General features: G+C 44.4%; 56 protein-coding genes and 1 tRNA gene (1 of these 57 only partly in view). 32 read left to right on the top strand and 25 right to left on the bottom strand.

What is annotated here, in order from left to right; all coding sequences use genetic code 11:
• Positions 1–276: 276 nt before the first annotated feature.
• A tRNA-Arg gene (locus tag IJ23_RS17495) sits at positions 277–353 on the bottom strand.
• Between the two features lie 176 nt (positions 354–529).
• The gene (locus IJ23_RS17490; protein ID WP_005382012.1) at positions 530–1,663 is read right to left on the bottom strand and encodes a flagellar assembly protein FlgT; all 1,134 of its coding nucleotides are present in this window, start codon (positions 1,661–1,663) and stop codon (positions 530–532) included.
• 169 nt (positions 1,664–1,832) lie between these two features.
• On the opposite strand from IJ23_RS17490, the gene IJ23_RS17485 reads away from it, so the two are divergent.
• Together IJ23_RS17485 and flgP are read left to right on the top strand one after the other, a co-directional pair.
• Positions 1,833–2,471 (top strand): FlgO family outer membrane protein, encoded by a 639-nt coding sequence (locus IJ23_RS17485; protein ID WP_005382013.1) that lies wholly within the window; start codon positions 1,833–1,835, stop codon positions 2,469–2,471.
• Between the two features lie 9 nt (positions 2,472–2,480).
• On the top strand, positions 2,481–2,912 hold the full coding sequence (flgP, locus tag IJ23_RS17480; protein ID WP_005382014.1) for a flagellar assembly lipoprotein FlgP: 432 nt from the start codon (positions 2,481–2,483) through the stop codon (positions 2,910–2,912).
• Positions 2,913–3,014: 102 nt separating this feature from the next.
• On the opposite strand, the gene IJ23_RS17475 is transcribed toward flgP, so the two are convergent.
• The 3 genes from IJ23_RS17475 to flgA form a co-directional block, all read right to left on the bottom strand.
• Positions 3,015–3,440, bottom strand: a complete 426-nt coding sequence (locus IJ23_RS17475) for a flagella synthesis protein FlgN (protein ID WP_005382015.1) — start codon at positions 3,438–3,440, stop codon at positions 3,015–3,017.
• A gap of 27 nt (positions 3,441–3,467) precedes the next feature.
• On the bottom strand, positions 3,468–3,782 hold the full coding sequence (gene flgM / locus IJ23_RS17470; RefSeq protein ID WP_005382018.1) for a flagellar biosynthesis anti-sigma factor FlgM: 315 nt from the start codon (positions 3,780–3,782) through the stop codon (positions 3,468–3,470).
• A 116-nt stretch (positions 3,783–3,898) separates the two neighbouring features.
• Positions 3,899–4,645: a flagellar basal body P-ring formation chaperone FlgA gene (gene flgA, locus IJ23_RS17465; RefSeq protein ID WP_005382020.1), complete on the bottom strand. Its 747-nt coding sequence runs from the start codon at positions 4,643–4,645 to the stop codon at positions 3,899–3,901.
• A gap of 76 nt (positions 4,646–4,721) precedes the next feature.
• On the opposite strand from flgA, the gene IJ23_RS17460 reads away from it, so the two are divergent.
• From IJ23_RS17460 to IJ23_RS17380, 16 genes are all read left to right on the top strand, one after another.
• The gene (locus tag IJ23_RS17460; protein ID WP_005382022.1) at positions 4,722–5,648 is read left to right on the top strand and encodes a chemotaxis protein CheV; all 927 of its coding nucleotides are present in this window, start codon (positions 4,722–4,724) and stop codon (positions 5,646–5,648) included.
• An 11-nt stretch (positions 5,649–5,659) separates the two neighbouring features.
• Positions 5,660–6,487, top strand: a complete 828-nt coding sequence (locus tag IJ23_RS17455) for a CheR family methyltransferase (RefSeq protein ID WP_005382024.1) — start codon at positions 5,660–5,662, stop codon at positions 6,485–6,487.
• A gap of 303 nt (positions 6,488–6,790) precedes the next feature.
• Entirely contained in the window at positions 6,791–7,186 is a 396-nt protein-coding gene (flgB, locus tag IJ23_RS17450; protein WP_005382026.1) for a flagellar basal body rod protein FlgB, read from the top strand.
• A 5-nt stretch (positions 7,187–7,191) separates the two neighbouring features.
• Positions 7,192–7,605, top strand: coding sequence for a flagellar basal body rod protein FlgC (gene flgC, locus IJ23_RS17445; RefSeq protein ID WP_005393132.1), 414 nt, complete (start codon positions 7,192–7,194; stop codon positions 7,603–7,605).
• Between the two features lie 17 nt (positions 7,606–7,622).
• Entirely contained in the window at positions 7,623–8,333 is a 711-nt protein-coding gene (gene flgD / locus IJ23_RS17440; RefSeq protein WP_005382029.1) for a flagellar hook assembly protein FlgD, read from the top strand.
• A gap of 30 nt (positions 8,334–8,363) precedes the next feature.
• Positions 8,364–9,677 (top strand): flagellar hook protein FlgE, encoded by a 1,314-nt coding sequence (gene flgE, locus IJ23_RS17435; protein WP_005382030.1) that lies wholly within the window; start codon positions 8,364–8,366, stop codon positions 9,675–9,677.
• Between the two features lie 329 nt (positions 9,678–10,006).
• Positions 10,007–10,756 (top strand): flagellar basal-body rod protein FlgF, encoded by a 750-nt coding sequence (gene flgF, locus IJ23_RS17430; RefSeq protein ID WP_005382031.1) that lies wholly within the window; start codon positions 10,007–10,009, stop codon positions 10,754–10,756.
• Between the two features lie 18 nt (positions 10,757–10,774).
• Complete coding sequence (gene flgG, locus IJ23_RS17425) at positions 10,775–11,563, top strand: flagellar basal-body rod protein FlgG (protein WP_005382032.1); 789 nt, start codon at positions 10,775–10,777, stop codon at positions 11,561–11,563.
• Between the two features lie 30 nt (positions 11,564–11,593).
• Positions 11,594–12,373, top strand: a complete 780-nt coding sequence (gene flgH, locus IJ23_RS17420) for a flagellar basal body L-ring protein FlgH (RefSeq protein WP_006743029.1) — start codon at positions 11,594–11,596, stop codon at positions 12,371–12,373.
• 43 nt (positions 12,374–12,416) lie between these two features.
• Positions 12,417–13,508, top strand: coding sequence for a flagellar basal body P-ring protein FlgI (locus IJ23_RS17415; protein WP_006743028.1), 1,092 nt, complete (start codon positions 12,417–12,419; stop codon positions 13,506–13,508).
• 16 nt (positions 13,509–13,524) lie between these two features.
• Positions 13,525–14,451: a flagellar assembly peptidoglycan hydrolase FlgJ gene (gene flgJ / locus IJ23_RS17410; RefSeq protein ID WP_031779079.1), complete on the top strand. Its 927-nt coding sequence runs from the start codon at positions 13,525–13,527 to the stop codon at positions 14,449–14,451.
• Between the two features lie 160 nt (positions 14,452–14,611).
• Entirely contained in the window at positions 14,612–16,552 is a 1,941-nt protein-coding gene (gene flgK, locus IJ23_RS17405; RefSeq protein WP_033906929.1) for a flagellar hook-associated protein FlgK, read from the top strand.
• A 13-nt stretch (positions 16,553–16,565) separates the two neighbouring features.
• Entirely contained in the window at positions 16,566–17,759 is a 1,194-nt protein-coding gene (gene flgL / locus IJ23_RS17400; RefSeq protein WP_005382037.1) for a flagellar hook-associated protein FlgL, read from the top strand.
• Between the two features lie 427 nt (positions 17,760–18,186).
• Positions 18,187–19,341, top strand: coding sequence for a flagellin (locus tag IJ23_RS17395; protein ID WP_005382038.1), 1,155 nt, complete (start codon positions 18,187–18,189; stop codon positions 19,339–19,341).
• A gap of 506 nt (positions 19,342–19,847) precedes the next feature.
• Positions 19,848–20,981, top strand: a complete 1,134-nt coding sequence (locus tag IJ23_RS17385) for a flagellin (RefSeq protein WP_005380447.1) — start codon at positions 19,848–19,850, stop codon at positions 20,979–20,981.
• A 116-nt stretch (positions 20,982–21,097) separates the two neighbouring features.
• The gene (locus IJ23_RS17380) at positions 21,098–22,222 is read left to right on the top strand and encodes a flagellin (protein WP_033906927.1); all 1,125 of its coding nucleotides are present in this window, start codon (positions 21,098–21,100) and stop codon (positions 22,220–22,222) included.
• 96 nt (positions 22,223–22,318) lie between these two features.
• Here the strand turns inward: IJ23_RS17380 and crr are convergent, their stop codons facing one another.
• The 5 genes from crr to cysZ form a co-directional block, all read right to left on the bottom strand.
• A complete protein-coding gene (gene crr / locus IJ23_RS17375; RefSeq protein WP_005382041.1) occupies positions 22,319–22,828 on the bottom strand; it encodes a PTS glucose transporter subunit IIA in 510 nt (169 codons plus the stop codon).
• A gap of 121 nt (positions 22,829–22,949) precedes the next feature.
• Complete coding sequence (ptsI, locus tag IJ23_RS17370) at positions 22,950–24,674, bottom strand: phosphoenolpyruvate-protein phosphotransferase PtsI (protein WP_033906926.1); 1,725 nt, start codon at positions 24,672–24,674, stop codon at positions 22,950–22,952.
• A 140-nt stretch (positions 24,675–24,814) separates the two neighbouring features.
• A complete protein-coding gene (locus tag IJ23_RS17365; protein WP_005382043.1) occupies positions 24,815–25,072 on the bottom strand; it encodes an HPr family phosphocarrier protein in 258 nt (85 codons plus the stop codon).
• 300 nt (positions 25,073–25,372) lie between these two features.
• Positions 25,373–26,341, bottom strand: coding sequence for a cysteine synthase A (gene cysK, locus IJ23_RS17360; RefSeq protein WP_005382045.1), 969 nt, complete (start codon positions 26,339–26,341; stop codon positions 25,373–25,375).
• Between the two features lie 164 nt (positions 26,342–26,505).
• Positions 26,506–27,249 carry a sulfate transporter CysZ gene (gene cysZ, locus IJ23_RS17355; protein ID WP_025998633.1) on the bottom strand — a complete coding sequence of 248 codons (744 nt, stop codon included), beginning with the start codon at positions 27,247–27,249 and terminating at the stop codon, positions 26,506–26,508.
• A gap of 251 nt (positions 27,250–27,500) precedes the next feature.
• On the opposite strand from cysZ, the gene zipA reads away from it, so the two are divergent.
• From zipA to IJ23_RS17340, 3 genes are all read left to right on the top strand, one after another.
• Positions 27,501–28,457: a cell division protein ZipA gene (gene zipA / locus IJ23_RS17350; protein WP_005382051.1), complete on the top strand. Its 957-nt coding sequence runs from the start codon at positions 27,501–27,503 to the stop codon at positions 28,455–28,457.
• Positions 28,458–28,547: 90 nt separating this feature from the next.
• Positions 28,548–30,560, top strand: coding sequence for an NAD-dependent DNA ligase LigA (gene ligA / locus IJ23_RS17345; protein ID WP_033906925.1), 2,013 nt, complete (start codon positions 28,548–28,550; stop codon positions 30,558–30,560).
• A gap of 510 nt (positions 30,561–31,070) precedes the next feature.
• Positions 31,071–32,480, top strand: coding sequence for a hypothetical protein (locus IJ23_RS17340; RefSeq protein ID WP_005382055.1), 1,410 nt, complete (start codon positions 31,071–31,073; stop codon positions 32,478–32,480).
• A 40-nt stretch (positions 32,481–32,520) separates the two neighbouring features.
• Here the strand turns inward: IJ23_RS17340 and IJ23_RS24290 are convergent, their stop codons facing one another.
• From IJ23_RS24290 to IJ23_RS17315, 6 genes are all read right to left on the bottom strand, one after another.
• Complete coding sequence (locus tag IJ23_RS24290; protein WP_021707681.1) at positions 32,521–32,703, bottom strand: hypothetical protein; 183 nt, start codon at positions 32,701–32,703, stop codon at positions 32,521–32,523.
• 617 nt (positions 32,704–33,320) lie between these two features.
• Complete coding sequence (locus tag IJ23_RS17335) at positions 33,321–33,782, bottom strand: NfeD family protein (RefSeq protein WP_017634826.1); 462 nt, start codon at positions 33,780–33,782, stop codon at positions 33,321–33,323.
• A gap of 3 nt (positions 33,783–33,785) precedes the next feature.
• Complete coding sequence (locus IJ23_RS17330) at positions 33,786–34,703, bottom strand: SPFH domain-containing protein (protein ID WP_005382060.1); 918 nt, start codon at positions 34,701–34,703, stop codon at positions 33,786–33,788.
• Between the two features lie 159 nt (positions 34,704–34,862).
• Positions 34,863–35,717, bottom strand: coding sequence for a co-chaperone YbbN (locus tag IJ23_RS17325; RefSeq protein WP_033906924.1), 855 nt, complete (start codon positions 35,715–35,717; stop codon positions 34,863–34,865).
• Between the two features lie 472 nt (positions 35,718–36,189).
• Complete coding sequence (locus IJ23_RS17320; RefSeq protein ID WP_033906923.1) at positions 36,190–37,017, bottom strand: SDR family oxidoreductase; 828 nt, start codon at positions 37,015–37,017, stop codon at positions 36,190–36,192.
• A 44-nt stretch (positions 37,018–37,061) separates the two neighbouring features.
• Positions 37,062–37,976 (bottom strand): TIGR01777 family oxidoreductase, encoded by a 915-nt coding sequence (locus IJ23_RS17315; protein WP_005382076.1) that lies wholly within the window; start codon positions 37,974–37,976, stop codon positions 37,062–37,064.
• Positions 37,977–38,231: 255 nt separating this feature from the next.
• On the opposite strand from IJ23_RS17315, the gene IJ23_RS17310 reads away from it, so the two are divergent.
• The 6 genes from IJ23_RS17310 to yfcE all read left to right on the top strand — a co-directional run bounded on the left by IJ23_RS17310 (position 38,232) and on the right by yfcE (position 41,478).
• Positions 38,232–38,966 (top strand): DUF1538 domain-containing protein, encoded by a 735-nt coding sequence (locus IJ23_RS17310; RefSeq protein WP_005382077.1) that lies wholly within the window; start codon positions 38,232–38,234, stop codon positions 38,964–38,966.
• Complete coding sequence (locus tag IJ23_RS17305; RefSeq protein WP_005382078.1) at positions 38,963–39,754, top strand: DUF1538 domain-containing protein; 792 nt, start codon at positions 38,963–38,965, stop codon at positions 39,752–39,754. Before IJ23_RS17310 ends, IJ23_RS17305 begins: the two co-directional genes overlap by 4 nt.
• Positions 39,744–40,094 (top strand): P-II family nitrogen regulator, encoded by a 351-nt coding sequence (locus IJ23_RS17300; protein ID WP_005382084.1) that lies wholly within the window; start codon positions 39,744–39,746, stop codon positions 40,092–40,094. Before IJ23_RS17305 ends, IJ23_RS17300 begins: the two co-directional genes overlap by 11 nt.
• Positions 40,091–40,498, top strand: a complete 408-nt coding sequence (locus IJ23_RS17295) for a CBS domain-containing protein (RefSeq protein ID WP_005382085.1) — start codon at positions 40,091–40,093, stop codon at positions 40,496–40,498. Before IJ23_RS17300 ends, IJ23_RS17295 begins: the two co-directional genes overlap by 4 nt.
• A gap of 149 nt (positions 40,499–40,647) precedes the next feature.
• Complete coding sequence (locus IJ23_RS25610; protein WP_005382086.1) at positions 40,648–40,857, top strand: hypothetical protein; 210 nt, start codon at positions 40,648–40,650, stop codon at positions 40,855–40,857.
• A gap of 75 nt (positions 40,858–40,932) precedes the next feature.
• Entirely contained in the window at positions 40,933–41,478 is a 546-nt protein-coding gene (yfcE, locus tag IJ23_RS17290) for a phosphodiesterase (RefSeq protein ID WP_005382087.1), read from the top strand.
• A gap of 38 nt (positions 41,479–41,516) precedes the next feature.
• On the opposite strand, the gene IJ23_RS17285 is transcribed toward yfcE, so the two are convergent.
• From IJ23_RS17285 to IJ23_RS17270, 4 genes are read right to left on the bottom strand one after another with little or no spacing between them, the layout of a single operon-like run.
• A complete protein-coding gene (locus IJ23_RS17285; RefSeq protein ID WP_005382088.1) occupies positions 41,517–41,795 on the bottom strand; it encodes a SelT/SelW/SelH family protein in 279 nt (92 codons plus the stop codon).
• Between the two features lie 21 nt (positions 41,796–41,816).
• Positions 41,817–42,572, bottom strand: coding sequence for a sulfite exporter TauE/SafE family protein (locus tag IJ23_RS17280; RefSeq protein ID WP_033906922.1), 756 nt, complete (start codon positions 42,570–42,572; stop codon positions 41,817–41,819).
• 46 nt (positions 42,573–42,618) lie between these two features.
• A complete protein-coding gene (gene toxS / locus IJ23_RS17275; protein WP_005382091.1) occupies positions 42,619–43,134 on the bottom strand; it encodes a transmembrane regulator ToxS in 516 nt (171 codons plus the stop codon).
• Positions 43,135–43,145: 11 nt separating this feature from the next.
• Positions 43,146–44,024 carry a transcriptional regulator gene (locus tag IJ23_RS17270; RefSeq protein WP_033906920.1) on the bottom strand — a complete coding sequence of 293 codons (879 nt, stop codon included), beginning with the start codon at positions 44,022–44,024 and terminating at the stop codon, positions 43,146–43,148.
• A gap of 271 nt (positions 44,025–44,295) precedes the next feature.
• On the opposite strand from IJ23_RS17270, the gene htpG reads away from it, so the two are divergent.
• The 3 genes from htpG to hemH all read left to right on the top strand — a co-directional run bounded on the left by htpG (position 44,296) and on the right by hemH (position 48,295).
• Positions 44,296–46,200, top strand: a complete 1,905-nt coding sequence (gene htpG / locus IJ23_RS17265; RefSeq protein ID WP_033906919.1) for a molecular chaperone HtpG — start codon at positions 44,296–44,298, stop codon at positions 46,198–46,200.
• 320 nt (positions 46,201–46,520) lie between these two features.
• Entirely contained in the window at positions 46,521–47,165 is a 645-nt protein-coding gene (adk, locus tag IJ23_RS17260; protein ID WP_005382094.1) for an adenylate kinase, read from the top strand.
• 167 nt (positions 47,166–47,332) lie between these two features.
• Positions 47,333–48,295, top strand: a complete 963-nt coding sequence (gene hemH, locus IJ23_RS17255) for a ferrochelatase (protein WP_017819956.1) — start codon at positions 47,333–47,335, stop codon at positions 48,293–48,295.
• A gap of 49 nt (positions 48,296–48,344) precedes the next feature.
• Here hemH and IJ23_RS17250 read toward each other — a convergent pair whose 3' ends face one another.
• Positions 48,345–49,733, bottom strand: coding sequence for a peptide MFS transporter (locus IJ23_RS17250; protein WP_005382097.1), 1,389 nt, complete (start codon positions 49,731–49,733; stop codon positions 48,345–48,347).
• Positions 49,734–50,067: 334 nt separating this feature from the next.
• Here IJ23_RS17250 and rfaH point away from each other — a divergent pair, with 334 nt between their 5' ends.
• Positions 50,068–50,568, top strand: coding sequence for a transcription/translation regulatory transformer protein RfaH (rfaH, locus tag IJ23_RS17245; RefSeq protein WP_033906918.1), 501 nt, complete (start codon positions 50,068–50,070; stop codon positions 50,566–50,568).
• A gap of 115 nt (positions 50,569–50,683) precedes the next feature.
• On the opposite strand, the gene asnB is transcribed toward rfaH, so the two are convergent.
• From asnB to nagA, 4 genes are all read right to left on the bottom strand, one after another.
• Positions 50,684–52,348 carry an asparagine synthase B gene (asnB, locus tag IJ23_RS17240; protein ID WP_005382100.1) on the bottom strand — a complete coding sequence of 555 codons (1,665 nt, stop codon included), beginning with the start codon at positions 52,346–52,348 and terminating at the stop codon, positions 50,684–50,686.
• 230 nt (positions 52,349–52,578) lie between these two features.
• Positions 52,579–54,168: a cation:proton antiporter family protein gene (locus tag IJ23_RS17235; protein WP_033906917.1), complete on the bottom strand. Its 1,590-nt coding sequence runs from the start codon at positions 54,166–54,168 to the stop codon at positions 52,579–52,581.
• Positions 54,169–54,249: 81 nt separating this feature from the next.
• Entirely contained in the window at positions 54,250–55,464 is a 1,215-nt protein-coding gene (gene nagC / locus IJ23_RS17230) for a DNA-binding transcriptional regulator NagC (protein ID WP_005382105.1), read from the bottom strand.
• Between the two features lie 2 nt (positions 55,465–55,466).
• Positions 55,467–56,603, bottom strand: a complete 1,137-nt coding sequence (gene nagA / locus IJ23_RS17225) for an N-acetylglucosamine-6-phosphate deacetylase (protein WP_005384983.1) — start codon at positions 56,601–56,603, stop codon at positions 55,467–55,469.
• Between the two features lie 489 nt (positions 56,604–57,092).
• On the opposite strand from nagA, the gene nagE reads away from it, so the two are divergent.
• Positions 57,093–57,671: the 5' end (the start) of an N-acetylglucosamine-specific PTS transporter subunit IIBC gene (gene nagE / locus IJ23_RS17220; protein ID WP_005384985.1), read on the top strand. It continues 915 nt past the right edge of the window; 579 of the gene's 1,494 nt are visible here — the first part of the coding sequence; it begins with the start codon at positions 57,093–57,095; its stop codon lies beyond the right edge, outside the window.

Genomic DNA, 57,671 nt, shown 5'->3' with positions numbered 1-57,671 from the left:
GCTAACTAATAATTTTATTAATAGCTAAAAGGGTAAGCAAAACTCATAGATAATTAAAGTAATAAAATACAAAACTGTAAATAGGGCTTGTTGAAATGATTTCAAGTGGAAGAAGTCAGATCAGTAGAAGACTTTATCCCGTAACCGAAACACCTGATCCGATCATATTGATTACTGGGAAGATTATCTAACACGATGTACTAGGGGGAGCAGTGCGAGGCTTGAAATTGAAGATACAAAAAAGCCTTAGCTCAAGTGGGAGCTAAGGCCATGATATGGCGCCCCCAGTAGGATTCGAACCTACGACCTGTCCCTTAGGAGGGGACTGCGCTATCCAGCTGTGCCATGGGGGCGTAATACCAATAGTTGCAGTTCATTGCACTGTTTTACTGAGTTCAAATCTAGCAATCTACCTAGATCTGTATCAGCATCACGTTGAACGATTCGCTACGGTCATTGGTATAATCAAATAAGATGCGCTGCCTATGATATTCAAAAGTGAGCATATCTCAAGACTTAATGTTTGCTTTTATAGGATCTTGTTCATTACGTCGCCAATTTGAACGCTAGACGCTAAATTTGGCTGATCAATCGTCAGTTCCGCTTCGTGTTCGTATATGCGTGATACCGTTAATGTAATTTCGCTTTGCGAGACTTTGTTTCTTGGCAATCCATTTTGGTCGATAAACGACGCGGTGTGCCAAAGCTGTAATTTGTCTCCCTCTTTTACGCCGTGCATACGGCCGAGATCCATCGTTACGGTATTACCGAAGACTGCCACAACCTCTGGCAGTGTAATTTTGCAAGATAGCTCCGACTCCAGATCCAACATAATATTGCGACTAACGCGAAGCATCATCTCGCCATAGGTCGATGCCCAAAAACGTGCACTACGAGTGTCCACTTGACTCGTCTTAGCAAATGGCCAACGCGCGACCTCACGGTAGGCTTTGTTGAAGATTTCATGGCCAGTTTTACCATCAAATACTTTCATTTCTAACGCAAACTGACGATTGATGATGTCATCTTGCAATAGTTGAGATTCGACCGTTGCAGTGAGATCGGTAATGACCCCTCCAATGATGTATTGTGCGCCATTGTCTTGCGCGATCATTTGAGTGCGAGCAGGATAGTTGCTGCTTATTGAGTAGTCCGTTGTACCAACAGACACAAAGCTGCGTGAGGTTTGATCAAGTTGACGGTTCACTACGTGGCTAAAATCGTCACCAACTTGATAAATTTGTCCCATCACTGCTTGTTGTGGTGATGCGACCTCAATATTGCCGACCAGCATTGTCTTTTTGTATTGATCGGTGTGGCAACCCGTTGCCGATGGATAAATATCAACGCGGATTTTTACCTCGACTTTACCGCGACGTTTGCGTTCAGACTCCACCAAAATGTAACGGACTTCATGATTGGTAAACTGGTATTCGTTGCGACTTTCTTCTAATAGCGGCATCAAGTTGCTAATACTGCCAATATCTGCGCCCGAAAAATTGACGGCTTTGAACAGCGCGTCTTCCAACGCATGGAGCCTTGCCGTCTCTTCTGAAGAAACGATGGTGGCAACGCCTGTGACTTCATACCAAGATGCCATTACCTTAAAAGGCACAAGCATCACTAAAGTGATTGAAAACAGACTGTTTAATATTTTTTTCATTGGTTACAACCGTTCGGGTATAAATATTGCTTTAACAAATTCAGTGAAGTTTGGTGGGTTTTTCTTCGTTAGGCAAACAAAGAAAAGCAAAGACTGTTCCAATATTCACTTTCTTGGAAAGGAATTAATAAAGAACGGTATCACCTAAGATTATCTGGAGAATCAAACCATGAAAAAGTGGCTTGTCGCTGCATCGATGATGACGCTTCTGACATCGTGCGCGTACTCACCGATTTACAATGGTAAAGAACCTTACTCGGGAAGCCAGTTCATGCTGATGGATAGTCCGCGTCATACGATGGACTTTTTCATTGAGAGCATGACAGAAGACCTGATGGTTTCTAATGTGGCAGTATCAGCGCGGACACCGATTGCGATTACCTCGTTTGTTGATCTACAAAATATGGATGCAACAAACTGGTTAGGTAACTCGGTCTCTGAAGGTTTTATCCATCAGTTTCAGCGCCGAGGGTTTAAAGTGGTTGATTTCAAAACTACGGGCTCTATTCAAGTGACGCAGCAGGGCGATTTTGCTTTAAGTCGTGATTGGCAAGATTTAGCTCAAGAGCAGCAAATTCAGTATGTACTGACCGGAACAATGTTGCGCCAAGAGGGCGGAGTGCTTGTCAATGCACGCGTGGTTGGCATGCAAAGCCGTGTAGTTGTAGCGACAGCGCAAGGTTTCCTTCCGGCTGACCGTATTGGGCGTGACTTAGATACGTTAAATAGCATCCGCACACAAGATGGTGTGTTGATTCGTTCTGACCCTACCATTCGTCAGCCGTACACTGTGATTCTCCGTCCATAGGATAGAAGCATGAAGAAGTTATTATTTATTGTTGCCACACTGATATTGGTTGGGTGTCAGCCATTACAACAGATGCGTCAAGATGAAATCTTAGTGGCGGTGGGCTACGCCAGCGTCAGTGAGCAAACAGGCCGCACAGTAGAAGAAAAGCGTGTACGAGCAATGCGCGCATCAAAAATTGATGCTTATCGTGAGCTAGCAGAGCAAGTTTATGGCATGCGTGTTAGTGGACGTGCAGAGCTGCAAGACCAGCGTTTGGGTATTGAAAGCACCACTGGTGCCGTCGATGGTGTAATTCGTGGTGCAGAAGTTGTGCGTAGTTATCTTGTTGAAGACAGTTATGTGACTGAGCTGCGTCTGGATATCCGTAAGATGGATAAGCTACGTGATTATGGAGAAGTTCAGCAGGTGCCTGAGAAGCGTCAGCAAACCTTGTTTTAAACCATTTCACTAGACAGATAATCTTTTTGAGCGGCTTATTGGTAACAATGAGTCGCTTTTTTATATCTACGTGAGCGCGGGAATTGAGGGTAGGAGTGACGTTTAAGCTTTTATATTGGTGCCAAGCGTCGAGATGGTGTGGGTTTTTCCGCCCGCATTGTAGGTCATGCCAACTTTGCCATGAGTTCGCTGAAGCATGTTGTTGAGTTTATTGAAGCTCAGCTGTGCGCGACTAAGCGATTCGCCATTTACTTGGTTAACTTGTTGACAGTCTAGGACGATTGATTGGATTTGAGCAACAACCTGACTTAGGTGCTCATCTTCAGTAAGTTGATTGACGTGCGGGTGAGAGGCGATTCGCTGATCAGTCGTTCTGAGCTGATCAATGAGCGTCATCTTCTGTTTGGCAATGTTCTCAATCTCGGTAGAGACACGCGCCGTGATTGCTTGTGTTTCTTGGCGTAAAACAGCGGAAAGTGCCTTAGCATTTTCTAGCTGGAAATTAACGAGATCGACTAATGCTGCCATAAAATACTTACCTTCGGCCTAAGTCAGTTAGCTTTTGCCTTGCAATTCGTTTTCAAACTTAATCATGTTGTCAGCCAATTTTTCAGGATCGACTTTGTATGAACCGTTTGTGATAGCTTCTTTGATTGCTGCAACTTTGGCGCTGTCATATGCCGGAGAAGCTGCCATATCCTTCTGGAGTTTACTGACGGCTTTACTTTGCTGGCTGAGTGATACTGCGTCTTGTTGCGCTGGCGCCTTTTTTGATTCTGTCGTGCTGGTAGCATTGGAATCGTTACGTGCAGGTGCGCGACTTGTTGTCGTCATCATTTGCCCTGAACGTATATTATCTATACCTGCCATGTTTAACCTTTGCCTTGTATCGTAATACTGGTATCCAGACTATCGACCAGCGCAAAAATAACTTTAGTCATTTTTTGCATTTTTATTGATCAGTTTAAACACGCTACCAGTGGGTATTAAAAATTAACAGTGATTTCCGCAATGTCAGTCACTATGCCTTCTATTATACGTTGTGACTTATCATTTTTCACTCTTACTTGATCGCCAGCTGAACCATCCTGCAATGCTGTGCCTTGCGTTGTGATCGTCATTCCAGAATTCACCGCTTTGATAATGACCTTTTCATTTCGGCATACCACACAAACATCATTTCTCTCTACGACATCGCCTAAACGAACATTACGCTTTAGCTTTGCCCCAACCACTTGATCGTAGCTAGAAAATCCATCTTTACGAAAGCGCTGTAGCTCGATCATGGAAGTGGTAACATCCGATGCGCTGACGATTTCTCCTCTCCCTAGTGTTCGTGTAGCGACGATCATTGGTACTGATACCGAGATCCTCACAGGGACATAGACTTTCCAGTCATCCGGTTGGCATTCCACTAACACATTGATGTTACTTCTCGTGCTGCTGGTGGAAGAGGCAGATGTATCTAACGGAACAGGGCAATCCGTTGCTTTTATTCTCGAGTCGATCTCTGCCGCATTAACAGATAGCTCGCCACCATCAGGCTGATCAACCGTAGCAAGAATATGTTGTTCTGCTGCTGTTTTTATTTGCTCGATCTGATTATCTGAAGCTGAATGAACAAAAAAGCTAAACATACTGAGCAAAATGCCGATAGACTTAGCGTACTTTGTAATTAGCGCTCTACATATTGTCATAGTCAATGGTGTCGAAGTGAAAGTGAAATACGCCATACTGTCTCCCTGGTATCGTGCTTGCCAGTGGTAGAGTATCATTTAAAAACAAAAAGTTTGAGATGGAGATGAGCATATGACGGGGATTCTTGACTCGGTGAATCAGCGTACGCAACTCGTCGGTCAGAACCGATTGGAATTATTGACCTTTCGACTGATGGGCCGACAGCGCTACGGCATTAACGTATTCAAAGTGAAAGAAGTACTACAGTGCCCTAAGCTGACTTCAATGCCAAATCTACACCCTCTGGTTAAAGGTATCGCTCATATCCGCGGCCATACCGTGTCCGTTATTGATTTGAGCCTGGCAATTGGTGGCCGCCCAACCACTGATTTAGATAAATGTTTTGTTGTTATTGCAGAATTTAACCGTACGATCCAAGCATTTTTGGTATCATCGGTTGAGCGTATTATCAATATGCATTGGGAAGCGATTTTGCCACCGCCAGACGGCGCAGGTAAAGCGCACTACTTGACTGCCGTGACAAACATTGACAATGAGCTGGTTGAAATCCTTGACGTTGAAAAAATCCTGGCAGAAATTGCGCCAGTTGATGAAACGATGGATTCCGCTATTGGCGAAGAAATCGCACAAGCAGAACAAGAAAAGCCTATTGTACGCCGCATACTGATTGCTGATGACTCGACGGTCGCGCGTAAACAGGTAGAGCGTGCGATTACATCCATCGGTTTTGAGGTCGTATCTGTCAAAGACGGCAAAGAAGCGTACAATAAGTTGATTGAAATGGCTCAAGAAGGCAATATCTACGATCAAATTTCGTTGGTTATTTCCGATATTGAAATGCCAGAAATGGACGGCTATACCTTAACGGCTGAAATTCGCAGACATGCCGATTTGAAAGACCTTTATGTTATCCTCCATTCTTCATTAAGTGGTGTATTCAACCAAGCTATGGTTGAGCGTGTAGGTGCCAACACCTTCATTGCGAAATTTAACCCAGATGAGTTGGGTAACGCGGTTAAATCTGCATTAACACAATAAAAGAGACATTAATGACTGCTATTACAATCAGTGATCAAGAGTATCGTGACTTTAGCCGTTTTCTAGAATCGCAATGTGGCATCGTGTTAGGTGATAGCAAGCAATACCTCGTGCGTAGCCGACTGAGTCCTTTAGTGACGAAGTTTAAGCTCGCATCGTTATCAGATTTGCTACGTGATGTTGTTACAGGGCGTAATCGAGAATTACGAGTCGCCGCTGTGGATGCGATGACGACTAACGAAACCTTGTGGTTTCGAGATACTTATCCGTTCACGGTTTTAGCTGACAAATTATTGCCAGAAGTAGCGGCAAGCAAGCGCCCAATTAAGATCTGGTCTGCTGCCAGTTCATCGGGCCAAGAACCGTATTCTATTGCAATGACGATCCTGGAAACGCAACAGCGCAAGCCGGGCTTGTTACCAAACGTGTCCATTACAGCCACAGATATTTCGGCAAGTATGCTCGAGATGTGTCGTGCAGGGGTGTACGACAACTTGGCTTTGGGTCGCGGGCTTTCACCAGAACGTCGTCGCACCTTCTTTGAAAATGCGGACGGTGGTCGCATGAAAGTCAAAGATAACGTCAAGCGTTTGGTGAACTTTCGTCCACAAAACTTGATGGACAGTTACGCACTGATGGGTAAGTTCGACATCATTTTCTGTCGTAACGTATTGATTTACTTTTCTCCAGAAATGAAATCTAAAGTGCTTAACCAAATGGCGAGCAGTTTAAACCCTGGTGGTTACTTGCTGTTAGGGGCATCAGAGTCGCTAACTGGTCTGACTGATAAATTTGAAATGGTGCGCTGTAATCCGGGCATCATTTACAAGCTTAAATAGCGGTATCTCTTCATTGATAGAAAAGCCTGACTTCGTGTCAGGCTTTTTTGTTTGTTACCTTTCTGCGCCGAGCGCTTCATGTATCACTCAATTAGTTGAAGCGCGTTTTTGCCTTGTGCCCTCAACACGGTGTATCTTTATTAAGTGAGCAAAGTGATACGACATGACATTCCAGTTACTTTGGCTCACTTATTGCTATTTCAATTCACGGTAACCACTAGGTTGGTGTAATGCTTTAGGTTTTGGCATGCTAATTGCTTTTTGGTTATCAATCACGGTCAGTTCTTAATTGTAGAGGCAAACATGGCTATATCTTTTGACAATGCACTAGGCATCCACCAGCACACGGTGGGCGTACGTGAGCGCAATGCAGAGGTGATTTCCACCAACATCGCACAAGCAAACACGCCTGGTTACAAAGCAAGAGGTTTAGACTTTGCGAAGGAATTGCAAGCGGCAACATCTGGGGCAAGCATTGGTCTTAGTCGCACAGATGGTCGGCATATTCCTGCCACTACAACGTTGGTTGGGGACAAGTTATATCGTCTTCCTACGCAACCAGATACGGGAGATGGCAACACGGTAGACTTGGATTTAGAGCGTAACTTGTTTATGCAAAACCAAATCAGACACCAAGCATCACTCGACTTTCTAGGCAGCAAATTCAAGAACTTAACCAAAGCAATCAAAGGGGAATAATTTAGATGAGCTTATTTAACGTTTTCAATGTGACAGGTTCTGCAATGAGCGCTGAATCCGTTCGTCTGAATACTACCTCAAGCAACTTGGCGAACGCCGACAGTGTCAGCAGCTCTGCGAAAGACACTTACAAAGCGCGTCATGCCGTGTTTGGTGCAGAGTTAAGTAACGCCATGCGTGGCGGTGATACGGTGCCAGTGAAAGTGATGGGTATTGTAGAAAGTGATAAACCGCTGAGTGCGGAGTACAACCCAGACCATCCCCTTGCAAACGAAGAAGGCTACATTTACAAGCCTAACGTCAATGTAATGGAAGAAATGGCAAACATGATCTCAGCTTCTCGTGCATACCAAACTAATGTACAGGTCGCTGATTCTAGTAAACAAATGCTGCTGCGTACGCTGCAGATGGGTCAATAAGGATAAGGGGGTAGCGTATGGCCGGAATTAACAACGTTGGTCAAAGCGGCTTGTCCTATATCGACCAGCTTAAAAGTCTACAAGAGAGTAACAAGAAAGCGGAAGAGAGCACGGGTAAGCAGGACCTAAAACAGGAAGACTTCTTATCATTGCTCACGAAGCAACTGTCTCAGCAAGACCCTTTTAAGCCGGTAAGTAATGACCAGATGATTGCGCAAATGGCTTCATTTGCGACCGTTGATGGCATTGGCAAGATGAACACTCAGTTTGAGAGTTTGAATTCGTCAATGACATCAAATCAAGCGTTACAAGCTTCCTCTTTGGTAGGGCGTGACGTATTGGTCCCAGGAGCAGCAGGTGTGAAGCAGGACGACGCACCAATGGCGGCAATGGTTAAGCTTTCACAATCTATCGATAATCTGTTTGTTCGTGTAGAGGATGAAGCTGGCCAACTGGTTCGTACCTTTGAGGTAGGGGCGAAACCAGCCGGCGACACGCGTGTGCTTTGGGACGGTAAAGATGAAAGCGGAAATCCACTGCCAGCTGGCAAATACAAAGTGAAAGCGTCTGGCTTAGTTGAGGGGGAGTCGCAAGAGTTCCCAGTATCGACGTATGCCAACGTAAACAGCGTATTGCTTGGCAAAGGTGACGGAAACGTATTACTCAATCTGGCTGGTTTTGAATCGCCAGTTCGACTTGCAGAAGTATTGGAAGTCGGCAAAGCGTAGTCATAGCTCGCTAGATTAGGAGATTTTGGAATGTCATATGTATCTTTAAGCGGTTTGTCCGCCGCCCAACTGGATTTGAACACCACCAGTAACAACATTGCGAACGCCAACACTTACGGCTTTAAAGAGTCCCGTGCTGAGTTTGCTGATGTCTACTCTAACTCTTTATTTACTAACGCAAAAACCACACCGGGTGGTGGTGCACAAGCAAGCCAAGTGGCACAGCAGTTCCATGAAGGCTCTAGCATTTACACCAACAACCCAATGGATTTGCGTGTTTCGGGGACAGGTTTTTTCGCTGTAGCGAAAGAGCGTCTAACTCCACAACAGAATGAACTGACACGTAATGGTGCATTTCACTTAAATAAAGAAAACTACATGGTGACCGCGAACGACGAGTTCTTATTAGGTTACCAAGTGGACCCAAGCTCTGGTGAGGTTTCTTCATACGAGCCACAACCCATCAATATTCCTGCTGAATTTGGTAAGCCAAAACAAACAGCAAACATTGAAGTGGGTGTGAACTTGCCAGCGAACGGCGATTTGAAAGATCCAACGCAGTTTGATTTTTCAGACCCAGATACATACAACCGTTCAACCTCTTCGACAATTTATGACTCGATGGGTCAGTCTTACAAGCTAACGACGTATTACTTGAAAGATCAGACTCAGCCAAATACATGGAACACTTACTACACCGTGACAGATAAAGAAGGTGAAAAGCCTTTAAATGTTGCGGCTGGTGATGCGCAAACGCCAACAGGTCATGTGGGGCATACCATGAAGTTCAACAACGATGGTACGTTGGCGAGCTTGAACAATGGTCAGCCAATCACTTCTGTGGCTCTGGGCGATCCGGCGACGAACACGACACCAGTCGATATGAATGGTGCCGATCCTGCGCAGACGCTTAACTTCGGCTTAGGCTCAGCAACACAGTTTGCGGCTCCGTTCGAACTGACTAAGTTTGACGAAGACGGTGCAACGACGGGCTTCCTAACCAAAGTTGACTTCGATGAAAACGGCAGCGTATTGGGAACTTACTCAAACGGTGAAAACGTTACATTGGGTCGTGTTGCTCTCGTACGTGTTCCAAACGAGCAAGGTCTGGATAAGAAAGGCGGCACTCAATGGGATTCAACGCAGTTCTCTGGTGACAAGATCTGGGGTGAATCAAATAAAGGCTCTTTCGGCACCATCAATAACGGTATGCTGGAACAGTCAAACATTGATATGACGCAGGAGTTGGTGGACCTGATCTCTGCTCAGCGTAACTTCCAAGCAAACTCACGTTCGCTCGAAGTACACAACCAACTACAACAGAATATCTTACAGATCCGCTAGAGCACTAGCTGGGTCATTCGATACTCTGCTTGAGTAAGCAATGGCGTGTGATTGCTTCTTAGTAATTACCGCTTTGTTCACTTTCATCATGACATTCATCTGATGCTTAGCCTGAATACACCTCACTCAGGCTAAGCATGCTTTGATCTACGATTTGCCGCTGTTGCCGCCGTATGGATCAAAACCTTGCCTCTCGTTACAGTTTTCTGCCCCTATTGACCTCTTTTAATTGTTGATTGTTAATTCAAAGTATTGATTGATAAGCCTATTTTTGTTTTGGCATAACTATTGCTTTACTCCGTGTACAGAGAGATTTTTTGGAGTAATTTATGGATCGCGCACTGTTTCTCGCAATGAGTGGCGCCAAGCAAAATATGCAGGCACTACAATTGCGCGCTAATAACTTGGCTAACGTAAGCACGACCGGATTTCGGGCTGATTTAGCACAGGCTCGCTCAATGCAGGCTTATGGTGAAGGCCATCCTTCACGTGTGTTCAGCATGACAGAGCGTCCAGGGCATAACTTTGCTCAAGGTAGCGTGATTACAACAGGGCGTGATCTGGATGTGACGATTGAAGGCAGCGGTTGGATATCGGTACTCGATCACACAGGGAAAGAAGGGTTGACCCGTAACGGCAACCTAAAAGTCGATCAAAATGGCATGCTTACCAACGCAAGTGGTCATTTGGTGCTGGGTGAAAACGACGCGCCGATTACTTTGCCTATTCCTCTCTCCAAAATTGAAATCGGTCGGGATGGCACCATCTCTGTACTTCCTCAAGGTGCCCCGGCAGAAGAATTCCAAGCGGTTGATCGCATTAAGCTTGTTAAGCCTAATGATCAAAGCTTGTTTAAAGACACCAATGGCTTATTTCGCCATAAAACTCCAAACCAACCTTACGAAGCAGACGCGACTGTTAGCCTCCAGACGGGAGCGATAGAAGGCAGTAACGTGAATGCCGTAGGTGAAATGACCGCATTGATTGACTTACAACGTCAGTTTGAAATGCAAGTCAAGATGATGAGCACAGCTGAAGAAATGGATAAATCTTCAGATTCACTGCTTCGTATGAGTTAACAGAGTTAGAGGTTCACTATGCATCCAGCACTATGGGTAAGTAAAACAGGTCTAGACGCCCAACAAACCAACATTGCCACGATTTCGAACAACTTGGCGAACGCCTCTACTGTCGGCTACAAAAAGAGCCGTGCAGTATTCGAAGATCTGTTCTATCAGAACATCAACCAGCCTGGCGGCCAGTCATCTCAGAACACGGAACTGCCAAGTGGCTTGATGCTAGGTGCGGGTTCTAAAGTGGTTGCGACGCAAAAAGTGCACACGCACGGCAATGCACAGACAACGACCAACGCACTGGACATGATGGTGGAAGGCGACGGTTTTTTCCAAGTGACATTGCCGGACGGCAACATCGGTTATACCCGTAACGGTCAGTTCACGCTAAATGGTGAAGGCACGTTAGTCACGTCGGGTTCTGGCTACCCTGTAGAGCCTGAAATTGTGATTCCAGAAGATGCGATCTCTATTACTGTTGGTACGGATGGTGAAGTGTCGGTTCGCGTCCGAGGTCAGCAAGACAACCAAGTCGTTGGTCAGCTAACCATTACAGATTTTGTTAACCCGGGTGGCCTAGAGCCAATTGGTCAGAACCTTTACTTACCAACGGGTGCCAGTGGCGATCCACAAGAGGGTGTTCCTGGTTTGGACGGTTTGGGGGAAATTCGTCAATCCATGCTGGAAGCGTCCAACGTGAATGTAACGGAAGAGTTGGTCAACATGATCGAAGCCCAGCGCGTTTACGAAATGAACTCAAAAGTGATCTCGTCAGTCGATAAAATGATGAGCTTCGTTAACCAGCAATTGTAACGATTAAGAGCAAGATTTGAGGAGCTCACGATGAAACGTATTTGCCTACTCGCTTTGATTGCTACGATGTCGGGCTGTGCCATGTTGGAACCGATTGAAACGGATGAAGTGACACAAGCAACCACTGTGGTCGACGCAGTAGAAGGCGATAAATCGAAAGAAGAGAGCAGCGGTATCGTGGATACACTGCGTGGCAGAAGCGATCCGGTTGCGGGTGATCCTGCATGGGCTCCTATTCATCCGAAAAAGAAACCTGAGCATTATGCTGCTGCAACAGGTTCACTGTTTAGCGCCGAGCACATTACCGATCTATACGACGATTCCAAGCCACGTGGTATTGGCGACATTATTACCGTGACACTGGATGAGACTACCAGCGCCACGAAAAGCGCCAATGCCGATTTATCGAAAACCAATGAAGCGCAAATGGACCCGCTTCAAGTGGGTGGCGAAGAGCTGCAAATTGGTGGCAAATACAATTTCTCTTATGACTTAAATAACTCAAACTCATTTGCGGGTGACTCTTCTGCTAAGCAGAGTAACAGCATCAGTGGTTACATTACTGTTGAGGTGATTGAAGTTTTGGCAAATGGCAACCTCGTTATCCGTGGAGAAAAATGGATGACGCTTAATACGGGTGATGAGTACATACGTTTAAGCGGCACTATTCGTCCTGATGACATTAGTTTCGACAATACTATTGCATCAAACCGCGTTTCTAACGCAAGAATTCAGTATTCTGGCACCGGTGTACAACAAGATATGCAAGAGCCGGGCTTCTTGGCACGATTCTTTAATGTAGCGCTATAACACGCCGTGCTGACGGCAATTTGACTGCAAGAGATAAGTAAGCATGAAAAAACTCCTTTTAATACTGATGAGCGTTGCTCTGTTTTCTACCGCTGCCCAAGCTGCACGTATCAAAGACGTCGCGCAAGTGGCAGGTGTACGAAGCAACCAACTCGTGGGTTATGGTTTGGTTTCAGGCTTACCTGGCACAGGCGAAGCGAACCCGTTTACGGAGCAAAGTTTCGCCGCCATGCTGCAAAACTTCGGCATTCAGATGCCGCCGGGCACAAAGCCGAAAATAAAAAACGTTGCCGCAGTCATGGTAACGGCAGAGTTGCCGCCATTCTCTAAACCAGGTCAGCAAGTAGACGTGACTGTCTCTTCCATCGGAAGTGCTAAAAGTTTGCGTGGTGGTACGCTACTGCAAACGTTCCTCAAAGGTCTCGACGGTCAAGTTTACGCGGTTGCTCAAGGTAACTTAGTAGTGAGCGGCTTCAGTGCTGAAGGCGCTGACGGTTCTAAAATCGTAGGTAACAATCCAACCGTTGGTCTTATCTCTAGTGGTGCGACAGTAGAGCGAGAAATTCCAAACCCATTTGGTCGTGGTGATTACATCACGTTCAACTTGCTTGAGTCAGACTTCACAACGGCTCAACGTATGGCGGATGCTGTAAACAACTTCCTTGGCCCACAAATGGCGAGCGCTGTTGACGCGACATCAGTGCGCGTGCGTGCTCCTCGTGACGTCAGCCAGCGTGTTGCGTTCTTATCGGCAATCGAAAACCTAGAGTTCGACCCAGCAGATGGTGCAGCCAAAATCATCGTTAACTCACGAACGGGCACCATCGTAGTTGGTAAGCATGTGCGTCTTAAACCTGCAGCAGTAACGCATGGCGGCATGACGGTTGCGATCAAAGAAAACCTGAATGTTAGCCAACCTAACGGCTTTTCTGGTGGGCAAACCGTTGTCGTACCAGACTCGGATATCGAAGTCAGCGAAGAGCAAGGCAAAATGTTTAAGTTCGAACCAGGCTTAACGTTGGATGATTTGGTCCGTGCCGTGAACCAAGTCGGGGCTGCGCCTTCGGACTTGATGGCAATTTTACAAGCATTGAAGCAAGCTGGTGCCATTGAAGGCCAGTTGATCATCATTTAATGGTTAGGAGGTAGGTATAATGAACAATCCTAACGACATTGGTTTTATCCATGACATCAGTTCTCTGGATACTCTGCGTCAAAAAGCAGTGAAAGAGGGAAAAGATGGCGAGCAAGAAGCATTGCATGCGGCTGCTCGTCAGTTCGAATCGATCTTCACCTCCATGATGTTGAAATCCATGCGTGAAGCCAATGAGGGCTTTGAGTCCAACATGATGAACAGCCAAAACGAGAAGTTCTACCGACAAATGTTGGATGAACAGATGGCGAGTGAATTGAGTTCGTCTGGTTCAATGGGACTGGCCGATATGATTGTTAAGCAATTAACGGCTGGGCAAGGGAACGACAAAAAAGAAACGGCTATGCGTGATGCGGCAAACAATGCTGCGGAATATCGTCGTGTTGACCCGAAAAAAGCGCGCGAGATTGAACAGCGCTTGATTGAATCTGGTCAATTATCTCGACCAAGCAATGAACCCACTCGATTCGATTCACCAGAATCCTTTGTTAACTCGATGAAGCCATACGCGGAGAAAGCTGCGAAAGCCCTAGGTGTCGAGCCATCTTTGCTACTTGCGCAAGCCGCTTTGGAAACGGGGTGGGGACAAAAGGTCGTGAAGAACGCGCGTGGCAGCAGCAACAACTTATTTAACATCAAAGCAGATCGAAGCTGGCAGGGTGACAAAGTGACGACTCAAACTCTAGAGTTCCACGATAACACGCCAGTGAAAGAGACGGCAGCGTTTCGCTCCTACTCAAGTTACGAAGACAGCTTTAATGACTTTGTACGATTTTTGAATGACAACCCACGTTACGAGACAGCATTGCAGCAACGCGGGAACTCAGAGTCGTTTATTCGCGGTATCCACAGTGCGGGTTACGCGACCGATCCGAACTACGCAGATAAAGTCCTGCAGGTGAAGGATAAAATCGAAAGTATGTAATGTCTCTGCGCCAATTTATGACGTTCTCGAAGGCTTGCCATAGTGCAAGCCTTCACTTTATCTGAATATCTACGCCTTTCTATCACTTGGCACATCTTTTGCTTTTAATGTGTCTAGGTGATCGGTTTTGCCGATTTATATTTCGTTTTTGGGGGCATGTATGGCGTCAGATCTTCTGAATGTAGGTACTCAAAGTGTGCTTACTGCTCAGAGACAATTAAACACCACTGGTCATAACATTTCTAATGTTAATACAGAGGGTTATAGCCGTCAGTCTGTTATCCAAGGCACGAATGATCCGCGCATGTTCGGTGGTTCTACCTACGGCATGGGTGTGCATGTGGAAAATGTTCGCCGCTCGTGGGATCAGTTTGCCGTGAATGAACTGAACCTGTCGTCGACCAACAATGCCAACAAAACGGATACCCAAGATAATCTTGATATGCTTTCTAGCATGTTGAGCTCTGTGGCATCGAAGAAAATTCCCGAGAACCTGAATGAGTGGTTCGATGCGGTAAAAACCATGGCAGATACCCCGAACGATTTAGGGGCACGAAAAGTGGTATTGGAAAAGGCAAAAATCTTCTCTGATACATTAAATGATTTCCACGAAACCGTGCGACTGCAATCTGATGTCACCAATAAAAAATTGGATATGGGCATTGAGCGCGTTAATCAACTTGCGTTGGAAATTCGCGATATTCATCGACTGATGATGCGTACTCCCGGTCCACATAATGACCTGATGGATCAGCATGAAAAGCTGGTTACTGAGCTGTCAGAATACACCAAAGTTACCGTAACCCCACGCAAAAATGCGGAAGGGTTTAATGTTCATATCGGCAATGGACACACTCTTGTTTCTGGCACGGAAGCAAGCCAGCTCAAAATGATCGATGGCTATCCGGATGTTCATCAAAGACGATTAGCAATGGTGGAAGGGAATGGCATTAAAGCGATCAAGTCTGATGATATGGATGGCAAAATCGGCGCTTTACTTGAAATGCGCGACAAACACATCCCACAACTGCAAGATGAAATGGGCCGTTTAGCGACGGGTTTCTCCTACAAAATTAATCAGCTGCAATCTCAAGGTCTGGATCTCAACGGCAAGATAGGTAAAGACGTATTTACCGACGTGAACTCTGAGCTGGTGGCAAAATCTCGAGTTTTTGCTGCACCTGACTCACAAGCTGATGTTGCGGTTTACATCGAGGATATTTCCGCGATCAAAGGTGGTGAATATTCGCTGCGTTATGATGGCGACCAATACAGCGTGACAACACCGAAAGGTGAGCAAATGTCGTTGAACATCGACCGTTCGGATTCGTCGTTTGTTCTGGATGGTATGAAAGTGCAAATTGGTGAAGGCCTTGCCGCCGGTGAGCGCGTATTGCTACGCCCAACGAGAAGTGGTGCAGCCATCATAAAGATGGAAACCAATGACGCAAAAGCTATTGCCGCACAAAGTTATGAAGCCTCAACCACTTTTGCCCAAGGTAACGCCAAGTTTAAAATTCGTGAGGCGGGGGATGTTAAAGAGTTTGAGGTTACCGTACAACCAGCCGACGAGAAGCATGATAAGCCGTGGTTAAAGATCACGGATAACAAGGGTAATTTACTATCGGACAAATACTCATACCCGTTAGATAAAGATAACCCGAAGATTGAAATATCAGTGCCGAAAAGTCATCCGCTGCATAAAAACGGCGATGCAACCGTGTTTGAGTTGAGCGAAGGCGCACTGATGAATGATAAATTCACCGCAAACTTGGTGCCTTCTGAAGGTGGTAACGGCAACTTGAGAAAAATGCAGAAGATCCAAACAGACAAGATGATGGATGGAAAATCCAGTACCTTGATCGATGTTTATCATAACCTCAATACCGAAGTTGGACTGAAGTCTTCTACAGCAAACCGTTTAGCCTCCGTCGCTCGTTTAGAGCATGAAGCGGCGCAAGAGCGCGTTGCTTCTATTTCTGGTGTTAACCTCGATGAAGAAGCGGCCAACATGATGAAGTTTCAACAAGCGTACATGGCTTCATCACGTGTGATGCAAGCGGCGAATGATACCTTCAATACCATTTTACAACTGAGGTAAGGAGAAGAGATAAGTGCTAACCCGAATTTCTAGTTTCCATAACTATCAGTCCGTACAAAATGATCTGCGTCGTCAAGAGAATAAGGTTCACCACAACCAAGAGCAACTTGCTTCAGGGAAAAAGTTACTGAAACCTAGTGACGACCCCCTCGCTGCGCATTACATCCAAAACATTAGTCAGCAACAAGAGCAGCTACAACAATATCTTAGCTCTATAGTGTTGGTGCGTAATCGTCTAGAAAACCACGAAGTTAATATCGCCAATGCGGAGAATTTTGCCGACGAGTCGAAGCGCTTAACGATGGAGATGATTAACGGTGCCTTTTCTGCTGAAGACCGACAAGCAAAGAAGCGTGAGTTAGAAGAGATTGCGAACAATTTCCTTAACTTAGTGAACTCGCAAGATGAATCTGGTAACTACGTGTTTGCGGGTACTAAGCCAAAAAGCCAACCATTCTATCGCGATAAAGACGGTAGTGTTCAATACGCTGGGGACGATTATCAGCGCAAAATGAAAGTCTCCAGCATGCTTGAGATGCCAATGAACGATCCTGGCAGCAAGCTGTTTATGGAGATACCAAACCCATTTGGCGATTATCAGCCGAATTACGATCTACAAAACGGCTCTGAGCTGTTGCTAAACAAAGCTACTAACGTTGACGCTAAGGATGATGCGGCGTATCGCGTGACATTTGTCGATATGAATAACGGCAAATTTGGTTACCAATTAGAGCGTAACGGCAAAGTAGTGGATGCCGATGAGTTTTCTCCAGAGAAAGGGATTGAATACAAAGGCCTGAAAGTGCACGTAAAAGGCCAAATTACGCCTGGTGACAGCATTGAGATCGAAAAGCGGGCAGAGTTCAGCATTTTCGATACCTTCAAGGATGCAATGGCATGGTCAGACAAATCGGTTTCGGATACGTCGGCGACTGCTAAATTGCACCAAATGACAGAAGAATTCCACGCTGCTTTTATCCACTTGAATAAAGCGCGTACAGATGCCGGTGCTCGATTGAGTACGCTGGATATCCAAGAGCAAAATCATGAAGACTTTAATTTGTCTCTGGCAAAAGCGAAGAGCAACTTTGAGGACTTGGATTACTCTAAAGCCGTGATCGAGTTCAGTGAAAACTCGCGAGCGTTACAGGCATCGCAACAAGCATTCGGTAAGACCAAAGATCTAACGTTGTTTAACTACATCTAGTATGACACTCATACACATTGTCTGATTTTGATGCCTTATGTGCAAAGCCTTAAGCGCGATAAGTCGGCGTAACCTGAGAGTCTGAGATGTCATGCGGCACGATTTTACCCAAAGCGGCAATGATGCGGGAGGCAAGTCGGGCGGCAACAGGGCAGCGTTCAATACCCTTGGGCTAAGATGAGTCTGACAAACCTGAAATAGCTTAATGATAAAGCTAACTTATTGTTTATCTGATTCTTTTAAAATTAGTTAAATAATTTACGCAAATTGGCACACAAATTGTATTGAAAATATCAGAACAGATTTAGAGATTCTAAACCCTGCGTTTAAGGCAGATTTAGCAAGTAACTTTTACGGTCAGTGCTTATCCAAATGAGAGTAAAGCTGGCCGCTTCGCAAAAGCTTGCGAACTCAACAGGAGAGCAAAATGGCTGTAACAGTTAGTACTAACGTCTCCGCGATGACCGCGCAGCGTTACCTAAACAAAGCGACTGATGAATTAAACACGTCGATGGAGCGCTTATCTTCAGGACATAAGATTAACAGTGCAAAAGATGATGCGGCAGGTCTACAGATCTCTAACCGCTTAACTGCACAGTCTCGTGGCCTAGATGTCGCAATGCGTAACGCGAACGATGGTATCTCGATTGCACAAACCGCTGAAGGTGCGATGAATGAGGCAACCTCTGTCATGCAACGAATGCGTGACCTTGCGATTCAATCATCGAACGGTACTAACTCTCCGGCTGAGCGTCAGGCGATCAACGAAGAGTCAATGGCATTGATTGACGAGCTAAACCGTATTGCAGAAACCACTTCATTTGGTGGTCGTCGTCTATTGAACGGCTCATTCGGTGAAGCAGCATTCCAGATTGGTGCGAGCTCAGGTGAAGCCATGATCATGGGACTTACCAGCATTCGTGCGGACGATACGCGCATGGGCGGTGTGACCTTCTTATCTGAGAACGGTAAAGATAAAAACTGGAGCGTTGACCCAGCTAAATCTGACTTGAAGATTACGCTACCAGGTATGGGTGAAGACGAAGACGGCAATGTTGATGATCTAGAAATCAACATTAATGCCAAAGCGGGCGACGACATCGAAGAGCTTGCCACTTACATTAATGGTCAGTCTGATATGATTAATGCGTCTGTAAGTGAAGATGGCAAGTTGCAAGTTTTTGTCGCGCATCCAAACGTTCAGGGTGAGATTTCTATTTCTGGTGGATTAGCATCTGAGCTTGGCCTGAGTGACGAACCTATCAGAACGTCAGTACAAGATATTGATATGACCACGGTACAAGGTTCTCAAAACGCGATTTCTGTGCTGGATTCGGCACTGAAATACGTAGACTCGCAACGTGCAGACTTAGGTGCGAAGCAAAACCGTTTGAGTCACAGCATCAACAACTTGGCGAATATCCAAGAAAACGTTGACGCATCGAACAGCCGAATTAAAGATACAGATTTTGCGAAAGAAACCACGCAAATGACCAAAGCACAAATTTTGCAACAAGCAGGTACATCGATTCTTGCTCAAGCGAAACAGTTGCCAAACTCTGCAATGTCACTATTGCAGTAGTTTACTTAGCCTGTACTCAATACATTCAGACGTGGATGGGAATGCAGGCTTTTGGCAAGCAACTTTACAATAGAATGAGCGGCTCTCTCATCTCTCACCTGCCAATCATTTTCAATGTAAAGTTGCACTCGGTATGCCGGAAATGTGTTCATTTCTCTTGATCTCCACATAGGCTCTGGCGACCAACCTAGCCCCAGTTCTCTCAAAGGAAAAGGGGCTTTTTCTTTTCTAATTCTTACGTCTATCGTCTGCGAACTTATCTTCAATTGTTTCCTTTTGCTGGTTTTCTATACAATCTGGCCCTCTCGGCTCGATTTGTGGAAACTTGAGCACTTTTTCTTACTTTTCTTCAATTTTATTAGCTAAATCTCGCAATGTTATTTTTTTAAACTTTTTTCTAAAGCTTCTGAATTTGGTGTCGTTAATAGAGGTAACTTTGAGAGAACTACTTGGTTTTCCGAGACGTCGGAAACCGCTACACCGGAAAATCAATTGGAGAAATCACCATGGCAGTGAATGTAAACACTAACGTATCAGCGATGACCGCTCAGCGTTACCTAAACAACGCAAACTCAGCTCAACAAACTTCTATGGAGCGTTTGTCTTCAGGTTTCAAAATCAACAGCGCAAAAGATGACGCTGCGGGTCTACAAATCTCGAACCGTTTGAACGTACAAAGCCGTGGTTTGGATGTAGCGGTTCGCAACGCGAACGACGGTATCTCGATTGCACAAACTGCTGAAGGTGCAATGAATGAGACCACTAACATTCTTCAACGTATGCGTGATTTGTCTCTACAATCAGCAAACGGTTCAAACTCGAAAGCAGAACGTGTGGCGATTCAAGAAGAAGTGACCGCGCTAAACGACGAACTAAACCGTATCGCAGAAACCACTTCTTTCGGTGGTAACAAGCTGCTAAACGGTACCCACGGTGCGAAATCGTTCCAAATCGGTGCAGATAACGGTGAAGCAGTGATGCTTGAGCTAAAAGACATGCGTTCAGACAACAAAATGATGGGCGGTGTGAGCTACCAAGCTGAAAGTGGTAAAGGTAAAGACTGGAACGTTGCTGAAGGTAAGAACGACCTAAAAATCAACCTAACGGACAGCTACGGCCAAGAGCAAGAAATCAACATCAGCGCAAAAGCGGGTGACGATATCGAAGAGCTTGCGACTTACATTAACGGTCAAACTGACCTAGTGAAAGCGTCAGTAGACCAAGACGGTAAACTGCAAATCTTCGCTGGCAACAACAAAGTTGAGGGCGAGGTCGAGTTTTCAGGTGGTCTATCTGGTGAACTAGGTTTGGGCGAAGGCAAAAAGGTAACGGTAGATACTATCGACGTAACCTCAGTTGGTGGCGCACAAGAATCTGTTGCTATCATCGATGCGGCACTGAAATACGTAGACAGCCACCGCGCAGAGCTGGGTGCATTCCAGAACCGTTTCAACCACGCAATCAGCAACTTGGACAACATTAACGAGAACGTGAATGCGTCGAAGAGCCGTATCAAAGATACTGACTTCGCGAAAGAAACAACGGCAATGACCAAATCACAAATTCTATCGCAAGCGTCAAGCTCAATCCTTGCGCAAGCGAAACAAGCGCCTAACTCAGCGCTAAGTCTGCTAGGTTAATCTATTTAACAAAGCAAGAAACCAAAGCCAGGCTCATCCCTGGCTTTTTGCTTATTGGCTATAACGATTCAGATGTGTCCTGACATTATGTTCGATAAGGCATTCATATCGATTAGATGATCTCTTTAAATTCCAATGTTTCTGCGATGGTGGCGCAGAGACACCTGAGTCAAGCAGCTGCGCAAAATGTTGAGTCACAACGCAACCTAACTTCGGGGTTTCGAATCAACTCGGCGAGCGATGATGCGGCAGGTTTACAGATATCGAATACTCTCCATGTACAAACGAGAGGGCTTGATGTCGCCTTAAGAAATGCACACGACGCTTTTTCTGTTGCTCAAACAGCGGAGGGAGCATTGCACGAAAGCAGTGACATATTGCAACGCTTACGCTCTCTGGGGCTTCAAGCAGCAAACGGCAGTTATGACTCAAGTGATCGGCAAAGTATTCAATATGAGGTCGTAGCGCTGCAAGATGAGCTTGATCGTGTCGCGATCACGACAACATTTGCGGATAAAAACCTGTTTGATGGATCTTACGGTTCACAAAGTTTCCATATTGGCGCGAACGCTAATTCAATCTCTTTGACGTTACGTAACATGCGTAGCCATATCCCAGAGATGGGAGGGCAGCATTATGTTGGTGATGCGATCGATAAAGATTGGCGAGTCACTAAAGATAACCAAACCCTAAAAGTCGAATACCAAGACAGTAAAGGGCAAACCCAAACGGAATCCATTGGACTCAAATTGGGTGACCGTATAGAACAGGTCGCCACTTACATCAATGCTCAACAATCGATAGTGAATGCTTCAGTAACGGAAAACAACGAACTGCAATTCTTCGCTTCTACGATGAAGGCGCCAGAGGGTGTGGTTCTCGATGGGAGTTTAGCGGATGAGCTTGATGTGAGCGCTGGTCAATTAGTCACAATGGATGACATTGATATGTCGACGGCAGGTAAGGCTCAGCTTTCAGTTGGGGTGATTGATGCAGCAATTAAGTACGTTGATTCGCACCGAAGTGAAATTGGCAGCTTTCAGAACCGTGTAAACGGCTCGATGGATAACTTAAATACTGTGAATCGGAGTGTTACAGAATCCAAGAGTCGAATAAGAGATACAGACTTCGCAAGAGAATCTACGGAAATGGTGCGTTCTCAAGTGCTCCAAGATGCGACAACAGCGTTATTGGCTCAGGCAAAGCAAAGGCCGAGTTCGGCACTTGGATTACTTAGCTGAGCGGATTTCATTGATGTAAGTCGATTAGAAACAAAATTTCAGGTAATAAAAAACGCTGCCAATGGCAGCGTTTTTTCGTGTTCGATTAAGTAAAAATTACTTAGTTACACGTAGAACTGGAGTTTCACCAACAGTTACAGAACCAGAAAGCTTGTTTAGCTCTTTGATTTCGTCCATGTTAGAGATAACAACTGGAGTTAGCGTTGACTTCGCTTTCTCTTCTAGAAGAGCTAGATCGAATTCAATTACAGTGTCGCCAGCTTTAACAGTTTGACCTTCTTCAGCGATACGCGTGAAGCCTTCGCCTTTTAGTTCAACTGTGTCGATACCGAAGTGAACGAAAAGCTCAACACCGTCGTCAGACTCGATAGAGAACGCGTGATTAGTTTCGAAGATCTTACCGATAGTACCGTTTACAGGAGCTACCATTTTGTTGCCTGCTGGCTTGATAGCAATACCGTCACCAACGATTTTCTCAGCGAAAACAACATCTGGCACGTCTTCGATGTTTACAATCTCACCAGAAAGTGGCGCGATGATTTCGATAGCACCAGCGTCAGCGCTGTCATCAGATACAAGCTTCTTAAGTTTGTCAAACAGACCCATTGTGTCATGCTCCTAAGGTTTGGTTTTATTCTGTCGAATTATAGTATACCAATATAGCTCATTAGACGACTTTTTTCGCCGTCTAATGGCCATTAAGTATTGAATTACTTGGTACTACCGATTACTGAGCTTTCTCAGCAATAAACTTTTCTACCACGGCTTCGATTTCTTCTGCTGTCGGTAGAGAAAGGGCTTCTTCAGCCATTGCTTTCACTTCTGCGAAGTTAGAGTTACGAACTACTTTCTTCACTTTAGGGATTGAAATGCCGCTCATTGAGAACTCGTCCAGACCCATACCTAGAAGTAGAAGTGTTGCACGCTCGTCACCTGCAAGTTCACCACACATACCAGTCCATTTACCTTCTGCGTGAGAAGCGTCGATAACTTGCTTGATCACTGTAAGTACAGCTGGTGATAGTGGGTTGTATAGGTGAGAAATCATCTCGTTACCACGGTCAACCGCTAGCGTGTACTGAGTTAGGTCGTTTGTACCGATAGAGAAGAAAGACACTTCCTTCGCTAAGTGGTGTGCGATCGCAGCAGCAGCAGGAGTTTCAACCATAACACCGATTTCGATGTTTTCGTCGAACGCGTGGCCTTCAGCGCGTAGCTCTTCTTTGTACTCTTCGATCGCTTTCTTAAGCTCACGGATTTCTTCGACAGAGATGATCATTGGGAACATGATACGCAGTTTGCCGTGTGCAGAAGCACGTAGAATGCCACGTAGCTGATCACGAAGGATTTCACGACGATCTAGACTGATACGTACAGCGCGCCAGCCTAGGAATGGGTTCATCTCTTTTGGAAGATCCATGTATGGGAGATCTTTATCGCCGCCGATATCCATAGTACGGATGATCACCGCTTGACCGTCCATTGCTTCCGCAACTTCTTTGTACGCTTGGTACTGTTCTTCTTCAGTTGGCAGCGCAGTACGATCCATAAATAGGAATTCAGTACGGTACAGACCAACACCTTCACCGCCGTTACGAAGGATACCGTCACAGTCTTTCACTGTACCGATGTTACCGCAAACTTCTACACGGTGACCGTCAGTCGTTTCTGCGTGTAGGTCTTTCAGTTTCGCTAGCTCTTCTTTTTCAGCTAGGAATGCTGCTTTAACCGCTTTCGCTTCTTCTAGCTCAGCTTCTGATGGGTTAACAACAATCTTGTTGTTCATTGCGTCAAGAATCAGCATGTCGCCATTCTTAACTTTCTTCGTGATGTCGTTAGTACCAACGATAGCTGGAAGCTCAAGTGAGCGAGCCATGATTGAAGTGTGAGATGTACGACCGCCGATGTCACAAGCAAAACCAAGCACGTAGTCTAGGTTAATTTGTGCAGTTTCAGATGGCGTTAGGTCGTAAGCAACAAGAATTACTTCTTCGTTGATATCGCTAAGCGAAACAATGTTGATGCCTAGTGCGTTCTTAACAAAACGAGAACCGATATCGCGGATGTCAGTTGCACGCTCTTTTAAGTATTCGTCGTCTAGAGACTCAAGAGCACATGCTTGCTCTTCGATCACTGAGTGGATAGCGTGATCAGCAGTCATCTTGTCGTTTTTGATAAGTGCTAGGATTTCCTCTTCTAGCTCTTCGTCTTCAAGAAGCATGATGTGACCTTCAAAGATCGCTTCTTTTTCTTCGCCAAACGTTTCAAGCGCTTTTTGCTTGATAGTTTCTAGCTGAGCTGCAGATTTGTTACGAGCGTCAAAGAAACGCTGAACTTCAGCTTCTACTTGATCGTCAGAAATAGTGTTTGTGTTTAGGACAATTTCATCTTCTTGAAGTAGTAGTGCTTTACCGATTGCAATACCAGGAGATGCTAGGATGCCTGAAATCATAGCCTTACCTTAAGTTTGGTCAACTTTATAAAACGGGAGAATAATGGGTGCGCTAACGAATAGTTTTAGCTTAGTTTTGAGCCTATTTCCAACGAAGCCATTTTGCTTTCACAAAATGGCTTCTGGAGTAGGAGACCGGATTAGTGTAGTTGGTCCATTAGAGCAACTAGGTGGTCAACTGCTTGCTGAGCTTGTGGGCCTTCAGCAGAAATAGTAACTTGAGTACCTTTTACTAGGCCTAGTGTTTGTAGTTTGAACAGGCTCTTAGCGCTAGCGCTTTTACCGTTAGAAGTCACAGTGATGTCTGCGTCGAATGCTTTTGCTTCTTTAACAAACTGTGCAGCTGGACGAGTGTGAAGGCCGTTTTCTGCTGTGATTTCTACTTGCTTCTCGTACATGTGATATACCCCAATAAATGTATTTTTTTGTTAGTTTGTGACCAGATTTTAGCTTAACTGCTTTACATCTTGTGCGCTAGCACGGGAAGAGTTCAAAGCGCGTCAGTTCTGATACTAGTCAAAAGTTTGGTAACTACGCAACTGTTTGCGTGCGTAATCACTTTGAAACCTTTTTGTGTTCTGCTTCTTTATTTTGAAGCTAGAAATAAAACACCCTGATATTACCAAAGGTAGGGCAGGGATCAACAAAAAAGCCCCTAAACGGGGCTTTTTTAAACTAAAAATTGATTTGAACACATATTATTGTTGGTTCTCTTTTTCGGTAAAGATACCTGCAAAGAGTGCTGTACTTAGGTAACGCTCACCGGAACTTGGCAAGACAGTTACAATTGTTTTTCCTTCAAATTCAGGTAGTTCCGCAAGTCGGTTCGCTGCAACAACCGCTGCGCCAGATGAGATACCAGCTAGGATACCTTCCTCTTCCATTAGGCGACGAGCCATCTCAATCGCTTCTTCTGAGGTAACTTGCTCAACACGGTCAATAATGTCTAAATCGAGGTTACCAGGGATGAAACCAGCACCGATACCTTGAATTTTGTGTGGGGCAGGTTGGATTTCTTCGCCAGCAAGTGCTTGTGCAATAACCGGAGACTCTGCTGGCTCAACTGCAACAGAAGTGATGGCTTTGCCTTTTTCACCTTTGATGTAACGGCTTGTACCTGTGATAGTACCGCCCGTACCAACACCAGCAACGAATACGTCGATTTCACCGTCTGTCGCTTCCCAAATCTCAGGGCCCGTAGTCTTTTCGTGGATTTCTGGGTTCGCTGGGTTGTCAAATTGTTGAAGAAGTAGGTACTTCTCAGGGTTGCTTGCTACGATTTCTTCTGCTTTAGCAATCGCCCCTTTCATGCCTTTCGCCGCTTCAGTCAGCTCAAGGTTCGCGCCTAGTGCTTTTAGTAGCTTACGGCGTTCTAGGCTCATTGATTCAGGCATGGTCAATGTTAGCTTGTAACCGCGAGCAGCCGCTACGAATGCTAGAGCAACACCTGTGTTGCCACTGGTAGGTTCTACAAGCTCTACACCTGGCTTAAGAAGGCCCGCTTTCTCTGCTTCCCAAATCATGTTTGCACCGATACGGCACTTAACACTGAAGCTAGGGTTACGCGCTTCAATTTTCGCGAGAACTTTGCCTTTACTTACTTTGTTTAGACGAACGAGAGGTGTATTACCAATAGTAAGAGAGTTATCTTCGTAGATTTTGCTCATAGTGATGTTCCTTCATTACACGTTGTGTGAATATGGATAGAAGAATATGCGGTATGAAAAAAAGGGAAAAGGATTAAAAAGTTATATCTTATTAGGTTGGCCCAGAACTTGATAAAAGAAAAGGGAAAAGCTGGCGCTGATCCCTTTCCTTAATCTCTAATCGACTATCGTTGGTGCTTAAACTCCGCGACCCACATAGCGGTTGCACCACATATTGCTACAGGCATGACAATGAGGTTCAAAATTGGGATCGTCGTAAATACAGACACCAATACCCCAAAGCCATAGGCCTTACCTTGCTTTTGTTTCAATTTGTAACGCATGTCGTTAAATGGGATTTTGTGGTTATCAAACGGGTAGTCACAATATTGAATCGCGAGCATCCAGGCGGTAAAGATAAACCATAAAAATGGGCCTACTGTTTGTCCAAGGGCAGGGATGAGCAATAACAGGAATAGGCCTATTGCTTTAGGTAAAATGTAAAGGAGCTTTCTCCACTCACGAGCTAAAACGCGAGGAACATCTTTCAGGACGGCAGTGAAACCATCATCATTTACTTTTTGTCCCGTTAAGTACTCTTCCACTTTTTCAGCCAAGAGGCCATTGAATGGCGCGGCGATAAAGTTCGCGAGCGTGCTGAAAAAATAGGAGAAGGTAGCGAGTATCGTCAGAGCGAGTAAAGGCCAAAGAATGTAAGTTAACCAGGATAAAAACTCAGGCAGCTGCCCAATCCAGCCTTCTATCCATATATTAAGGTTTGAAAATAGATAGAAGATGGCACCACCTACAAGCAAGATATTTGCAAGTAGAGGTAAGATGACAAAGCGCCTGATTTTAGGGGCAAGTGCCAATTGTATCCCGTATAGAAAATAACCGAACCCGGTTCTCTGCTGATTGTTTTGCTTCATGTCTATTTTGGCTTCGTGTAAATGAAAACTCATTGTACCTGTGAGGACTTTTCTTTCAATGCCCTGACAAATGACGTCTTGTTAAGTGGAATCGTGGCAAGAATCACAACAAAAAACGGAACTTCTTGCATTAAGTTGTTCTAAATCTACATATAGTTTTGGTAAAGTAAACGTATCATTCAGATTTATTGCACTTGGGTTGCTGCTCAAGGAACTGCGAGTAGTAAAAACAAGTATATTGAGAGTAAATAATGCAGGAATTGCGATTCGTACTCATTGTTGTTGGCGCATTAGCCATCGCGGCATTACTGTTTCATGGTTTATGGAGCAGTAAAAAAGAAGGCAAAGCAAAGTTTGGTAACAAGCCACTTGGTAAGCTGGATGTTAACCAAGAAGACAAAAATGATCTTGTTGAGAAAGAACGAGACTTCGCTCCCGCTCCTGAAGATGACTTTGAGATCATTCGCAAAGATCGCAAAGAACCAGATTTTGGGATGGCGAGCTCTTTCGACAACAAGTTTGAATCTGACCCGTTATTCGGTGGTCCATCTGAAGTCAAACAGACGCAGCAGGAGCCGGATGACATCCCTTCATTTGTTGCAGAAAAAGATAAAGAAGAGGACGTTGAGCCTGTTGTTCAAGCAACAGTAGCTGAAGAGCCATTCCAGCCCGCTGTGGAAGAAGACGCTATTCCCGCCGCGTTTGATATTACGGAGAAAGAACAGCAAGTCGAAACGGTTAGTGAGCCTGTCGTTGCAGAGCCTAAGGAAGAGCCAAAGCCAGAACCTGAAATGCAAGTGATTGTATTGAATGTGCACTGTGCTGGTGAAGAGCCATTTGTTGGTACTGCTTTATTTGAAAGTATGCAACAAAACGGTCTAATTTATGGCGAGATGGATATTTTCCACCGTCATGTCGACTTGTCCGGTAACGGCAAAGTGCTGTTTAGCGTCGCTAATATGATGCACCCTGGTACGTTTGAGCATGCTGATCCTGCTGAGTTTACAACGAAGGGTATTTCATTCTTCATGACATTGCCTTGTTATGGCGAGGCTGAACAGAACTTCAACTTAATGCTCCGAACTGCGCAGCAAATTGCTGATGATTTAGGTGGTAACGTACTTGATGACCAGCGCAACTTAATGACGCCAGATCGTTTAGCATCTTATCGACGTCAAATAGTTGAGTTTAATGCCGCTAACGCATAATCTTAACAGCAAATAATAATAGGGCTCCGGATGGAGCCCTTTTTCTTGAATTTCCCAACCTCACCGATTGAAAATACACGGGGCTTTACTATGTCTGAATCAGTACTTCAGCGACTAGAAGAACTAAAAGAGTCGTTGCATTACCACGCTGTGCGTTACTACGTGGAAGATAACCCAGAGATCCCTGATGCCGAGTACGACCGTTTAATGCGAGAGTTACTGGATATTGAAGCTGAGAACCCTGACTTAATAACCGTAGACTCGCCAAGCCAACGTGTCGGTGGACAACCTCTCTCTGCGTTTAGCCAAGTGACACATGAAGTACCGATGCTTTCGCTTGATAACGCGTTTGATGATAGTGAACTTGATAGTTTCCACAAGCGCGCGCAAGAGCGCGTGGGAAGCCTGAGTGTGAAAGAATACTGTTGTGAGCCTAAATTGGATGGACTCGCCGTAAGTTTGTTATATGAGAATGGCGTTTTAGTTCAGGCGGCCACTCGAGGCGATGGTACTACGGGTGAAAACATCACAGAGAATGTGCGTACGATTAAAGCCATTCCTTTAAAACTCAGGGGTAATGACTGGCCAAATCGTCTTGAAGTTCGTGGTGAAGTCTTTATGCCGAAAGCTGGGTTTGAAAAGCTCAATGAATTAGCAAGGAAGAAAGGCGAGAAAATCTTTGTTAATCCACGTAACGCTGCGGCAGGTAGCTTACGACAATTGGATTCACGTATTACGGCTTCTCGTCCGCTTAGCTTCTATGCATACAGTGTAGGCGTGGTGCAAGGCGCAGAATTGGCAGCAAGTCATTACGAACGCTTTTTGCAAATCAAATCTTGGGGGCTGCCAATGTGTCCGGAAACTAAGCGAGTTGAAAGCTTGGCGGATGTAAAAGCTTACTACCAAGATATATTGCAGCGTCGTGATGCCCTCCCTTATGAGATCGATGGTGTCGTTATTAAAATTGACGATATTGCCGTGCAAGAGCGTCTGGGGTTTGTTGCTCGCGCTCCACGTTGGGCGATTGCCTACAAATTCCCAGCTCAGGAAGAAATGACGACACTGAATGAAGTGGAGTTCCAAGTCGGTCGCACTGGTGCGATTACACCTGTTGCTAAACTAGAGCCTGTATTTGTTGGTGGGGTAACGGTAAGTAATGCGACGCTTCATAACGCAGATGAGATAGAACGTCTGCAAGTCAAGATTGGTGATCACGTTGTGATCCGCCGTGCTGGCGATGTTATTCCGCAAGTCGTTTCTGTCATCAAAGAGCGTCGACCAGAAACAGCTCGAGATATTGTTTTCCCAACTCAGTGTCCTGTTTGTGGTTCGCATGTTGAGCGGATCGAAGGAGAAGCGGTAACACGTTGTATGGGGGGCTTAGTTTGCCAAGCCCAACGCAAACAAGCGCTAAAACACTTTGTTTCTCGTAAAGCGTTAGACGTTGACGGTTTAGGCGATAAAGTGATCGAGCAGCTTGTTGACCGTGAGATGGTGAAAACTCCTGCTGACTTATTTAAGTTATCTGCGGGGGTTTTAACCGTACTAGATCGCATGGGGCCAAAGTCTGCGCAGAATATTGTGAATGCGTTAGAAAAATCCAAAGAAACGACTTTACCTCGGTTTTTGTATTCACTGGGGATCCGTGAAGTTGGCGAGGCAACCGCAGCAAACTTAGCAATGCACTTTAAAACGTTGGGAGCGATCCAAAATGCTACCGAAGAGCAGTTGATTGAAGTGCAAGACATCGGTGCTGTGGTTGCTCAACATATTACGACTTTCTTTAGTGAAGAACAGAACCAAGCGGTGGTTAAAGATTTGCTTGAACAAGGGATCCACTGGCCAGAGATTAATACTACTGAGCAGGTGGGGGAATTACCATTAGAAGGTAAAACAGTAGTATTAACGGGAACACTTTCTCAACTGGGGCGTACAGAAGCCAAAGAAGCCCTCCAAGCACTGGGGGCTAAAGTGACGGGTAGTGTTTCTAAGAAAACCGATATTTTGTTTGCTGGTGAAAATGCAGGTTCGAAGCTCGCAAAGGCACAAGAACTGGGTATCGAAATTAAAACAGAACAAGACTTACTCGAATTGATGAATTAAGTCTTCTCAAAAAAGCTAAAAAATAACTAAAAGCCCCGTATGGTAAGCATGCGGGGCTTTTTCTTGTTCATAATTAAGTGTTTTTTTATTGAGTAATTGATGCCTTTGTTCTTTTCAGTGATCAAGATCGAACCTTGGGTTATTGGTTTTTTTGGCTTTTTTAGTCTGCGAGTGACTTCAAGTTGATACTTTCAGGCTAAATTTAAATGTTTGATTTTAAATGATATTTTGTTGAGTTGTGTTGGTGTTGTTAAAAATAAGATCTGGATCAATAAGTTATATGGAACTTTGGAGTGGCTCATATTTTTTTAGAAAAAAAATAAGTTCCATTTGGATGTTTTTAGCTGCGAAGTTAGTCTTAATCACGTGGATACACGGTGTGTATGCAGGAACTAAAAAAAGCCAAATTAGAAATAATGAGGTTTGATCAGGAATTTACTTCTCTCCTTCGGCGGCCAACTAAAGGTGAGATAGAAAAATACAGCTATATCCATTTTTAGGAGTTTTTCCATGGACAAATTTTTTAAGGTTTCAGCGTTAACCGCAGCAATGTTTGGTGTTGTTGCTGTCGCTCCAGCTACAGCGTCTACTGAAAGTGCAGCAGGTGGCGAGTACGTAGAGAAAGTGAACGAATTTATGCAAGACTCAAGTCTGAATGCATTATTCATAGTTGATACTCGTTCACGAACTCGTACAACAGGTAAGCCCGGCGGTGAAAATGGTGACCGTTGGAGTCGTCTAAACTACTCTTCTTACAACGCAATTTTAGACTTCACTTCTGGCTACCACGATGGTTGGGTGGGCGCAGATGTTGCGGCTTACTACTCTGGCGATCTTTACAACGATAGTCTTTACAATTCAAACGAAGGCTACCTATGTAACGAAATCTCAACTTGTAACAACCTAGACTGGGGTGCAGGTGATGGTCAGCAGCTTAAAGTTTACAAAGCAGCGCTGAAATTCAAAGCAAACGAAAACTTTAATGCTCGTTTTGGTATGTTACAGGCTGGTGGTAACGGTACAATCGGTAACGTTTGGAGCTTTGTACCTGGTACTTACCGTGGTTTCGAACTGAACGCTAAACTTGGTGATTTCAACCTAAGCTACTTTGGCGCAGACCAATTTACAGCACCTTGGCTGCTTCACGAAGATGATTACGCACCAGCGCTTTGGTCTGACACTTCATGGAGCTACCTACACTCTCTAGGCCTAAACGGTAACCTAACTGACAGCTTGTTTATGCAACTTGGTTTGGGTCAAGCTACTGGCGTTCAATATGCAAATGGTGTTGACTGGGGTGCAGGTCAAGTAACTAGCTACCACAACGAAACTGACAACACTTCTTACAAGGCTTACTTGAAGTACACTGTTAGTGACCGTACAACTCTAGCATTTGATTTCTACGGTGTTGACGATGATGTGAAATACGATGGTCTAGGTTTCCACACTGGTCTATCTTTGAATCAATCTTTCGGCAAGCTAGCTTGGATGTCTGAGTTGCGCTACACAGACACAGATAACCGTGCGGACTTCGTTCCTCGTACTATTCATACATATGGTATGAACAATGGTACTTGGTCTCAGTGGTGGGACGCGCTGTCTGACTGGAACAAAGCGGGTGAGCTAGCATGGTACAACCGTCTATCTTACAACCAAGGTAACGGCTGGAACTACTACCTAGGCTTTGGTTACGGTACTGGCGCTGACTCTGCAGCAAGCGGAGCATCAGGTGACTGGGATTACGAAAGCGAATACGCAGTTAACGCAACAGTATCTTACTCACTACAAAGTGGCGCGCTTAAAGGTTCTACCATTCGTTTACACGGTACAATCCTAGAACGTGATGAGTACGCAGGTGCTGGCGATGCGGATGAAACAGACTTACGTCTACAAGTTCTTATCCCTTACAGCTTCCACTAATACTTAATTAGATAATAAAAGGAGCCGCTAGGCTCCTTTTCTATTTCACTTCTCGGCCGTCGTATATTTTGCAATATAACGGTGGCAACATATGTACATTACCGTTTGGCAACTCACACTTTATCTCTGGGCCTAACGTACGACCACCGGATGCACCATTAGCATGAGTGGTTAACGGAATTATGGCAAAAGATATTACTAATAGACCAGATAAAAATCTCATAATAATCACCTTAATATAAACTTTAAATATCTACGTGCTTGTATAAACCGTGACTACGCAGAAAGGCAAGGTTGAATAGGGCTATTATATCAAACTAAGCTCTTACTTCTTTACTATTCCCATTCCCCACCTCTAAATCGACACATTTCACTTGGAATATTCGTAACGTCGCCACTTGGCATCTTACATTCGACTATAGGTCCCAAATTAGTTGTACCGCCGTTTCCGTTGTTGTAGGCAAAGGAAGAAAAAGAAAAAATACCGCACAACATTAAAAAGAGAAGCTTATTCATAGTACATCCTCTTACTTACCAAATAAAAAGCACTCAACTTAAATGCTTATGCGTTAAGTATGTATCCGAGGATAAAAAGATCAAAAAATAATTCAATAAAGTTTTATTTTTTAAAATAAATTTAGATCGATAATTTACCTAGATATATTTCTATCTTATTGATTGTCGTGTGTTGAATAATTAAATAATAGGAAATGGTAGGTAGGGTATTAATAATATTACTAATACTTATTTTTTTCTCGATTTTAATTAAGGTAATGAAATGAAAGCAGTTGTTTAGATTAAAGTAATGGAGCATGATTTGCCCCATTACTTTGGCATAAATTAATTAGAATCAGGCTCAATGATTAAAATAATACCTTCAACATCGGTGATTCTTACGCGGGTACCGGCTGGAAGTGCTTGATCCGATTGTGCGGACCATGTGGTATCGGCTACCTTGATGCGATTGAGCCCGACGGAAAAGTCTTCTTCAAGGATAAGAGTACGCCCAATTAACTGCTTGTACTTTTGGTTCAGATCTCTTTCTTGGTCTTCTTGCTTGTCTTTAGACCATTGTCGTCGCCACCAAAGCCAGGTGGTGATTAAGCTGAAGCTTGCAAAGCAAAGCCATTGCAATTGCCAGCTCATTGGCAAAACGGTCATGAGTGCTCCAACGATAAGTGCAGACATCCCGAGCCAGAGAAAATACCCTGCGGTACCAAGTAGCTCAACTGCTAAAAGAGCAAAGCCAAACGCTAGCCAATGCCAGAAAGAGATACCTTCCAACAAACTAAAAAAGTCCATAAATTATTCTTTATCTTGCTGTTTAAACATTTCTGCTATCCCTGCAACCGAGCCCATTAGTCCGGTTGCTTCTAATGGAAGCATAATGATTTTACCATTTTCGGCTTGACCAATGCTCTTGATCGCTTCGGTATAACCCTGTGCAATGAAGTAATTGACGGCTTGCATGTCACCTTTTGCAATGGCTTCGGAAACCATGTAAGTCGCTTTTGCTTCTGCTTGCGCGGCACGCTCACGTGCTTCTGCATGGAGAATAGCAGACTGCTTTTCGCCTTCAGCTTTTAATATCTCTGATTGTTTATGACCTTCGGCCTTTAATATCTCAGCTTGGCGAACCCCTTCTGCTTCAAGAATTTCCGCACGCTTATTACGCTCGGCTTTCATTTGCGCATTCATTGCAGCGGTCAGATCGGCTGGTGGCTGGACATCTTTAATCTCAATTCGTGTGACTTTTACGCCCCAAGGGTTTGTTGCTTGGTCAACAATCGCCAACAGCTTAGAGTTGATCATGTCGCGTTGGCTCAGCATTTCGTCCAGTTCCATTGAACCTAAAACGGTACGAATGTTCGTAAGGGTCAAGTTTCTAATAGCGTGTTCTAAGTCGTTGACTTCATAAGCCGCTTTTGCAGCATCGATCACTTGAACAAATCCGACAGCGTCAATAACCACGTTAGCGTTATCTTTTGAAATGACCTCTTGCGCAGGAATATCGAGAACGCGCTCCATCATGTTTACTTTTTGACCAACTTTATCAACGAATGGAATGATCAAGTTTAAACCCGGCTTTAATGTGTGGGTGTAGCGTCCGAAGCGTTCAACTGTCCAGTTGTTTCCTTGCGGAACCGTTTTAATGGCTGAAGATAAGATAACGACAGCAAGAACGACGAAAATACCGATGGTGATCAGTGAATCAATTGGCATGAGTTATTCCCTTAAGTGCATAATGTTCGATCCATTTTTACCTATTTATAGACAATAGACAATTGAAGTTCTGAGACCTTTGAGAGGTTATTGGTTTTTTATATGACAAAGGCCGGAAATCCCGGCCTTTGTTGTCTTATTCTTAGAAGAATGCGGCGCTTAGTACAAAATTGAGTAAAGCTGGCGACGATATTTGCTTGCTAATGCGTTACCTTGACCTAGCGCACTGAGAATATCCATAAAAGTCTTCTTCACTTCACCGTCTTGGGCGCCCAAGTCTTTTTTAAGAATATTCCACAGCAGTTCCAACGCTTCTTCATCCCGACCAACTTGGTTGTATTGTACCGCCAATTCACAAGCGAGTTCGAAGTTTGCCATGTCTGCTGCGTATGCTTGTTCTAGTCGCTGTAATTCAGGGCTATCTGCAGCCTGCAAATGCAGCTCGAGCTTGGCTATTAGGCTCTTGTAGTAGTTATCTTGATACTCGAGAGGGATAGCGTTCAGTAGTTCTTGGGCAATATCAAATTGTTTGGTTTCTAGCAAACAATCAGCCATCGCGAGTTTCACATCACCACGCTCTTGCAGCTCTGGCGGCAAAGTGTGGATGATGCTCAAAGCCTGAGCATGCTCACTTTGCTGAAGAAGTTCACTGACTTGTTTTAATAGTTGTTCATCTGGGCTTGGCAAATGCTTTTGTAGCATGGTGGCAATGGCATCAATTGGCTGGGGGCCTCCCAGACCATCGACGGCTTGACCATTTATAAACAGCGCGATAGTTGGCAATACTTGCACGCCAAATTGAGACGCTAAAGCGGGCTGAACTTCACAATTTAGTAGAGCAAGCGTAAATGCACCGTTGTACTGTTGAGCAAGAGATTGCAACTCAGGGAGTATCTGTGCGCTTTCTGGTTGAGCGTTGGCCCAAAAGTGGATCAAAACGGGCGTGTTCATTGAACCTTCAAGCGTTTCGCGAAAGTTCTGTTCTGTTATCTCAACGATAAATGGGGATTGCATCAGAGTATCCTTGCCTTGTGTCTTGTCGTTGATATTAGATATGGAGTTGATTTAGGTGAAATTCAAGCGACATTCACCATCAATAATGAATCATTCTATTTTGAGAAAACGTGAGGTAACAGAGTGAGGTTATTGCTGCTCAGGTGTTAGATAAAAAGAAAACGCTGCCGAAGCAGCGCAATTCTAATGCTATTTGTTAGTGCGGTATCAAAATAGGATGAACATGGTCAACACTACACCCACACTAAGCCAGTTAAGCTGATTTAATGTCATTGTTGCCTCGCAGTAGTATAAACATTGCTACAAAACGTAATGGGTGGCGATACCAAATCTAAGCAACTCAATCACTTTGGGCGAAAGAATCCCCGCTGAATTGCGTAGAAATTGATTCGTTTAGTTGAGGCTTTTTTAACCTACATGTTCATAATGACATCACATTGTTACGGTGAAATTACATTTCGACAAAACTTTTTTATGCAGCCTGTCGCAAAATTTTATCAAGTACACGGGTTGGTAATAGTCTTTTCAAGACTGCGAATAATTTAGTCGGTGTAGTAATTCGATAACGAATTTTCGGTGAAACGCTAGTTAATGCATGAAGAACTGGTGCGATGCAAGACTCTGCAGGCAAAACAAATCGATTATTAGACTTGTCGTTGTTGAGTCGCTCTCTTTGTCCTTCATAAGCATGACGATGGGGGCTAGATTCAATATCAACCCACTTCTCAAAGGCTCGTAATGCATTGTTTCTAAATTGAGTTTCGATCGGTCCTGGTTCTATCAATGCCACTTTGATATTCGTATCCGCAAGCTCTAGCCTGAGCGTATCTGTCCAGCCTTCTAAGGCAAATTTTGATGCATTATAGGCACCACGGTATTTCATTGCGGCAAAACCAAGAACAGAGCTGTTTTGTATGATGCGTCCTTCGCCTTGCTGGCGCATATGAGGAAGCACTTCTCTGACCAACTGGTGCCAACCAAAAAAGTTGGTCTGAAATTGATATTGAAGAGCCTCGGTGGGTAAGTCTTCCAGTGCTCCGGGCTGACCATAGGCACCATTATTGAACACTGCGTAAAGCTTACCTTCTGCTAATTCTAGCGCTTGCATCACGCCCGAAGAAATGCTTTCTGGGTTATTTAGGTCTAGATTGATGCAGGTTAGCCCTTCATTAATTAGGCGCTGGACATCTTGTTCTTTCCTACAAGATGCAATGACATTAAATCCCTTGTTTTGTAGGGCGTGAGCGCACACGTAACCGATGCCGGTTGAACAACCCGTAATAAGAATCGACTTTTTCATAATTTAATTTAAGACTCAGAAACCTTGATTAGAGCCATCATTCATCAGCTCCGGTCATGAAGCAAGTGCTTGAGTGCTGGCTCTATTCTGGAGTAGCTAAATTTAAAGCCCAGTTCGGTGAGTTTTTTGGGTTTGGCTCTCATGCTATCAAACAATAAGCAGGAAGATTCTCCCATTAGGAGTTCCATCGCCCATTTAGGCGTGAACAAGATATGCGGACGTTTTAGCGTTTTAGCTAGTGTGCCGCTGAATATACGATTAGTCACAGGATGGGGGGCGCACATATTGAATGCACCGTGGGCATGTGGTGTTTCAAGCAAGTACATGATGGCGCGGACCATATCTAGGATGTGAATCCAAGGCATGTACTGATTACCGTTCCCGAGTGGGCCGCCTACGCCAAGCTTGTAAGGTAATAGCATTTTTGCCAACGCACCACCATTAAGGCCGAGTACCACGCCAGTTCTCAGTAGACAAACCCGTGTTTGTTCCGACTCTGCGCGCTTGGCTATTTGCTCCCACTTTGCACAAACCTCGTGAGGAAAGTCGTCGCTATTAACATGTAAGCACTCATCAAACGGATGGTCTTGTTGATCACCATAGTAGCCAACTGCCGAGCCACTAATAAAAACAGAGGGAGGTTCGGTACTTGCGTGGATCAGCTCAACAATTTGCTCGGTAATTTTCCAACGACTTTTGCAGATTTTTTCTTTTTGCTCGCTGGTCCACCTTTTATCCGCAATTGGCTCACCTGCAAGATTAATGACGGCATCAACGTGATTGAGATCGGCGAACGACTCGAGCGAGTCAAGGTATTCGATATTACCCAGATCAGCATGCTGTAGGCGTTGTTTTGCTCGCTCTGGAGAGCGTGTAAGTAGCATAACCTGGTGAGTTGATAGCAGCTTGAGCAACTCCGAGCCAATAAACCCAGTGCCACCTGTGAGTAATATCTTCATGTTATCTCTTTGAATGTACACGTATTAGAACATTATAGTCGTTTTGTGCTTAGCTTGATCATCTCAACACCATTATTTCTGGGATAGTGACAAGCTGGCAGAGATACTATTAACTTCACATATTAGAAAATATGTAACTAAATGTTATAGATGGCGCTAGTGCATTCACGGTAGAAGAGTGAAATCTATGCCAGACTAGAAGTTATCGCTCATTGGAACGAGCGTAATCAGTTTGCACAATCAAGGAGGATAGGCATGGAAGCATTTGTTGCGCTTTTTCGAGCGCTCCTCAATAGTGCTCGTGACTTATTACCCATCATCATTGTTATCACTTTTTTCCAATTAGTCGTTTTGCAAGAGCCGCTGCCCAACCTGGTCTCCATTCTTTTTGGCTTGTTGCTTGTCGTTTTAGGATTAACCTTTTTTATCTTTGGCCTAGAACTTGGTCTTTTTCCTATCGGAGAGAGTATGGCTCAAGCCTTTGCAAAAAAAGGCAGCGTGTTTTGGTTATTAGTCTTTGCGTTTTGTTTGGGGTTTGGCACCACGATAGCTGAACCTGCATTAACCGCGGTAGCGGAAGAAGCCTCAGAAGTTGCGGCTGAGGGCGGAATGATCGCTAACTCAGAGCAGTCCATGCAGGATTACGGAGAAGGACTTCGAGTAACAGTAGCTCTCTCTGTGGGGATAGCCATCGTTATCGGTGTTTTGCGTATCTTAAAAGGGTGGCCGATTCATTACATGATCATTGGTGGCTATGTAGGCGTTGTAATACTGACGTGGTTTGCACCTGAAGCCATTATTGGCGTCGCTTACGATTCCGGAGGTGTAACCACGTCCACCATAACAGTACCTTTGGTCACTGCTCTGGGCGTCGGTTTAGCGTCTTCTATTAAAGGGCGTAACCCTATGGTGGATGGCTTTGGTTTAATCGCTTTTGCCTCGCTGTTACCGATGATGTTTGTGATGGTTTACGGAATGGTCGTAACATGATTTCAATTGATCATTTCCTAGACACTTTGTTATCGACCGTTCGAGACGTCGTTCCCATCGCCAGCATTATTTTTGGTTTTCAGTTAGCGGTGTTAAGGCGTCCTGTTAGCAACCTTAAGAAAGTTTTGCTTGGGTTCGTTTATGTGATTTTCGGGTTAGCTCTTTTTTTACTTGGATTAGAAATGGCGTTGTTTCCACTTGGGGAGACGATGGCTGTGCAATTAACGGCGCCGGAGTTTTTACAAGAGTTCAAAGTATCGGTAGGGAAAGCCTTAATGTGGGTCGACTATTATTGGGTTTACACCTTCGCCTTTTTTATAGGCTTTAGTACCACGATTGCAGAGCCTTCTTTAATCGCTGTAGCGATAAAAGCAAACCAAGTCTCTGGAGGCAGTATCAGTATTAACGGCTTGCGCGTAGCCGTTGCGTTTGGGGTGGCAATTGGTATTGCATTAGGGAGTTACCGGATTGTCGTGGGCGATCCCATTCATTATTACATCATCGCGGGTTACATCGTCGTTGTGATTCAAACGTTTTACGCTCCTAAGCTTATTGTTCCACTCGCCTACGATTCTGGAGGCGTAACAACTTCTACCGTCACTGTCCCACTTGTAACTGCATTAGGGTTAGGGCTTGCTTCGACCGTCCCTGGAAGAAACCCAATGATTGATGGCTTTGGCTTGATCGCGTTTGCCAGTCTATTTCCTATGATCTCTGTGATGGGCTATGCGCAAATAACCCAGTGGCTGAATAAAAACGTCTCGGAGGAAGAAGAAAATGCGCTTTAAATTGATACTTGCGTTTGTTGAAGACAGCAAAACAGACAAGGTGTTGGACGCTGCACGCGATGCTGGTGCGACCGGTGCTACGGTGATTAACAATGCTCGCGGACAAGGTTTAAATCAAAAGCGAACGTTTTTTGGTTTAACGCTAGAAGTGCAAAAAGATGTGCTGCTGTTTGTGGTCGAGGAACATCTCTCTCGACACATATTAGAAACCATTAATGAGGTTGGTGAATTCGACAGAGAGTCGGGGCAGGGCATTGCTATTCAGATCGATATTGAAGATGCAGTCGGTGTCGCGCATCAAGTAGAAACGTTGACCAAAGTGGTTGAGGATGAATTATGAGTGATCAAACGATAATTAGAGTTCGAGATGTAATGGCGGCTACTTATGTCATGGTTGATGGGCTAATGACAGTTTATGAAGGCATAACGCTAGCGAAAAAATACCAAGTCAAAGCACTGGTGGTGAAAAAGCGAGATGATAATGATGAATATGGCATCGTGTTGATGAATGATATCGCCAAAAAGGTGCTGGCGAATAATCGTTCTCCTCAGCGCACAAATATTTATGAAATCATGACCAAGCCCGCTTTGTGTGTCGAACCAGATATGAACGTAAAATATTGTGCACGTTTGTTTGAGCGATTTGGCATAAGCAGAGCGCCGGTCATTGAAAGTGGCGAGGTCATTGGGATGGTGAGTTATAACAATATTGTCATCAATGGTATGGTGCGAGAAGAAGTGTAATAGGTTGATATAAATGAAAAATCAACGAATTTTTTCTCAAGTCAGCGACTGTTACAAAGAACTAAAATATTTAATATATGTTAGGTTGCATATGTGTTAATTCACCATTATTCTTTGCGCCCTAAGCCTAATGTCGAGGAATCTGTATCATGCCTTTAGTCTCTTGCCCCGTGTGTGAGAAACAAATCTCAAAACGCGCTCATGCATGTCCAGGATGCGGAGAGCCCGATCCGCTGCACCATCTAGCCAAATCAAAATTTATGTCGATGGTGTTTTGGATACTGGTGTTGGTTGGAACAGCGTATGCAGCATGGTTCTATGTTTTGCCTATGGTCATTGAATCATTGCGCTATCAGTAGTATTCAAACCGTCGTAGGTTGAGCTGCTAAAAAAATGCCGTAGAATGACCTCATACTTTTTGAGGAGACGATGTCGTGAAACTATTTTTTGCCTCAGACCTACATGGCTCTTTGCCAGCAACTAAAGAAACCATTGAGCTATTTCTGGCCTCTGGTGCGCACCACCTGATTTTGCTAGGAGATACGCTAAACCATGGGCCGCGAAACCCTATTCCAGAAGGCTACAACCCTCCACAGGTAGCAGACTTATTGAACCAATACAGTGATCAAATTATTTCTGTACGTGGCAACTGTGATAGTGAAGTGGACCAAATGCTATTGAAGTTTCCAATGATGATGGATTACTCATGGGTGCTACTTGAATCTGGCAAGAGAATCTTTTTGACTCATGGTCACTTGTACAACTCTGAAAAACGGCCGCCACTGCGTGAAGGTGATATCATCGCCCACGGTCATACACATGTTCCCGTCGCAGAGATGCAAGATGGAGCCATTATATTCAACCCAGGCTCGATGACATTCCCACGTAATGGCTTACCGAGAAGCTTTGGTACTCTAGAAGGCAATAAGCTAACGGTAAAAACACCAGAAGGCGAAGTATTAGCACAAACCATGATTTAACGGTTTTACTAAGTAAAAAATAGGGAGCGAATTGCTCCCTATTTTGTGTCTGAATGTCCTAAATCGCGTTCTGGGTCGATAATGTCTCTAACGCGCTGTTTTAGCACCTTGGCTTCAGGAAAGCCGCTGTCTTTTTTCCGTTCCCAAATTTGCTGGCCATTACAGAAAATTTCGAAGCGACCACCTGTGTCTGGGTGTAAGCTGATTGTTTCTATTTCTTCACTAAAAGTATGCAGTAATTCTTGCGATAGCCAAGTTGAACGCAACATCCAGTTGCACTGGCGGCAGTAATAAATATCAATGATTGCTTTATCCATGAAACTTTCCTTTTAATCTTTTTAAACCAGCAACTTGATGCCCACCGCAAACGTGAGAATTTCGAATGCAACTTTAATCACTCTGTTACTGTATCGAGTCGCGGCCCATGCGCCTAAACTGCCGCCTAGAAAAGAGCTTAACAATAAAACAGGTAACCAAGCCCAGTGAATAGGCGCCCCTGCCTGTACGACGGCAATGCCTCCAATGCCATTCCAAAACAGGCCGACACAAATCATGGTGTAAGCAACGGCTTGTTTGTAGTCGTAACCAAACCAGCGCACCAAAAATAGTGTCACGAGCAAACCAGAACCTGCGGTAAGAGATCCGTTAATGATGCCGATAAACAGCAAGCCAATTCCACCAATAACCCAACCAATAGGATGACGGTTGCGTATTACTTCAGCTTGGCCTAGCGATGTCTTAAATCGCGAGTAGATACCCAGCGCTAGGATCATCGTGCCGAGCATCTTTTCCGCGATACCATCAGGGATCTGTACAATTAAGTTAGCCCCTAAAATCACGCCAATACTACCGGACAAGATAAGGTAGAGCGCGACTTTCCATTTAATAGTGCCTGATCTTAAATGCGTGCTTGCTGCGCCTAAGCCTAAAGCAACCGAAGCCACCTTATGTGTGCCTAGCGCAACGGAGAACGGTAAGCCGAGAAAGATGAGTAAAGGGAATTGAAGCAAGCCTGCTCCGCCACCAGAAAGTGAAGCCAGCGTGTTGGCGATTAGTGAACCGAAAAAAAGGGTAAGGGTATCTAGCCAATCCATAAGCAAAACAAAGGGGGCGTCTTGCCCCCTTATCATCCAATCAAAATTAGTTTTTAAACAGTACCGAAGAACCGTGGTTCAAGCTAGTGAGCAATAGTGTTTTTTCGTTCACGACGTCAATACGACGACTTTGCTCCGCATCTAGCTTAAAAATTTGAGTAATCAAACGTAGCTGTGCTTCGGAAAAGTCTTTTGATTGAGAAGATGAAATATCTTTAAACTCCGAAGGCGAGACCAACAAATAGTTGTCACTTACTTCCCAGCGGCCTTTTTCCGAGATATTTATCGTTGATTCTGCGGTTGAACCTTGAGCGAATAGTTTGATATTTGCTACGCGAATATAGTCACCATTAGGGAGATATTTCACGTTTGATTCAACATTAACTCGGCGTAGTGGGCCGACAGTATCGTCAGGCAAGCTGTCTGTAATGACTGTCACCATGGTCGACTGCCATTCGTTTGCTGTGAGGAGCTGCTCCACTTTTAGGTCACTTCCCCAATACAACCAACTACTGAAAAGAACGGATACGGCCAAAACCGCAGATGCTAATTTAATCTTCATATTGGCCTCCTTTATTTGCAGATGTCTGTTGGATCGTTTTGACCTGCGAAAATACGCAGTGTTACGTTCTCGTAAGAGTGGTTACTGTCATGAATGTAGTTCAGAATCAGCTGGTTATTTTGTCCGCCAGTGGCAATCACTTCCACTGGCAACGAGTCTTCTGCATGGTGCTTCACGTAGCGCTCAATGCATTGCTCTATTGAGGGCAACCAGTTGTTGATTTGAGGGTGATTTACAGGTGTCATCACTGGTACATTTTGATACTCACCAATCTGACGGAATTGGGATTCCGCAGGGTTCGTGAATAACAATACGCAAACAGGAAGCAGCAGAGACAAAAAGATAATGACACGCGGTAGCCAGTTAATCGTGTTAGATGCTGGCTTCGGCTGAGTTTTAGTCGGCTCTACTTGAGGCTCAAGATCAGCAGTAGTATCGGTCACTATCTCTGTTGGTGGTGTATCGCTCGCTTCTAACTCCACTGCTGGCACTTCTTGTTCAGAAGCGGTTTCTTCAACGTCAGTGTTAGAGTCAGTAGAAAATGGGCTCAAGCGTTCCACTGAACAAATGAGTTGGTAGCCACGTTTAGGTACCGTTTTAACAAACTCTGGAGATTTTGTTGAATCCTTCAACATCTTACGCAGAGTAGAAATCGCTTGAGTCAGGCTTGAGTCATCCACCTCAAAACCTTGCTCACGCCAAACAAACTCGTGAAGCTCGTTACGGGTTAAAACTTCGTTTGGTCTCTCTGCCAACATCAGAAGTATACGGCTTTCGTTGCTTCCTAATCGTACAACGTCGTTGCCGTTTTGTTGGTCAGCGAGCGAATTACTATTTGGATCAAAGGTGAACCTTTGAGCAAGTAGAAATTTGGTGCCAATGTTAGTCATTTAGTTCTTCTTAGATGGATGATGTTGTAATTATGGTGATTTATGTCACAAAATTACCGGGGCGCTTGGAGTGCGCACGACATTTTAGATGCTTTTAGACGGGTAGGATAATTAAAATTTTCTAAAAAAACACCGTTTTTAGCAATATTGACCTTGAATTTACATTTGTCAGCCACATGTTAAATGACATCTCGGTAAGGTGATTTCAAGGGGAAAGTCACAAACTTGTCCCTATGAAAAAGCCAATTAGTTTAGATGTTATGGAGCACACATGAGCGAAACCGTATCTCAAAATAAAGAAACTCGTGGTTTTCAATCAGAAGTAAAACAACTACTGCATTTAATGATCCATTCTCTTTATTCAAATAAAGAGATCTTTTTGCGCGAGCTGATCTCTAACGCATCAGATGCATCAGACAAACTGCGCTTTCAGGCGTTATCTAACCCAGATCTATACGAAGGTAATGCAGACCTTTGCGTGAAACTGTCGTTTGATGAAAGCGCAAATACCTTAACCATTTCTGATAACGGTATCGGTATGAGCCGTGATGATGTGATTGAGCACTTAGGAACAATCGCAAAATCTGGTACAGCTGAGTTTTTCTCAAAGCTATCTGAAGAGCAGAGCAAAGACTCTCAGCTTATTGGTCAGTTTGGTGTTGGTTTCTACTCGGCATTTATCGTTGCTGACGCCGTTACCGTGCGCACTCGCGCTGCGGGTCTAGCCGCTGATGAAGCGGTACAATGGCACTCAGCGGGTGAAGGTGAGTACACCATCGAAAACATTACCAAAGAGTCACGTGGTACCGACATCATTCTTCATATGCGTGAAGAGGGTAAAGAGTTTTTGAATGAGTGGCGTCTACGTGACGTTATCAGTAAGTACTCTGATCACATCGGCATTCCTGTTTCAATCCAAACTGTCGTTCGTGATGACGAAGGCAAGGAAACAGATGAGAAAAAGTGGGAGCAAATCAACAAAGCCCAAGCACTGTGGACGCGTAACAAATCTGATATTTCAGAAGAAGAGTATCAAGAGTTCTACAAGCACGTATCACATGACTTTGCCGATCCCTTGGTCTGGAGTCATAACCGTGTAGAAGGTAAAAACGACTACACGAGCTTACTATACATCCCATCGAAAGCACCTTGGGATATGATGAACCGCGACCACAAATCAGGCTTGAAACTGTACGTACAGCGCGTATTCATTATGGACGATGCAGAGCAATTTATGCCGTCATACTTACGCTTCGTACGTGGTTTAATAGACTCAAACGATTTACCGCTAAACGTATCGCGTGAGATCTTACAAGACAATAAAGTGACTCAGTCTCTACGTAATGCTTGTACTAAGCGCGTGCTAACGATGCTCGAGCGTATGGCCAAGAATGACGAAGAGAAATACCAATCATTCTGGAAAGAGTTTGGTCTTGTGATGAAAGAGGGCCCTGCGGAGGACTTTGCAAACAAAGAGAAAGTTGCAGGTTTATTGCGCTTTGCTTCAACTGAAGTGGACTCTTCTGAGCAAACTGTGGGCTTGATGTCTTACGTTGAGCGCATGAAAGAAGGTCAAGATAAGATCTACTACTTGACGGCAGACAGCTATGCAGCTGCGAAAAACAGCCCTCACTTAGAACAGTTCAAAGCGAAAGGCATTGAAGTTATCTTGATGTACGACCGCATTGATGAGTGGCTGATGAACTACTTAACTGAGTTTGATGGTAAACAGTTCCAGTCAATCACTAAAGCTGGGCTTGATCTAAGTCAGTTTGAAGATGAAGCAGAAAAAGAGAAGCAAAAAGAAACCGAAGAAGAGTTTAAGTCGGTTGTAGAGCGCACGAAGTCTTACCTAGGCGATCGTGTGAAAGAAGTTCGTACCACCTTCAAACTCGCATCTACGCCTGCTGTTGTGGTAACGGACGATTACGAAATGGGTACTCAAATGGCGAAGCTTCTTGCGGCAGCTGGTCAAGCTGTGCCGGAAGTGAAATACATCTTTGAGCTAAACCCTGAGCACAAATTGGTTAAGCGTATGGCTGACGAAGCCGATGAAGAAGCGTTTGGTCGCTGGGTTGAAGTTCTGCTTGGTCAGGCAATGCTAGCGGAGCGAGGCTCTATTGAGGATCCAACAGAGTTCTTAGGAGCCGTTAATCAACTTTTGACTAAGGTGTAATAACCTCTGAAAATCAAAAAGCTCGCATTTCGCGAGCTTTTTGTTTGTTGTCGCAAAATTTTGCATCTCAAGTGCTGAGTTAATAATCAATAGGGCGTGAAAGAGGGTACTGTTAACATTCTTTAGTCTTAATACACTCTTTGCTCAGAGAACCTGTGATAGAATCTGCGACTTGAATGTGAGTAATAAGGCGTGTATTTTTGCTCGCCTATATACGTTATACCGAAACTTATCGTTGCAGGTGCTTCTCAGGTTTGATGTCTAAGAGGTCAGCTATTGTGAGCTTCGGTATAAATCTTAAATATTAAAGAGGATAAATCATGCGCATCATTCTTCTAGGTGCTCCAGGTGCAGGTAAAGGCACACAAGCAAACTTCATCATGGAAAAATACGGTATTCCACAAATCTCTACTGGTGATATGCTTCGTGCTGCTATCAAAGCAGGTACAGAGCTTGGTAAACAAGCTAAAGCTGTTATTGACGCTGGTCAGCTAGTTTCTGATGAAATCATCCTTGGTCTTATCAAAGAGCGCATCGCTCAAGAAGACTGTGCAAACGGTTTCCTACTAGATGGTTTCCCACGTACTATCCCTCAAGCTGACGGCCTAAAAGAAATGGGCGTAGACGTAGACTACGTTATCGAATTTGACGTTGCAGACGATGTAATTGTTGAGCGTATGGCTGGTCGTCGTGCTCACCTTCCTTCTGGTCGTACTTACCACGTGGTTTACAACCCGCCTAAAGTGGAAGGTAAAGATGATGTAACTGGTGAAGATCTTGTTGTTCGTGATGACGACAAAGAAGAAACAGTACGTGCTCGTCTAGGTGTTTACCACGAGCAAACTGCGCCGCTAATCAACTACTACGGCAAAGAAGCTGAAGCAGGCAAGACTAAGTACCTTAAGTTTGATGGTACTAAGCAAGTAGCTGAAGTTAGTGCGGATATCGAGAAAGCACTATCTTAATTTGCTGAAGTCAAAAATTTAATATTTTGATATATTGAAAGCGGCCCAAGTGGTCGCTTTTTTTAGTTTACTCGTAAACATATATCTAATTAACTTCAGCTCGGCTATTCGTTACTTCGAGGTTACTTAAATATATGAACCAAGCCGTTTACCATGAATAGGATGTTATGAAAGAGAATAATAAACAGGGTGTACTCCTAGTTAACCTGGGAACTCCTGACGCACCAACCGCTCCTGCCGTAAAGCGCTTTTTAAGTCAGTTTCTTCATGATCACCGAGTGGTAGACATGACTCGATGGCTTTGGTGTCCACTATTGCACGGCGTTATCCTTCCTATCCGAGCTCCTAAAGTTGCCAAACTCTATCAATCAGTATGGATGGAAGAGGGCTCGCCGTTGATGGTGTACTCTAAACGCCAAACTGAAAAGTTAGCACAAAAGCTTGATATACCTGTAGAGCTTGGTATGACGTATGGTAACCCAAGTTTACAATCAGGCTTTGAAGCCCTATTGGCGCAAGGCGTTGATGAAGTCATTGTTTTACCTTTGTATCCGCAATACTCGGGCACAACAACGGCAGCGGTTTCTGACGGAATCACTAAAGCATTTAAAAACCTGCCTGTGATGCCGGGCTTTAGCTTTATTCGTGATTATTACAATCACCCGAAATATATTGAAGCGTTAGCGCATTCAGTTCGTGAACATTGGCAAAAGAATGGCCAGGGAGATTACCTGCTGTGTTCTTATCATGGTATTCCAAAACGCTATGCTGACAATGGTGATGTTTACCCACAGCATTGTGAAGAGACGACTCGCTTGCTTGGGGAAGCGTTAGGTTTAAGCGAACAACAAATTGGCATGACGTATCAGTCCCGATTTGGGAGAGAAGAGTGGCTTCAACCTTATACCGATAAGACCCTAGAAGCACTTCCTGCAAAGGGTGTGAAAAATATTAATGTTGTGACCCCTGCATTTTCGTCAGATTGTTTAGAGACGTTGGAAGAGATCTCGGAAGAGTGTAAAGAGATTTTCCTTGAAGCTGGTGGCGAAAACTTTACCTACATCCCTTGTTTGAACGATAGTGAACTTCATATCGAGATGATGGTTGAGTTAGTTCAATCTAAACTTTAGATACAAAAAAGGGTCGCAATAGCGACCCTTTCTACGTTTAGTTGAGCGATCAAGCAACTTGTACTTGCTGCTCTTCTACTTGCTCTGCCGTGCTGTGCGTATTTTCAGCGCCATGCATCCAGCGAACGAGTGTATTAGAGAATAGGAGCAAAATTACGCCACTTACGGTTGCGCTGACCGCAATACCACTAAAGATAGCCATAGCGCCTAACTCGCCTACGTGAGAGCCCACATAGCCCGCAACATAGTTAGCAATCGCATTACAGCCAAACCATGCACCCATCATAAGTGAAGCTAAGCGAAGCGGTGCTAATTTAGTTACCAATGAAAGACCAATTGGTGATAAACACAGCTCGCCTAATGTGTGGAAGAAGAAAGCGCCGACCAACCATAACATCGATGTTTTTACTGTTGTATCTCCACCTTGTTCTAGCACTGCGCCAACCATACAAAGGAAACCAATCGCCAAGAAAAATAGTGCCATCGCAAATTTCACTGGCGAAGTAGGTTCACGTTTACCCAATTTTACCCAAAGGACAGCCAGAACTGGCGCTAGAGTAATAATGAAAAATGGGTTTAGTGATTGGAACCACGCAGCAGGAACTTCGAAACCACCAATCATGCGATCAGTATATTGTTGAGTGTAGATGTTCATCAGACCACCAGCTTGTTCAAAGCCTGCCCAGAAGACAATAGTGAATAAGCTCATGACCAGAATTACTTTTAGTCGATTCACTTCTTCTTTGGTGAGTGGCTGCTTCGTGGTGGCGTTTTTGTTGTTTAGATCTCGTTTCGCCGCTGGTTCACGACCAATATCACCAAGCCATGATTGAGCCAGTACCATTTGCATCACTAGGCTAACCAGCATACCCACACCAGCGGCAACAAAGCCTGCTTTCCAACCGTAAGAGGTTGTCACAGAGCCAGAAACGACGCCGGCAAGTAATGCACCTAAGTTGATACCCATATAAAAGATAGTGAATGCGCCGTCACGACGGTTGTCACCTTCTTGATAAAGGTCGCCAACCATGGTTGAGATATTTGGCTTAAAGAGACCGTTACCAGTGATAAGTAGGCCAAGACCTAAATAGAAACTGTGTAGCGAACCAATACCTAAAGCATCAGCAGGAAGTGCAAGAGTAAACTGGCCGATGGCCATTAACGCGCCACCAAGCAAAATTGAGCGACGTTGACCTAAATAGTTATCTGCTAGGTATCCACCGATAAGAGGCGTGATATACACAAGCCCTGTGTATATGCCGTATAGGTCTAATGCGTCTTTGGTTGACCAGCCAAGGCCGCCATTCATTGTTGTATCAGTAAGGTAAAGCACGAGAATGGCACGCATTGCGTAGTAAGAAAAGCGTTCCCACAGTTCAGTACCGAACAATAAGAACAGGCCACGTGGATGACCAAAATATTGATGTTGGTTTGACATAAGCTCTTCTAATAATAGTTATTACATTTTTTAACGACTTCTACGTATACAATGCAATTCAATGAGTGACAAATAATAAAATTTTGCCATTCGACTATTTTTGTTTGTTAAGTAGCTGTTTTTGATTGGATTTGCAGATTATATGATGGTGTATTGGTTGTGTTACAAACTTAATTTCCATTTTTGCCTATGGACTTCTTTATCGTAAGTTGCTGAAAAAATGTCGTTAATGCGAGCGATGTATAATCATACTTTTATAGATAAACTGAATATCAATGACTCAACTTTGGCTTAATGCTAGGATAAAAACAAAATAGAATTGGCTAGTAAAAAGATGAAACGTTGGTATCTACTTTATTGTAAACGTGGGGAGCAGGTTAGGGCGAAACAACACCTTGAAAATCAAGGTGTAGAGTGCTTTTATCCAACTGTAGAAGTTGAGAAGATTTTGCGCGGGAAAAGACAAAAAGTCGAGGAACCGCTGTTTCCTTGTTACGTATTCGCTTACTTTGATTATGAGCAAGGGCCAAACTTCACCTCAGTCCGCTCTACTCGAGGTGTTGTTGACTTTGTGCGTTATGGTGCTCAACCGAAAGAAGTTCAAGGTGACTTGGTCTTCGAATTGATGCAGCTAGAAAAGTGTTGTAATGACAATACCGTTTCTGAATGTATGCCAAAACCAGGCGATCAAATTAGAGTTAAAAGCGGTCAATTTGCGGGCATAGATGCCATCTTCCAAGAACAAGATGGTGAGAAACGCTCAATTATGCTAGTTCAGATGATCACCAAGCGTGTGCCTGTCAGCATAGACAATAGTGATTTAGATTTAAAATAGCCTAATTCCATCAAACATAAAAAGAGGTGCAAAAACACCTCTTTTTGATCGTATCTAATTTTTTGTCTGTTTTAAAAGGGTTGGACGAACCAACCCTTATCTTTATCGTAGAGAATTAGTATGAGTCGTTGTGAACGGTCTGTACTGCACGACCTGATGGGTCAACACAGTTTTGGAACGATTCATCCCATTCAATCGCCTTCGCTGAAGAACACGCTACTGAAGGGCCTCCTGGTACACACTCTGCTGCTGATGGAAGTGGGAATAACTCTTCAAAGATTTCACGGTACACGTAGCCTTCTTTTGTCGTTGGCGTGTTGTATGGGAATCGATATTGAGCTGTTTCCATCTGCTGGTCTGTCACTTTCTGTTCTGCTACTTCTTTCAGCGTATCGATCCAGCTGTAGCCAACGCCATCAGAGAACTGCTCTTTTTGACGCCATGCGATCGATTCTGGCAGGTAGTGCTCGAAGCACTCACGAAGGATGTGTTTCTCCATTTTACCGTTGCCACACATCTTGTCTGCTGGGTTCAAGCGCATTGCTACATCTATGAACTCTTTATCTAGGAAAGGTACGCGTCCTTCAACTCCCCATGCTGCCAGCGACTTGTTAGCACGAGCACAGTCGAACATGTTCAGAGCAAGCAGTTTACGCACTGTCTCCTCGTGGAACTCTTTCGCGTTTGGCGCCTTGTGGAAGTAAAGGTAGCCACCAAAGATTTCGTCAGCGCCCTCACCAGACAATACCATCTTGATACCCATCGCTTTGATCTTACGACCCATTAAGAACATAGGTGTTGATGCGCGGATAGTCGTCACGTCATACGTTTCAATGTGGTAAATCACGTCACGAATCGCGTCCAAACCTTCTTGAATCGTGTACGTCATTTCGTGGTGAACGGTACCAATTTGGTCGGCAACTTCGCGAGCGGCTTTCAGGTCAGGCGCGCCTTCTAAGCCAACAGCAAAAGAGTGCAGTTGAGGCCACCAAGCTTCAGACTTTTCATCATCTTCAATACGCATCGCTGCAAAGCGTTTTGCTACCGCAGATGTAATAGAAGAATCTAGACCGCCTGAAAGAAGTACACCGTAAGGCACGTCAGTCATTAGTTGGCGTTTAACAGCCGCTTCTAGCGCTTCCGTCAATTCTTCTTTGCTAGTGCTGTTACCTTGTACTGCTGCGTACTCGTTCCAGTCACGAACATAGTAACGTGTTGGCTGAGTATCTTTAGAGCTGTAGTAGCTACCAGGAGGGAATTCACTTACTGTTTTACATACTGGAACAAGAGCCTTCATCTCTGATGCCACATAGTAGTTACCATGCTCATCGTGACCTTGATAAAGAGGGATAATACCAATATGGTCACGGCCGACTAAATACTCATCTTTTTCCTCGTCGTATAGCACAAAAGCGAAAATACCGTTTAGTTCTTCAAGGAGATCTGCACCCATATCTTGGTAAAGTGCAAGAATGACTTCACAGTCTGAATCGGTTTGAAATTCGTACTTTCCTTCGTAACGAGCACGAATTTCTTTATGGTTGTAGATTTCACCATTGACGGCAAGGATGAGCTTCTTATCAGGGCTGTATAGCGGCTGTGCACCACTATTTAGACCAACAATCGCCAAGCGCTCGTGCGCTAAAATAGCACGCTCTGAAGAGTAAATCCCAGACCAGTCTGGGCCACGGTGACGAAGTTTTTTCGACATCTCTAATGCGATAGGGCGCAATGCGGCTGCATCGCTTTTAATGTCTAAAATGCCAAATACTGAACACATACTACATCCTTACTAAACTAAACAATTTCTAATCGGTATGGTTTAAATTTGCCATTACTAATAAAAAAAGCAACGTTTTGTGATTAAAAAAATGATAAAAGGCCTTGTTGTATGGAAAATATTTAACTCAACCGTTGTTTTGGTGAATGAGATCAAGGTTTGGTATAAAAACTATACAAAAAAGGCTTTCTATCAATAGAAAGCCTTTCAAAAAATATCAGTGCTGTTGCTTATTTAATTGGTGTGAATTTAGGCTGAAGTTGTTTACAGACGTGTCGAGCAAAACCGCTACCAGCTTCACTATATATATTGAATGCTGCGTCAACGCCATTTTCAAGTAAGCCTTCCAATTGATCTGGGTATTCGGCGATAGCGGCAATTTGCCCCTTATATTTTCTGCGTTTAAGCTGTTCAAGTGCTGTTTGGTTACCTTGATGATGTGGCATTGCAAGCAGAACCAGTTTTACATGACCTGTATCTAAAATTCGCTCCCAGAAATCCGGGTCGGTGGCATCACCAGAAATAACATTTCTTCCTTCTGAACGATGATGATGTGCAGCGTCTTCACGAATTTCTATACCCAATGAAATTTTGCCATAGCGTGAGCGTAGCTCATCATAAGCGCCCGTCCCAATACGCCCCATACCTAAGATCAATACTTGGGCATGACCTGGGTTGATGAGTTGGTCGCGTTGATTGAGCTTTTCTACCGCTGTCTCTTGCAGCCACTTACCTGAATGTTGATAAATTTTATGGCTAAGGCGGTTAAGTGGCGCGGAAATTACAAAGGATACCGACACCGCAACCGCAATCGCAGCAAGCATATCACTTGGCATCCAGCCCATTTTATAGGCCAACCCTGCAACAATAAGACCAAACTCACTGTAGTTAAATAGTGATAAAGAGGCGAGCAAAGAGGTACGTACTCGAAACTTAAAATGATTAATAGTGACGAAGTACAAGAGTCCTTTGATTGGTAGCAGTAAGATAAATAGCAGGGCGAGAACGACGCCATTCACGCTCAATGAGGCGGATAAACCAATGTTTAAAAAGAAGCAGACTAAAAAGAGCTCCTTCATATTGAATAATGACTTGGATAGTTCTGAGGCTTTTGGGTGACCTGCGAGTAGCATGCCTAAAATTAGCGCGCCCAAGTCTGGTTTCATCCCGACCAACTCGAATAGTCCAGCACCGATAACAAGCGCGAAGAAAATACCGAACAGCACCAGCATTTCGCCGTGGCCAACTTTATCGAGCAGCTTATAGAATAGGGGACGAAGGAAAGGCAGTGCGAACAAACCGATGGCATACCATTCTGGGATTTTTCCGGTTGAAGCAGTCAGGAATACTACGGCAAAAATATCTTGCATAACTAAGATACCGATCGCGAGTGTGCCGTAGGTCGCGTTCATTTCGCCTTTTTCTTGCAATGCTTTTACGGCAAAAACGGTACTAGAGAACGATAGTGCAAAAGCTAAGAGCAGGATTTGGCTGCCGTCCATACTGGCTAGCGAAGTCAAGCCCAGTAGTTTTAAGCCGGATAACGCTAGGGCAAAAAAAGCGGTAGAGAGTATGTTGTGGGCGGTTGCACCTCCCCATATTTCTTTGGACAGCAGGGTTTTTACATCGAGTTTGAGTCCAATAGTAAACAGAAGAAGAGTAACACCAAGATCTGCGAGAGTGACAATAACGTCATTGCTTTGGTAACCAAATGCATGCAAGCCAAATCCAGCTAGTAGAAAACCAACGAGGGGAGGGAGGCTGCATTTAAGCGCAATAAAACCAGCTAAAAAAGCGGCTGTAATTAGAATAATTTCCATACTGTTGAGCTGTATTCCTGATATACAAAAACGGGCTGTGAAAACGCAGCCCGAGATTGTAACTCAATTGGTTGTATAAACTTAGTCTTCCAGTAACTTTTGTAACAAAACTCCGTTTAGCATAGCGCGTTTAATCATCGCAAATGCGCCCATCGTTGGCTGCTTATCAATGTGAGAAGCCACGATAGGGAGGTCGTTATGGAAAGTTTTAAGAGATTGATTCTCTACGTTGCGTTGAATTGCAGGGAAAACAATATCTTGTGCTGCAGTAATATCGCCAGCAATTACAATTTTCTGTGGATTAAATAAGTTAACCGTAATCGCAATCGCTTTACCTAGCTGGTTGCCCACTCGCACTAAACTCTGTTTCGCAAGTTCATCACCATTCATTGCGTGCTGACATACCGCTTCAATTGTGATGTTTTCAAGGTCGGTTAAGCTTGATTCGTATCCTTGAGTAATCAGTTGCTTCACTCGTTGAATAATCGCTGGGTTTGCAGCTACGGTTTCTAAACAGCCAAAGTTTCCACATTGGCATTGCTCACCAAGCGGGTCAATTTGGATATGACCAATTTCACCGACGTTGCGGTTAAAACCAAGAAAAACCTGGCCGTTAACGATAATACCTGCGCCAGTACCGCGGTGGACGCTAACCAAAATAGAATCCTGGCAGTCTTGGCTTGCTCCAAAGTAGTGCTCAGCCAACGCCATGCCACGTACGTCGTTGCCAACAAAGCATGCTGTATTAAACTTCTCTCCAACAATTTCACCGAGAGCAAGATTATCGATATCGGTATTAGGCATGTATTCGACCACGCCAGTTGTTGGGTTAACAAGGCCCGGTAAAGTGATGCCGATAGCGATGAGTTGATCAATTTTGTCTTCGCAACGGCTTACGAAATCTTTTAATAAATCGATAAGTCCTGCGATTAAGTCTGCTTGGTTAGTGTAGTGCAGTTCATGCTGATCTTCTGCCAGCGCGGTGCCACCTAAATCGTATAAACTGAACTGTACGTAATCTCGACCTAAGCGAACGGCAATCGAATGAAAAGGTTTGACTTCAGTAGTCAAAGAGATCGCACGACGACCACCAGTTGAAGCTTGTTGGGCGACCTCCTTAATAAGGCCGCGCTCTAAAAGTTGGCGGGTTATTTTGGTAACACTAGCAGGCGCGAGCTGACTCACGTCCGCGACTTGAATACGGGAGATAGGACCTTGCTGATCAATCAGCCTATATACCGCAGCGCTGTTAAGCTGTTTTACTAAATCTACATTACCAATCTGTCCGCCATTCATGCTTAATTTTGCTCGTATTGTCCGTTAACAACCGTCGCTTTTACTTTAAAGTCACGATCGAAAATAGTCAGGTTTGCAACCATCCCTTTTCGAACTCGGCCAAGGCGATCCTCAACACCAATTGCTGTTGCTGGGTATAACGTGGCCATTCGTAGAGCTTCGTCTAAAGCGATCCCCGCGTGCTCAACTGAATTCTGAACTGCTTCAATCATTGTCAAAGCTGAGCCGCCTAGCGTGCCATTTTCATCAACACACTTACCATCTCGGTAATATACTTTCTTACCGACAAAAATAAAGTGATCAATGTTAGCACCTGCTGGAGCTGTGGCATCCGTCACCAAAACAAGCTTTTCACCTTTGATTTTATGAGCAATTCGGATGTTTGCGTAGTCGACGTGAAAACCATCAGCAATAATGCCAGCATATACGTCAGGAGTATCGTAAATTGCACCAACAACTCCTGGTTCACGACCAACCATTGGTGTCATTGCATTAAAGAGGTGTGTAGCAAAAGTAATGCCTGCTTCAAAGCTTTTACGTGCTTCGGCGTAGGTTGCATTTGTGTGGCCAATTGAAACCACGATGCCAGCAGCCTTTAATCGCGCAATATGCTCTGGGTCGTTATGCTCAGGTGCTAGTGTTACTTTCGCTACGATATCGGCGTTTGCGCAGATAAGGTCGATCATGCTTTCGTCTGATGGGCGAATAAAATCGACGTTATGGATGCCTTTTTTCGCGACGTTAAGGTAAGGACCTTCGAGGTGTAAACCAAGCGATTGATTTTGATACTTGTTGTGGTACTCACGAGCTGCGGCAATTGCAGTTCGCATATCTTCATCAGATGACGTAATGAGTGTTGGCAGGAAGCTAGTACAGCCAGATTTGAGGTTTGCCTGGTGCATGATTTGCATGGTTTCAGGGGTAATTGCATCGTTTAGCATTACACCGCCACAACCGTTCAACTGCAGATCGATAAAGCCTGGACTTAGATTAGCGCCTGCAAGGTCTTTTACTTCGATGCTTTGAGGTAGCTCAGAAACCGGCACAATAGATTGAATAAGATCGTTTTCGATGATGACCGCATGATCGGTAAGAACATCACTACCGGTATAAATTTTACAGTTACTTAGCGCGTACATAGTCAGCTAGTCCTTATAGATGAGAATTCAATTTCTATATCGTTATCTAAGTAGAGACTGCTTCAGTCATATGGGTACTTAGTTTGTATCACTGAATTAGATAACGAGTCACATACAGCAAGTCGCGTTTTATCGATGTTATTGTCATAGTAACTAACTGAAAAGTAATAATTGTATGGTTTTTTATGATTCTTTTTCAGAGCAAAGTTACAGTGATTTACCCGCCTAGATACCAAAATAACACTGATTCTGCCTTGCATAAAGTGCGAGAATATTATCTTTAAAACGCCATTTTTTCGTATAATAAAATAAGTTTTATGATCTCGCTAGCAAAAACCTTCCGAAAGGGCAAATTGTGGTGATTATGATCACAAACGGTGAGCTTTTAATTTGCGGAGCAAAATTAATATCATAAACTTAGGATGACTAAATTGGACGGCTGAAATAAGTCATTCAACATAACATCTAATCCTATAGGGGGAACTTAAGGTGAACATTCTCGGATACTTCCAGAAGGTGGGTAAGGCGCTTATGGTGCCGGTTGCCACACTTCCTGCAGCAGCAATACTCATGGGTATTGGCTACTGGATCGACCCAAATGGCTGGGGCGCAAACAGTGCACTTGCTGCATTTCTTATTAAAGCTGGTGCAGCGATCATTGACAATATGTCAGTATTGTTCGCTGTTGGTGTTGCTTACGGAATGTCTAAAGACAAAGATGGCGCCGCTGCACTTTCAGGTTTCGTGGGCTTCTTAGTTGTCACAACGCTTTTGGCCCCTGGTGCAGTATCACAAATTCAAGGCATTGACCCAAGTGAAGTACCTGCTGCATTTGGTAAAATCAATAACCAGTTCGTCGGTATCTTGGTTGGTATTGTTTCTGCTGAGTTGTACAACCGTTTTTCTCACGTAGAGCTGCACAAAGCACTGGCGTTTTTCTCTGGCAAGCGTCTTGTACCGATCCTAACGTCTTTTGCTGGTATCGTTATTGCGTTCATCCTGATGTACGTTTGGCCATCAGTTTACGGCGGTCTGGTAAGTTTTGGTGAAAGCATTCAAGGTATGGGT

This window comes from Vibrio sp. OY15 (assembly GCF_000742455.1).
In the GTDB taxonomy this organism is placed as follows: Bacteria; Pseudomonadota; Gammaproteobacteria; order Enterobacterales; family Vibrionaceae; genus Vibrio; species Vibrio alginolyticus.
The sequence above is the reverse complement of the archived record's forward strand: the minus strand, read 5'-3'. Positions and strand labels throughout refer to the sequence as shown.

What these genes read in the sequence shown, in the direction of transcription:
- IJ23_RS17490 (WP_005382012.1), bottom strand. Translation starts at nt 1,663, where the DNA reads ATGAAAAAAATATTAAACAGTCTGTTTTCAATCACTTTAGTGATGCTT.
- IJ23_RS17485 (WP_005382013.1), top strand. Translation starts at nt 1,833, where the DNA reads ATGAAAAAGTGGCTTGTCGCTGCATCGATGATGACGCTTCTGACATCG.
- flgP (WP_005382014.1), top strand. Translation starts at nt 2,481, where the DNA reads ATGAAGAAGTTATTATTTATTGTTGCCACACTGATATTGGTTGGGTGT.
- IJ23_RS17475 (WP_005382015.1), bottom strand. Translation starts at nt 3,440, where the DNA reads ATGGCAGCATTAGTCGATCTCGTTAATTTCCAGCTAGAAAATGCTAAG.
- flgM (WP_005382018.1), bottom strand. Translation starts at nt 3,782, where the DNA reads ATGGCAGGTATAGATAATATACGTTCAGGGCAAATGATGACGACAACA.
- flgA (WP_005382020.1), bottom strand. Translation starts at nt 4,645, where the DNA reads ATGGCGTATTTCACTTTCACTTCGACACCATTGACTATGACAATATGT.
- IJ23_RS17460 (WP_005382022.1), top strand. Translation starts at nt 4,722, where the DNA reads ATGACGGGGATTCTTGACTCGGTGAATCAGCGTACGCAACTCGTCGGT.
- IJ23_RS17455 (WP_005382024.1), top strand. Translation starts at nt 5,660, where the DNA reads ATGACTGCTATTACAATCAGTGATCAAGAGTATCGTGACTTTAGCCGT.
- flgB (WP_005382026.1), top strand. Translation starts at nt 6,791, where the DNA reads ATGGCTATATCTTTTGACAATGCACTAGGCATCCACCAGCACACGGTG.
- flgC (WP_005393132.1), top strand. Translation starts at nt 7,192, where the DNA reads ATGAGCTTATTTAACGTTTTCAATGTGACAGGTTCTGCAATGAGCGCT.
- flgD (WP_005382029.1), top strand. Translation starts at nt 7,623, where the DNA reads ATGGCCGGAATTAACAACGTTGGTCAAAGCGGCTTGTCCTATATCGAC.
- flgE (WP_005382030.1), top strand. Translation starts at nt 8,364, where the DNA reads ATGTCATATGTATCTTTAAGCGGTTTGTCCGCCGCCCAACTGGATTTG.
- flgF (WP_005382031.1), top strand. Translation starts at nt 10,007, where the DNA reads ATGGATCGCGCACTGTTTCTCGCAATGAGTGGCGCCAAGCAAAATATG.
- flgG (WP_005382032.1), top strand. Translation starts at nt 10,775, where the DNA reads ATGCATCCAGCACTATGGGTAAGTAAAACAGGTCTAGACGCCCAACAA.
- flgH (WP_006743029.1), top strand. Translation starts at nt 11,594, where the DNA reads ATGAAACGTATTTGCCTACTCGCTTTGATTGCTACGATGTCGGGCTGT.
- IJ23_RS17415 (WP_006743028.1), top strand. Translation starts at nt 12,417, where the DNA reads ATGAAAAAACTCCTTTTAATACTGATGAGCGTTGCTCTGTTTTCTACC.
- flgK (WP_033906929.1), top strand. Translation starts at nt 14,612, where the DNA reads ATGGCGTCAGATCTTCTGAATGTAGGTACTCAAAGTGTGCTTACTGCT.
- IJ23_RS17395 (WP_005382038.1), top strand. Translation starts at nt 18,187, where the DNA reads ATGGCTGTAACAGTTAGTACTAACGTCTCCGCGATGACCGCGCAGCGT.
- IJ23_RS17385 (WP_005380447.1), top strand. Translation starts at nt 19,848, where the DNA reads ATGGCAGTGAATGTAAACACTAACGTATCAGCGATGACCGCTCAGCGT.
- IJ23_RS17380 (WP_033906927.1), top strand. Translation starts at nt 21,098, where the DNA reads ATGATCTCTTTAAATTCCAATGTTTCTGCGATGGTGGCGCAGAGACAC.
- crr (WP_005382041.1), bottom strand. Translation starts at nt 22,828, where the DNA reads ATGGGTCTGTTTGACAAACTTAAGAAGCTTGTATCTGATGACAGCGCT.
- ptsI (WP_033906926.1), bottom strand. Translation starts at nt 24,674, where the DNA reads ATGATTTCAGGCATCCTAGCATCTCCTGGTATTGCAATCGGTAAAGCA.
- IJ23_RS17365 (WP_005382043.1), bottom strand. Translation starts at nt 25,072, where the DNA reads ATGTACGAGAAGCAAGTAGAAATCACAGCAGAAAACGGCCTTCACACT.
- cysK (WP_005382045.1), bottom strand. Translation starts at nt 26,341, where the DNA reads ATGAGCAAAATCTACGAAGATAACTCTCTTACTATTGGTAATACACCT.
- cysZ (WP_025998633.1), bottom strand. Translation starts at nt 27,249, where the DNA reads ATGAAGCAAAACAATCAGCAGAGAACCGGGTTCGGTTATTTTCTATAC.
- zipA (WP_005382051.1), top strand. Translation starts at nt 27,501, where the DNA reads ATGCAGGAATTGCGATTCGTACTCATTGTTGTTGGCGCATTAGCCATC.
- ligA (WP_033906925.1), top strand. Translation starts at nt 28,548, where the DNA reads ATGTCTGAATCAGTACTTCAGCGACTAGAAGAACTAAAAGAGTCGTTG.
- IJ23_RS17340 (WP_005382055.1), top strand. Translation starts at nt 31,071, where the DNA reads ATGGACAAATTTTTTAAGGTTTCAGCGTTAACCGCAGCAATGTTTGGT.
- IJ23_RS24290 (WP_021707681.1), bottom strand. Translation starts at nt 32,703, where the DNA reads ATGAGATTTTTATCTGGTCTATTAGTAATATCTTTTGCCATAATTCCG.
- IJ23_RS17335 (WP_017634826.1), bottom strand. Translation starts at nt 33,782, where the DNA reads ATGGACTTTTTTAGTTTGTTGGAAGGTATCTCTTTCTGGCATTGGCTA.
- IJ23_RS17330 (WP_005382060.1), bottom strand. Translation starts at nt 34,703, where the DNA reads ATGCCAATTGATTCACTGATCACCATCGGTATTTTCGTCGTTCTTGCT.
- IJ23_RS17325 (WP_033906924.1), bottom strand. Translation starts at nt 35,717, where the DNA reads ATGCAATCCCCATTTATCGTTGAGATAACAGAACAGAACTTTCGCGAA.
- IJ23_RS17320 (WP_033906923.1), bottom strand. Translation starts at nt 37,017, where the DNA reads ATGAAAAAGTCGATTCTTATTACGGGTTGTTCAACCGGCATCGGTTAC.
- IJ23_RS17315 (WP_005382076.1), bottom strand. Translation starts at nt 37,976, where the DNA reads ATGAAGATATTACTCACAGGTGGCACTGGGTTTATTGGCTCGGAGTTG.
- IJ23_RS17310 (WP_005382077.1), top strand. Translation starts at nt 38,232, where the DNA reads ATGGAAGCATTTGTTGCGCTTTTTCGAGCGCTCCTCAATAGTGCTCGT.
- IJ23_RS17305 (WP_005382078.1), top strand. Translation starts at nt 38,963, where the DNA reads ATGATTTCAATTGATCATTTCCTAGACACTTTGTTATCGACCGTTCGA.
- IJ23_RS17300 (WP_005382084.1), top strand. Translation starts at nt 39,744, where the DNA reads ATGCGCTTTAAATTGATACTTGCGTTTGTTGAAGACAGCAAAACAGAC.
- IJ23_RS17295 (WP_005382085.1), top strand. Translation starts at nt 40,091, where the DNA reads ATGAGTGATCAAACGATAATTAGAGTTCGAGATGTAATGGCGGCTACT.
- IJ23_RS25610 (WP_005382086.1), top strand. Translation starts at nt 40,648, where the DNA reads ATGCCTTTAGTCTCTTGCCCCGTGTGTGAGAAACAAATCTCAAAACGC.
- IJ23_RS17285 (WP_005382088.1), bottom strand. Translation starts at nt 41,795, where the DNA reads ATGGATAAAGCAATCATTGATATTTATTACTGCCGCCAGTGCAACTGG.
- IJ23_RS17280 (WP_033906922.1), bottom strand. Translation starts at nt 42,572, where the DNA reads ATGGATTGGCTAGATACCCTTACCCTTTTTTTCGGTTCACTAATCGCC.
- toxS (WP_005382091.1), bottom strand. Translation starts at nt 43,134, where the DNA reads ATGAAGATTAAATTAGCATCTGCGGTTTTGGCCGTATCCGTTCTTTTC.
- IJ23_RS17270 (WP_033906920.1), bottom strand. Translation starts at nt 44,024, where the DNA reads ATGACTAACATTGGCACCAAATTTCTACTTGCTCAAAGGTTCACCTTT.
- htpG (WP_033906919.1), top strand. Translation starts at nt 44,296, where the DNA reads ATGAGCGAAACCGTATCTCAAAATAAAGAAACTCGTGGTTTTCAATCA.
- adk (WP_005382094.1), top strand. Translation starts at nt 46,521, where the DNA reads ATGCGCATCATTCTTCTAGGTGCTCCAGGTGCAGGTAAAGGCACACAA.
- hemH (WP_017819956.1), top strand. Translation starts at nt 47,333, where the DNA reads ATGAAAGAGAATAATAAACAGGGTGTACTCCTAGTTAACCTGGGAACT.
- IJ23_RS17250 (WP_005382097.1), bottom strand. Translation starts at nt 49,733, where the DNA reads ATGTCAAACCAACATCAATATTTTGGTCATCCACGTGGCCTGTTCTTA.
- rfaH (WP_033906918.1), top strand. Translation starts at nt 50,068, where the DNA reads ATGAAACGTTGGTATCTACTTTATTGTAAACGTGGGGAGCAGGTTAGG.
- asnB (WP_005382100.1), bottom strand. Translation starts at nt 52,348, where the DNA reads ATGTGTTCAGTATTTGGCATTTTAGACATTAAAAGCGATGCAGCCGCA.
- IJ23_RS17235 (WP_033906917.1), bottom strand. Translation starts at nt 54,168, where the DNA reads ATGGAAATTATTCTAATTACAGCCGCTTTTTTAGCTGGTTTTATTGCG.
- nagC (WP_005382105.1), bottom strand. Translation starts at nt 55,464, where the DNA reads ATGAATGGCGGACAGATTGGTAATGTAGATTTAGTAAAACAGCTTAAC.
- nagA (WP_005384983.1), bottom strand. Translation starts at nt 56,603, where the DNA reads ATGTACGCGCTAAGTAACTGTAAAATTTATACCGGTAGTGATGTTCTT.